Origin of the sequence: Pedobacter sp. UBA4863, assembly GCF_002399615.1 — a bacterium.
In the GTDB taxonomy this organism is placed as follows: domain Bacteria; phylum Bacteroidota; class Bacteroidia; order Sphingobacteriales; family Sphingobacteriaceae; genus Pedobacter.
This window is the reverse complement of the sequence record NZ_DHDZ01000033.1, coordinates 35,895-93,565: the sequence shown is the minus strand read 5'-3', so window position 1 is coordinate 93,565 and position 57,671 is coordinate 35,895. Positions and strand designations below refer to the sequence as shown.

Sequence of the window (57,671 nt, the reverse complement as noted above, 5' to 3'; positions counted from 1 at the left end):
AACTCATATTAACTTTCGATATCCACCATTCATTCAGATCCTTGAAGCCAGAATACATTGTGCTTTTATCCGAATACCGTTCATTTGCCTGTTCCAATTCCCGGCTGCAAATTTGTCCGGTTTCATCCCTGTCCAGATATAGGTCTACATTTTCGTAACCGTCCATAAATTCTATTTGTTCATTGATGAACGAGATGGAATTGAGGATAAGATAATCGCCTTTGTCAAGTTCGTCCTCTCCGAGATTTGTAGCATGGGAAAGGAAATCAAAGAAGCCTTCAAAAACTGATAGTCTTTTTGAACCATTCAGAAACCTCGTCACTGTTTTAGGACTGCTTGCCCACTTGAAAAAGCTACTGCGCAGCTCATATCCTCCAAGGTCATTGGGAAAGCCAATGGCGAAGTATTTCTTTTCGTAGAGTTCAAAATTAACCTGTGCACAGAATAGCCTGGCGACCTTCCATGAAATTCCCCGTTCTTCGAGATACTTTTTAAGACTTGGGTAGGAGAGTTCTGATACTTTTTCTATTAAGATTTTTGGAACTTGTTCAGAAGATATTTCAGTAGAGTTTTGTTGGATAGTTTTTCCGTCAAATGGATTCTCGCTTTCCATGAGCTGGGTAAATGTCCACTCTTTTAGACGAAGGATAAGGTCTATCATATCGCCGCCTTCTCTAGTGCCAAAGTCATACCATCTATTTAGCTTTTGGTCTACCTTGAACGATGCCGTGTTTTCATTTCTCAAAGGAGAAAGGTACCAATAGGATGACCTGTTTAACTTTTCGGGTAAATGCCCAATCATGTTCAGGTAGGAAACAATATCCCTATTCCGAATGTCATCAATCTCTTCCCGTTCCCAATGTTTCATAATCCCCTCGCTTTACTGATTGGTACAAAACTATACAAATGCCAATTGATTGCATTAACACGACCAAATTTTGACTATGTGCAATACGGATAGGCTAAATAAATTTGGACAGTTTAAAATTAAAATACCTAAAGATGATGGAACAAAAAGATGCGGTGAAATGGATGGATACGATAATGAGTATCCCAGGTATGAACGAGGCTGTAAAAGTCGATCTGAAAATTTCAAGAAAGAATGTGTTGATCGTAAGCGCAATTATTGAATACGGTCTTGGTGCAAAGGGCAATGATCGACCAGCATTGTTGCAGGCATTGCAGAAAGCAGAAGTTGAATTGATCAGTACCATAGCGGAGGATTTGCTTGCAAAATCGGGACTGAAAGAGTTCAGTGAAAAACTGAAGTCTCTTTAATTTTGATGTTCGGTCGGCAAAGTGCCGACCGTTCTTTTTTAAACAATTCTGTACATGTTGCAGTTTGGCTCATTAACTGCCAATTAACATCTCTCATCATTCCACTTATCAAATTTCATCCTAATTTCAGTTCATCATCATCTAAAAAAATCATCATGAAAAAATCACTACTATTAGTGTTCGTATTGCTTGTACACATTACCTCAATTGCACAATGGTCCCTGTTAGGCAACCGAACATTTTCTCCAAATATTATAAGGGCCCAATCAATTGCTACGGATAAGATGGGAACGCCCTATGTAGCCTTTTCAGATGGCGGTATCAATAATTTGGCAACTGTTATGAAGTTTAATGGAGCTAACTGGGTTGTCGTAGGTAACAGAGGGTTTTCATTTGACCAGTTTTTGAGCAGTTCAATAGCAGTTGATAAGAACGACAATATTTATGTTGGCTATCCAGAAGGAACTGTGACTACAAGAGCTACCGTAAAGAAATTTAACGGTAGTAGCTGGACTACGGTTGGGACGGAAAGATTTACCCCTAATTCAGCCGGTGGACTTAAACTGACATTAGATACCGGTGGTGTACCATACATCGTATTCATCGATGGTACTACTAATTCACAACCATCGGTTATGAAATTTGACGGAACCAACTGGGTACTGGTAGGAATACCCGGCATGTCTGCTGGAACTGCAAATGATGTGGATATTAAATTCGATCATCAGAACACCCCTTATGTAGCATATCATGAGAGTTTACTTGGTACATCAAAGGTTTCGGTGAAAAAATTTGACGGTAACAGTTGGGTTCAGGTCGGCATCCCAAGATTTTCTCCAAATAATTCCATATTTATTTCACTGGCAATACATCCAGATGGAAGTCCCTATGTTGGTTTTTTGGAAGCTGACAATAAACTACGCTCTGGCGTAATGAGATATAATGGCTTGTCCTGGTCATATGTTGGCGGTACTGAAATCCCTATTGATACTACCTATAAACCGACAATTGCCATAGACCCTGACGGAACACCATTTATGTCTTTTACCGAACGCAATTTCGGCTATAAGGCAACGGTAGTTAGATATAGCAATGGGATTTGGAAGCCTGTAGGACGTCGGACATTTACTAATGGCAACGCTAGTGAAATGGTGTTTACAATCAGTAAGCTCGGGTCACTTTTTATATGTTACCAAGACTCAACAGGAATATCCAATAATGGCTGGTATGCTACGGTGATGACCTTCAATTGTCCACAACAGACTACTGCTAGTCTGTGTTTGGTAACAACGGATACGGTTACAGGCAACAATACCTTGATTTGGGACGCCAGTTCCTATCAGAACATAGATTCTTTCAGGCTTTTCAGGGAACAGAATGGAAACTTTATACAGATCGCAAATGCGATGGGAAATGTAGGTTCCTATATCGATGCATCAGCTTCGCAACAAGGTCAGCCCTTTAGATATAAGCTGTCTACCTTTGATAGTTGCGGGGGATCAACTGATATATCCACATCACCGGCATTCAGGCCAGTCAGGGTTAACTATTCCCATGTGCCGGGAGGAATGGCTTCCCTGACGTGGAATGCTTATGAGGGAATTGTAAATCCAGTCTATCATGTGAGAAGAAGTAACAACAACGGCTCCTTTCAGACCATTGCAAGTTTTCTAATAAGTGGCCTGGATACAACGTTTGTCGATAGCTTTCTTCCTTCTGGCAACAATCGATACCGCATAGAAGCAGAACTTTCCAATCCATGCATTATTAATGGCGTGGTCTATAATCGCACCTATTCAAATATTGATACGGCATGGGCGACCAATGTTCCAGGGTTTAGCAAGATTTTCAGAATTGATATTATGCCAAATCCAGCATCTGATATGGTAAAGCTTACATCTTCAGAACCGATTACAAAAATTGAGGTAATTGATATGGCGGGAAGGGTTTTAATCAGTGAGGTGATGGGAAATGAAATGGAACATATTTTCGATATTTCGATGCTCCCGAATGGAATAAACCTTTTGAGGATCAATGGGCAATTCTTCTATAAAATTGTCAAACAATAATAAGCGGGTTGATGATATGGTGAATCTTATAATCACTTATTTCATCTATACACTACAGCGTTTCTTTGCTTCTTTCTTTGCTGCGCCTGACAAAGAAAGAAGCGCCCCTTGTGGGCGCTTTGGGAAGGCTATGCAACTGGTATCGGCTGTGTCCTGAATGTCTTGAGGTTGTGGAAGAATCCTTTATTGAACAACATTCCCTCACGGAACATCTGCCAGAGCAGAGAACCGCCAAGCTGCGCCAATGTGGGGTTGATGAACAAGTCCTGTTTGCCGAGTGCTTCGGCTACCGAGCAGCTAGGCATATTGTCCGCTGATTCGGATGCCCTTAGCAGGTCGCCATATTCCTCGGTCACAAAACGCATGTCGGGGACGGTCTGATATTTTTGGCTATTTGGCTGCTTTATCCTACCCACCGTAGCGAGCAATACCTGCCCCGTGTCCCTAGCGTTCCCGTAGTCTATCCAATATTTGGGTGAATGCCTTTGTATGTCCTTTTTGTACCTTCCGAGTATCTCGGCAATGTCGAACCGAGCCTTTACGGAGTCCACGCAGGAAATGGTGATTTCCGCCATCGCCAGTTCCTTTTTATCGGCTATTGCCTGCGCATCAAATTTTGCCGTTACCGCTTTCCAGTCCGTCCCGAAAAATCGGTTGACACGGTTGATGAAGACAACGGACTTATGCAATCCGACCTCGTCATCGGTAAATGCCAGCCTTCCCCTGTTGGCATGGGAGATGACATCATCGTCAAATAGCCTGACCATCAGCCCAGGGTGTCCGAGTTCGAGCAGTGCGGTATGTGTCTTTGCCAGTGTGCCAAGCACTTGGCTTCCCGTGCCGCCCGCACCGATAAGGTTGACGATAATAGGGTTGGTGGGATTGAGCAGGTAGCTGTCCACGATATGTACCTTCTGTTTTTCTGTTGCCGTTTCCATCATAACAAGTTTTTAAGAGTGAAGCCCGTAGCCTGCAATACCTTCAGCGGGAAACTACTGCCCGTTTCGACCTGCTGCTGCCAAAGCTGGACGATGTTGCCCTTTACTGGGCTATGGTTGCCAATAAGGTGGCTGAAATAGCTGTTCCAAAAGTAGTCCTGCCATGTGCCGATAAAATCCTGCAAATAGGTACTGGAGTCTATTTCCACATCCACCGTTCCCATGCAGATTTTCCCATCGTTATAGATGTTGAACAACGGGGCGTGGCAGAGTGGGGTATCCCTTTCGGGACGTTTGTTCCTGCTGAGCGCAAAGAGGTACAGGTTTTTCCTGTCCGCTTTCCATACCAATGGCGGAACTTTCGCCATGCCACAGGGGATGCCCAGTCTTTCGATAAAGTAAAGCTGTACCTCGTGCGCAGGAGTGTACCATACTACCGAGCCGTAGGGGCTGACCGAAAGCACGTTCTCGGGCATCATCCCCTTTGGGAAAAGATAGTTGGTGGATAGCTGCCCCACCTGTTTGAACTTTTCCGCCAACCGCTGTATTTCCCTGCTGCCCAATGGGTGGGCATTGATGGGGCTGCCATTGGGGGCAATATCGTAGCTTTCGATATAGATGTCCTCCCTGTTCTTTTGCTCGTAAAAGAGCAATGCCCTAACTGGCAGGTATTCCTGTTCAAATGTCTTGGTGATGTTCCTCATTGTCCAAAATATTTAGCTGTTCCGTAAGTCTGTCCAGCAGTTCAAAAATCCTTTGCTCAAAATCAAATCCGTGTGCATCTTTTTCCTGTGGCTTGTCGAACCACTGGATGCTCTTGGGTTCGTCCGTGTAGCCGATTTCCATAAAATAGGAATTGACGTATTCGTACAGGCTATCGTAGGTGCTGTCGTAGCAGCTCCAGTAAAAGGACACGTACATATCCAACTGGATTATCTGCCCATCCTCCTCCAACTGTTCCCTGTCCAAGCCCCCGATGTCTTTGCAGATGCTACTGCACAGGGAACGCTTGGGATATTGTAGGGCAAGCTGCAACAGGTCATCCGCTATTCCCAAAAGCACTTCGTCCGCCTGCCCCGTTTGGTAACAGGCATTGATGGCTGTGCGCAGCCGCCTGCTCCTGAACGGTGTGCGGAGATAGTCCCAAAGGAGTTCTCCCTGTGCATCGCACTCCTGTAGGTCTGCCCTTTGCTGTTCGGTATATTCTCCATCCTCCCAACCGTCCTCCACCCATTCGTTCATCATTTCGTAGACCGAGCCGATATAGCCGTTCCGATGGTAGGGCACGCCCACGATATGGTAGAGGTAGCGGAACAGTTCAAGCAGCAATTTGACCAAGTTGCTTCCCGCCTCCCTTTCCATCAGACGGCAAAGGGGACGGATAGGGATATAGTACAGGCAATGCCCCGTCCCAAGTTCCCGAGTGGTGGCGATGGTCGCCCTGCGCCTGTAGTCCTGCCCGATGATGACACTGAACTTTTCCCCCTTCAGTAATTCCGCTACTGCGGCATAGGCGGTGGCGATGTTCTTCGGGTAGGAGAGGTGCGCCACATCGGGCAGGGGGATTTGGTACAGGTCGCACAGGTTTTGCAGCGAGCCGAAAAACTCCCGTTCGAGCCTTCCCGACATATCGGGTGGCGTGAGCCAAACGGTGTCGAACCTGTGTTTCAGAAAAACACTGCCGTTAGCTGTGGCGGTGCGCTGCGCTGCCTGTTCTTTTTCACCTCCGCTGCATCGGGCAGTTTTCCGAGGTCTTGCAGATAGCCTGCAAATTGCTGCTGCTGTTCCCATTGCCTTGATTTTTTTTTAATCCTTATAATCCTGTTCCTGTTTTCCATTGTCTATCCCTTTGTTCCCATCGTGGTCTCAAAACGGTAGCAGACCTTGTCGTCCCGAATTTCGGGGCCGACAATCCTTGCTGTGGTGAGTATCGGATAGGACTGTGAATAAAAGTTGAGTACCCCTTCGGGGGTGTAGGTGGCAGAAGGGTCTGCCAGTTCTATTTCGGTGTTGCTTTCCGTAAAGGAGAAGCAGCGTTCCATCTGTGTTGCCAGTAACATAGTCTTTGCGTTTTAAAGGTTAGCTGAAAAGGTTGGGTGCGAACTTTGCCGATAGTTCCGACTTGCGTCTGCGGATGGTTTCCTCCTGTTCGGGATATTCGTTTACCTCCGGCACTTTCATCCAAGCCTCACGGTGCTTGCCCTCGGCTTCCAGTTCGTCCGCTTTTTTCATCGCTTCCTCAAACTTCCTCTCTTTGTCGGTCTTGGATTTATCCTGTTTTTCCTTCCTGTCCTTTTCCATCTTTGAACTGAGCCTTGCCTGTTCCCTTGCCTTGAGGTACTGTTCCATGTTGGTGAACAGGGCATCTGTCTCCTCCAGTGGTCTGCCGATGTGTTCAAAGAATGCGCTGTCCAGTTCCTCTGCCGTTCCCTTGAGCAGTATGGGCGGGACAATCTTTGCTGCGCTGTCGCCCAAGGTGGTATTGACCACCAATATGGATACAATAAACCTTTCGGGCGTTTCCCTTGCTATCGTAATCTTCCAGTCGCCCTTAACCTGTAGGGCGGTGATGGATTGAAAAAAGTTCATCATGACTGTTGTTGTTTTCCGTTCTATAAATATTTCCAAATCCCTATGCCTGCTGCCAACAGCAATAGCAGGTTGGCAAGTATCATGGCCAATCTTTCCAAAAGCGTGATGGCCAAGGCACGGGTATAGCTGCTAAAGTGCTGCAATCCCCCGATGCCCCTGCGCCTGAAGCGTTGCCTGCCTACGATGAAGCGTATCAAAAGTCCCACCGCTGCCATTGCCAATGGCAGGATGGGCATGGCCGTTAATTCCGTTAGCTGTTGCATTTTTCCTCCCTTTTTAGTTGTTCCAATTTTTCGAGTACGTCCGTCCAATACCTTTTCCTGTTTCGGTCATATTCGGCATACCCCCTGTTGGTATGCCGATAGCCCGTAAATTCCCTTGCCTTTGCGATGGCTGCTTCCAAGTCCACGACCGTTATTTCCCTGCCGTCCAAATCCGTGATTTTCACAAGCTGTGTTTTTAACCGAACAATAGTTTCACCGCATCGGCAAACCTTTGGTTCGGGTGCTGTCTTGTGGTGGTGTAGAGGTTGAGGCAGTGTGCCATGACCAGTGCGAGTTGTCCATCGAACAACTGGTCGCCGAACAGTTGCCTGTTTTTGTGCAAGTCCCTGCCATACCTTTTGACAACGGTAGCTATGTCCCTTACCAGTGAGAGCCAAAAATCGAATGTTACTATTCCGTGCTGCCAACGTTTCCTTTCGATGTCCTCGTGTTCTGTAATAGTATCGCAGACGCCCTTTACAAATTCCAGTAGCTGCGGTATCTCGCTCGGGAACAACTGGAACATCAGCTTTGCCTTTTCCACGTTGTTCATTTCTTCCAGTGATTTCATGATTTTTGATTGATGGCAACCGCCCGTGGGGACGGCTGCCGATGAAACAATAGGTTAATTAAGCTGTAGTGCGTCCGCACCATGTTTGGCAAACTCGCTGCACAGGTTGAATGCCGCCTGTCCCTTCTGCTGCCCCGTGCCACCGCAAAGCAGGGAGTTTATCTTCTCCTCGCTAGAGCCGTAGCTGCGCACGTTCTGAAAGTATCCCGTGATGGCGTTGTACGCCCCGAACAGTGTTCCCTTGGTGGTGTCCAGTTGTTGGGAGTCCGCCATCATGCCGTAGCCGAATGCGCTGTAGACCTGATTTTTGTACACTGCCGAGTTGTCATCCATGCGTCCCTCACGGATATTGGTCAATGTTTCCCTGTTGGGCGCAAGAGCCACCTGTATCAACTGCTGCACCTGTTCGTCCGTGATGCGCACCTTTGTCCACTGTTGGAATACCTGTTCCATTATAGGGGAGATTTGGTTGACCATGCCCATGAACCTGTGCGCCTCCTTTAGCTGCTGCGCTGCGCTTGCCGTATGGCGTATGCGCAGGATATTGGAACAGTTGTTCATCGCTGCATTGAGCGTATTGTTGCAGACGATACGCACGGGCGTAAAGGCGATGGTGATACTTTCCTTTGCATCGTGGGAGGTGGTAAGGAACAGGTACTGTTCGATGACATCATCGTTGGACACCTTGATATAGGACGGCAGTTTTGCCGAGATGAAGATGCGTTCCCCCTTGCCGAGTGCGCCTGCCGTTTCGTAGATGATACCCTCGCCCTTTACTATCTCGTCAAAGAATGCGAAAGCGTCCGTGTTCTGAACGACCTCGTACTTTTCGCTCAGTCCGTCACCGAGTATCTCCTCGTTGTCCTCCCTAAAGGTGTAGAACGATGTACTGGATATGATTTCCCTGCCCGATGGCATGTGGTAGGTGTGCGGAGCCTTGATGACCGTATAGTCCAACTGCGCCTGTTGCAGTACCTCACGGCTTGACAGCATTTCCTGTGAAATCTGCCCGAACCCGTGCCAAGCCTTTTCCTTTAAGCTGTAGAATGAATACTTTCCTGTTTCCTCGTTGAAATTAAGATTATGCATGACTGTTGATTTTTGTCTGTAAATGATTGTTGTTAGTTGCTTACTTAGAATGGCAGGTCGTCCACCTGTTGATTGCCACCCGTTGCCTGTGGGACGTAGTGTGTTGCGGGCAATTCCGCTTCCTCTTCCCGTTTTGCATAGGCTGTGACCTTCACGCTGTTGACGTGAAAGGTGAGGCTGCCCACTGCCTGCCCGTCCATGTTGTTGTAGACGTTCATTCCGATGCGCCCCGATACCTCCACGATTGCCCCCTTGCGCAGTACCTTAGCCGCTGCGCTGTTCAGCCAGTAGGAGCAGTTGATATAGGTCGTTAGCTTCTTTTTCTCCGTGCTGCCCTTCGGTCTGTAGCTGTCGTTGATGGCGATGCTGAAACTGACCACCTCTTTGTCCCCTTTTACGCTCCTGACGGTCGCATCCGCCGTTAGTCTTCCCGTGATTTCCATAACACTGTGTTTTAAATGAATAATTGTTTTTCGTTCCGTTCCTTTTTAGCCGTCTTCCCCAAAAGCTGTTTTTCAAAAGAAAAAACGGAAAAAAAGAAAGCACAGGAAGTGTGTCCGTGGGCGGAGCCAAAAGGAAACGGAATAAGTCCCGCAGGGTGGCCACGGGCCATTATGCCGTAGTCTTTTGGCCGCTTTCGGGAAGGAGGAAAGTACGGACACAAACTTCGCTGCCCTTTTTGTCCGTTTCGATTGAAAAACAACCTTTAGCAGCAACCGCCTTTGGGAGTGGAGGCCTGTTCGCGGCACCGCAGCGCAGTGGGGGGCTGCGATCTGGGCGGAAAAGCATTCGGGAAATCTAAGGAAGCACTGCGTGTGCCTTTGGCACTCGGTCAGTGCAAGCTTTGGAAGTCAGGCGCAAAGCATAAGTGATTGCAGCGGCATCTCCCGATATTATCGGGGATATAGCGTAAAGCGCGGACCGAAGGTTATGCCCAGAAAGGGGAGTGAGTATTTATTAATTAGGTGTTAACGCTTGCGGGTTTCAAATTTATATGTATAAATTAGTTCCAAATAATTAAACGTTCACATATTAAATGCTCTAAGCCATGCCAAAAGTCAAAGTCAAGTATGAGCTTACGGTAGATGCTACCGTAACGCTGGAGGCCCTAGCATTGGGAAACCAGGAAATCGATTACAACACGACAACCAAGTACAAGGGAACCCTTGAAAAATCCGTTTAGGCAGACAGCCACCTAACCATTGAAATGCGTTTGAGCGGCCCCGCCGGGAAGTGGAAGCTTGCCGTTTGGGTAAGCAGGGTTAATGAGGGAATTGAAACGGGTGAGTGGATACCATTGTACGGGAATGGAAAGGATGTATTCGAGGGAAACATCAAGAACAAGGTCAGGATTACCGGTAACCATAAAATCCTCTGGCCATGAGCAAATACCTAATTATCGGGGTGCTATTGCTGCCCATGTCCATCAGTGCCCAGATACTGAACCAGGATGCCAGTGGGAAGAGTTCCATCGTTACCGGAGGAAGCTCGCTGAATATAGACATTGCCGAAGGGCTGATGAAGATCAACCATTATGGATATTCCAAGGATAAGACAATATTATACGGTTTTGACCTGCAGGGCAAGAACGAGAGCAATATCGCCACACTTTTCAAGGAAGGCCAGTTTACTCCAAAGGCAGAGCTTTCATTTCTTATAGGGAAACGGTCTGTCAAATTTAGCGAACCACTTTCGGCAAAGCCTGTTGACAATACGGAATTGCAGAAGCTTGGCCCTATTGCCGATGAGGTGTATGAAAAGTTGGTCAAGAAAAATTTTACGGGATGTAAGGACGCCAATGATGTGGAAACTGAAAATTCCAAAAAGTTCAGGAAGGCTCTTGATGACCTGCCCTTGCAGGGGTATGAGAATATAATTGTAAATATCTACGGCCTTATTTCCGGCCTGGACGCCAAGGACACAGAATGTAGCCCGAAGCTCAAAGCGCAGGCAGAGCTTATCATCAATGGTATTAGGGGCGAACTCATTTTTAGTGAGATCGTGAAGTTGAAGGAGCAGATCGAAAGTCGTAGGTCCGCATCTGCTGAATATGTTCCCAATACAACTCTTTTTTCCTACCTGAGAGCAGGTTTCACGGGCCAGGAGTTCAAGTTCGATAGGGGGAAAGTTTTTGGGAGCTATGAAACCCGCTTTTTGGACACCTTAAACCTGGGAGGCTTTGTAGAAATTGGTCTTACAAGGCAATGGAAGATGAACTATATCGGTTTCAATGTGGGGTATAACTATACCAATAATTTCAGTTCGTTGGAGGAAGATGACTATTCGTTCAGTAAGGATACCGCACTTACCGATGGCACCCTGAAGAAGTCCAAGTCCTTCAAGGCATATAGCGGTGATTTTGGTAAGTTGGGCAAGGTATATATCAGTTTTGACTACCTGAAGATGATCGATCTGGGTGAAAGCCACTATATTATGACAGGGTCCTATTTCCGTTCCAATATTTCATTAAAGTCATCATTGGAAAAGAGCAATACGGTGCTGGGTATTGGGGTCAACTATATCAACGGTGCGTCCGGTAGGTTCCTTGGCGGAGTGTACCTGCAAACGGATGATCTTTTTGGGAACAGGGATTTGGGAATGGGAAAGAGTATTCAGTTCGGCGTTACCGCAAGGTTTAGTCTTGGTTCTATTTTCGTCTTCAAATAGACCGATTTATTATTGCGAATAGTTTAGATACCAAAAGGCAGCACATAAATGCTGCCTTTTGTCTTTACCATTTTGTTCTAAATATCCTATCTTTATTTAGCCAGAAATTTTTTCGGTAATGTGAATGTATTAGCAATTTCCAATAGTTGTTCAATCGCTGTTGGGACTTTATCAATATCAATTTTCATAGCAATTTTTTTAGCGAACAGAACTTTGTCAAATTGTGCCTTTTTCTTTTGAAAAAGGAATTTTTTAACGTTCGATAGAAAATCTTTTGAACCATCAAAATCGGTTGCAACAATTGTTTCTCCCTTCGGATACATTTCATTCAGGATCTCGATTGAAGTATTTAGGTCAAACAAGTCTTCAAACGTCCCTTGTTCTATAAATATTATACTGTACTTATCCTTATTGCTCCTGATCATACGTTCTATGTCCTTTCTTTCTTTTTTCGCGTCGGAGTCTAGTAAACATATAATTTTAAGTTTTGGATTTCTGGAGCTGAAATTTTGAAAGTCCGTAGCAAGTTTTTCTTTTGATTTGGAATTATACACTTGTATGGCGCTTTCTTTTAATATAAACCTTTTGCGAAAAGCCAATATTGGAATAGAGGATTCTTCACTTTCACCTTCAACTAGAATCAGGCAATCAGGGTTGTTAACTTTGTTGAGGTTTGGAAGGAAGCTAAATACTTTCGTAGTGAAATCTTCTTTGTAATTTTGTTTAAATTCTGAAAAATAAGTAAGTCCTATTCTTTTTGATAGTTCAAGGTTTTCAAGCAAGTATCGATAAGCCAAAATTTCTTCAGGTAGTTTTATTTCCTGTTTTTCTCCGCAGCATGGACATATCCATGAATCTTTAAAGTTACCGATGTGTTCAGCTACCAGCTTTCTGATTTGTTGAAAATCCTCCAAATATTCCGCAAGTGCTGGATTATTTTCAAATCCATCTATTCCATGTCGTTCAAAAGTTTTATGGTATATCTGAAATAGCGACAAGTGCAAAGGTTCTGGCATCCCAAAATTTGGGATCTCTGGTTTTTCCATGGAAGGGAAGGCCTCTGCTAGTTTTGATGTTTGAACTTTTATAAAATTATTATATCTGCTGTAAAATAGTCCAAGTTCTTGCAGTGGAGGGAAACTCATAAGCCTGAAAAACAGGTGAAGTTGTTCTTTTCGTGTTGATGGCACCATGTCTGAAGGAAGCAGGGCCGACAATTCATTAGGCAGATCAATTTTATCAAAGCCTAATTTGGTAATGATTTCATCATAATTTTCTTCTAACTGGTCTTCTGAAATTTTCAATAAGCTAGTCAGCTTATCTAATTCTTTTGACGTGGAATATTCTTCAGTAAATTCACATATCATGACTGAATATGGCGTACATTCTATTTGCCATTCAAAATTATATTTTTGGTGTGGGAGGTACTTGGTATATAATGTCTCCAAGATGGCTTTCCAGAGCATCTTATAGATATAGAACTTGTCGGTAATTATCAGTTCCTCATCAGCATTAAATTCGCTATTCTCTTCAGTGGTGATTTTGATATGTGATGCTACCAGGAAACTGAGAATGGAGTCTGTTTCAAAATAAATTAGCCTATCAAGGGTGGCTTTTATGATAAGCGGGTAAGTCGTTGAAATTATTGGTTTGAAGTCTACCATTTGGAGAGCGGTTTACATGTGAGAATGTTTTAATGTTTTATTTCAAGAATTAAAGTTAACCTTTAATTCTTTTGGTCTCAATCCAGCCATATACCATTTTGGCTATGCAGTTTGATATCTCTATCATGGCGATAGTCGCTTCGATCCTGGACCTATGGGATACCTTGTTGTCTATTTTGCCTATGAAAGTAGTGAGCGTACTATCTTCCTGGGACACCGATGTAGCATTTGCGATGTGTTTGTCGCTGAAATGTATGAAGCCGGAAGTGCCATCGTATAAGTCTGAGATCCATGGGTGATCTACCGCTGCCATTTCCTTAAGGTAGGCGTCAGTCATCAACTTTCCGTTCCTATCCTTCATCTTCCGGATGATGCCGCCTTTCCAGACTTCCGTAGCAAATGTGTGAGGTTCATTGACAAGCCAGGCGGCGGACAATCTTAAGTAATTATCCAGATGTGGCCTAACGAGGTGTGCGGCGGAAAGGTAATTGGAGGTCGCAATGAGTGTTTCAAAGCCAAAGATCAGGGACAGGCTCCTGTTAAGGACGCCTGAAATGTAATAGTCAAGTGCATATGTTCCCTTGCCAGATGTAATCATGCAGGCGGCCAATTTTTGGAACTTCTTTTCGTATTCCTTAAGTGTCTCCATGTATGTATTTAGAAATCCACTTAAGATTTCCTGCTTTTCGGTATCGGGAATTCCTATTGGTTTTTCGATTAACCTTGCCCAATAATTTCTTGACGAGATAGAGATCACATACAAGTCATTATCTACGAACCAGCCTTTTTCGGCGGTATTGTCCTCCAGTACCAACCTTCCCAAACGCGTTTGTTTGATCAGGTCGGAAGTAGGCTCTTTAGCAAGAAGAACGGGTTCGTCAAGTTCGGGAAAATGTCCCTCGTCAATATTGTACCATTTCATATTAAGTGATGATAGCCTAACATTTCATTGTGAAAGCTTGTATTATATCTTCTAAGTATACGGTTATCCTTTGATAGTTTAGGGCTGTTGTTGAAAAATATCTTAAATTTAAATGACATAATTCCGAATTGGAAAGTACGTTATACTAACCACGATCATACCGCTAACAATAAGATGAATTGAAAAGTTATCGGCTCTGGCAACGGAATACAATGCTTCGCTTTTAACAGGACTAAACGCGTTTGAATCAATTTGTATGCTTGAGATGGATCTTATCTATTTACTTGCGTATCTTGATTTTCGCTTTGATAGAAAGGACTAATTTTTTGATCTAAGCTAATCGCTCCATTAGGATTGTCCTTCGGGGGAGCTGTAAAATTCATTGATGCCCTCGGAAAGCTGCCTTTCATAGGAAAGTATGTCAGCGGGCACAAATTCGGGCATAGCAAAAATAAGGTCCTTGCCATTGTCGCTATGTATATGGAAGCGTTGCTGCTTGCCGCCGACCTCGGTGAATACCTGTAGCAACTGAATCTTCTGAACGTTCATATTGATCATCCTAAATAGCCTGCCGTCAATTACCAGTTCAAATTGAGTCTTCATGCCTCAAATGTACCAATTGGCTAAGGAGCATTTAAATATTTTCAATTTTTCATTTCGGGATGTCGCATCGAAATGTATTTTGGATTTGCGATATTTGGATAGATGTTATCAATGAATGAATGGAAGAATTTGAGATCAGGTATAATGACCTTGTGTTGAATGTAGCCGAGCACATGGTGGGCAATGACAGGATATTTCGCGTGCTGTTCGGCAACGGAAAGCCTGCTTTGATCGTCACCCGAACGACAGCTCCAGGAAACCAAACCTTCTGGACGAGTATTCCTGAAGGACGCCAACAGGAGGCCGAGGAGATCGGCGAGCTTATTGCAAAGGAAATCAAAAGGAGAAAATAGATGTGCTATTATAACCGGCAAAAGGTAACCAGGTCAGAGTATATCAGGCTGAAGCAGCTAGAGAAGGCCATACTTAACTATGATTTTTTGAGCCGTGACCTACAGGTTGGCTTTGACTATGGCCTGAATGCCGTACTGCAACGAAAGTATGGGGTAGAGGATTTTGATATCGTACAGATGGAATGGGGCTTTATCCCGCCGTATTGGAAGAATCGGGAAGAGGTTAAAAAATACCGTGAGGGATTTAAGGACAATCAAGGAAAGTGGGTGCAGTACATTACGCTCAATGCGACAGCGGAAGAAATGTTGCTGCCAAGGAAAATGTACCGTGAGGCCGCCCTTAAAAGGCGCTGCTTGGTTTTATCGACAGGTTTTTTTGAATGGCGACATGTATTTCCGCCTAACAAAAGGACAGGCCTTCCGACCAAGACGGCGGTAAAATATCCTTACTACATTTCTGTCAAGGGGCAGGACTATTTCTATATGGCCGGTATCTGGCAGGAGTGGACCGATCAGGATACGGGCGAGATCGTCAAGACCGTTTCGGTAGTGACTACGGAGGCCAACGAACTTATGACGGAAGTTCATAATAGCAAAAAACGCATGCCGACAATACTAAACGAGGAACTGGCCTATGAGTGGATGTTCGGTGACCTGAGTGAAGAACGTATCACCGAGATAGGAAAGACAAAGTTTCCTGCAAAGGAAATGGAAGCCTGTTCTATCGCAAAGGATTTCAGGGAGAAGTTAGAACCTGCCGAGCCATATACGTATGAGGACCTACCTGCAATTGAGTTGAGTCTTTAGCTTAATAGAATAGTATAAACAACAAATTTAGCGCCCTTTTACTCTTTTATAACTATGGAAATACACTATCTCTGGATAAAGAAATATAAATCCCTGGAGAATGCAGGAATTAACCTTTCCTCCCGTTTTATCTTTGAAATGGAAGAAATACCTATTGTTGATGGAATAGGTGTGCCTAGGCAGTTAGTTATTAAGTTTAACCCTGATTATATTCCAAACTTTTTTGAAGATCCGAACATAAAAAATGTTACGGCAATCATTGGCAAGAATGGTGCAGGTAAGTCTACGATCCTGGAATACCTGAAATCATTTCTTCCCAAAGGATTAGAGGCTCGTATGGGGGAAGATATAATAGCTTACTCCCTGCTTGATGGCCAGAAAGATGTTTTTCACTTATACATTCCAAGTCATTATGTGTTGTCCTTGAAGGATGAGACAAAATTATTTGACAGATTGAATTATGATGATAGGCCTTTAGAGTTTGATGGTAAGGTGTCTGATGCGGATTTTATCTTCTATTCCTATTTTCTAAATTATAAGGAAGATGTTACCAATTGGCATGGACTGATAAATATTTCAACTTCTGCCCTTTTGGTTAACGAACGTAATAGAATCCTTCAGGATAATACTACAGAGGGGATAAAATTCTCTTTGCTCAGGAAAAATTCCGACCTCCAAAACTTACGTATCAGCGAGATCGCAATGGCTGTTCAGTTTCTAGAGGATAATCTAAAACAGAAGTTACCTTTCGATCATCCGGAAGAATTGGTGATTGAAATTAACCTTGATGACCTATCCTACTTTAATGAGCACAAAGAGCAAGATGACGTTAAGGCTTTATTTTCAAAAGTAGTGGGGTTGGTAGAACGTGGTGGCCAGAAGCAGGTAGTGCTAAACAATCTTTTGCTTGCTTGCCTAATTAATTTTCTAATTGACCAGCGTAAATATGCATCGCCTAAGATATTAAGTATGCTCCCACAGCCAGTGGAGCAAGATACTCTTAAAGATTTTGTATTTAGGTTCTTTCGTAATGTCAGTGAAATGGGATTTGAATACAATAATCATATAGTAGATGTTAAAAGGTTCAAGGATTTGGTGCAAGCTATCGAAGTGTTTTATTCATTTATCGAAAATTTAATTAATTCAGGCGCCATCAAATTAAATAGAGATAATTCCAGGTATATGCTTCTTCAGATTTCTGAAAAGGCTTACGAGAATTTTATGAAGTTCAAGTCGTACTACTACGAAGTAAAGGGAATTGATTCATTCCTGGATTTCGATTGGCGTGGTTTGAGCAGTGGTGAACAGTCCTATCTTTCCCTAATGGCCAGGTTCCATCATGTTAGGAATCATTCTCACTATACCTTAAAAAAAGATCTGGTTATATTGATTGACGAGGGGGATGCTGGTTTCCATCCAGAATGGCAACGACAGTTTTTTGATACTACTCTTAATTTTCTAAAGAGGGTATTCGGTGGACATCGCCTACAGTTGATTTTTACTGCTAATACTCCATTCCTTTCTTCTGATCTTCCAAAGACAAATGTGTTGTTTTTAGAAAAAACGGATGGGAATGCCTCTGTTTATCATTCTAAAGAAAATGACAGGGCGCAAACTTTTGGTGCCAATATCCACACACTTTATTCTGATTCTTTCTATCTCGATGGGATTTTGATGGGTGAGTATGCCAAGAAACGGATCAATAAGATTATCGCATATCTGAACAATCCCAATGAAATATCGGTTAATCAAGGCTACAAGGATGTAATCGATATTATTGGGGAGCCTTTGATCAGGCATAAGCTTCAGAGTATGTGGAACGAAAAATTTAGCCTTGATGAAGAATTGGAAAGGCTTGAGGAGCGCATTAAGGAGATTAAGGAAATGAAGAATAATAAAGACCAATAAGATGATAGGCTGTAGGCATAGTTTAGCCGATCTGGATAGGATGGCAATAAAATTCCGACAAGAAATTGATAAGGAGTTTAAGCTTCGTAGGCGGCTTTCCTCTTGGCCTACAGGTGATCCCTTGAAATCATTGATGGATTATCTATCGGGAAACTTCGATGTTCTAATAAGTGGAAGGCCCAAGGATTTGGAAGGGTTGTCCAAGGTGGCGGATGGACACTTTTCCTCTGGCGTTATTCAAATGATTGGATATTTCCCTTTTCCTAATCATAAATCAGGAAGGCCGTTGAATTTGAAGGAGCAAGAGAAGTATGCTATCAGGTTTCTTAAATTAGAACTGAAAAAAGTTTTCAACTATGATACGGATCACAATTCCTTTGTTGCTGGAAAAAATGGTGCTTTGGCATATCGTCATGCCAAGCGCCTGTCGATAAACACCTGCCCGTATTGTAATGCTCAATTTACATACACTATCAAGACGATCCGCGGAAAGGCGCGGCCCCAGTTCGATCATTTTCTGAATAAATCTCTATACCCTTATTTAGCGTTGTCCTTTTATAACCTTATCCCATCCTGTGCTACATGCAACTCGGGAGGGATAAAGGGGAGCCAGAAATTTTCGGTGACCTCACATCTGCATCCATTTGTGGATAGTATTGAAGGATTGTTTAAGTTTAGGACCAATATTACTGCGGTAGATTTTCTAGTCAGTTCTAAAGACTTTAACCTGAAACTGCGACCTGTCCCTGGTGCTAATAGCAGGGAAAAGAAGCGTGCAACAATAAGCAAAGAAGCCTTTGCGATAGAAGACCGATATAAGTTTCACAAGGATATTGCGGGCGACGTTCTTACCATGGCATATGTCTATAATAACTCTGCAATAGAGGGTTTACTTAGTGGATTGGTGGAAAAAAGTGGTAAGCATATATTTAAATCGAAACTTGAAATCAAAGAAAACCTGTTTGGTAATTACCTTCAGCCAGCAAATTTTCATAAGCGTATCCTTTCTAAGCTTACTGCCGACATTGCAGAGGAGTTTGGTATAAAGGTTTAATAAGATTTAAAGGAAATAGTGTTCCACTTTTTGGGATATCAGTTCCTGAAATTCCATTGCTTCATAGGGGGCAGGTCCCTGCACAACGAGCCTGTCCCGTTCAAAGTCGTATGACATCAGGAAGGTCTTATCGCCCGTCCATTTAAACAGATAAATCATTTCTCCCAGTAGCTCGTTTTGGGCCTCTTCAAAATAGATGTCCCTGTTGGTGCCATTGATTTCTATCGTGATCATTTCCATACCATGAATTTACTTATTATCCCCTTAAATAACAGGCGCTAAGGTATAATGTTTCACCGTTAAACACTCCTGGGGTCTGAATGCACGGGCATCTTGCCGATCTTTTCCACCTCGATGGCGGGATAGCCGAAATCAAGCACTACCTTGCCCTGTACCAGGTAGATGCCATTGCCCCGTAGTGGAAAGGCTTTCAGTGATGGCGGGAAATGAACGGTATCGAAGAAGTCCCCATGTATATCGAAGAAGGTGCCGAACTTCATCTGTTTGCCGTTCTTGGTGGTCACATGCTTATCGCAAACGAAATCGCCGACCATTCTCACTTTTTTGCCTTCCATCTCCTTTAGGTCTTTGGCAAAGGCATCACCACGGTAATCCGATTTGGCCAGGTCGAACAGCGAAGCGCTTACCGGGAAATTGATCAGTTCCAGTTCGTCATAGATGTCCTCCAGCACCGATGTTTCCAGTGCGGGGAGCTTCGGCTTCTTTACCTCGCTTGGGGTGGCGAACATGCCCGGGTCGGTCTTTGTCCTCTTTACCCCGCTGAGCAGCAGGTGTGCCTCCCAAAGAAGTTCCTTCTTGCCCGTTCCGGTAAAGCGCAGGGCGCCCGAACGGATCAGGATGACCAATTGCTCCAGGCTGATACGAGTACGAAGCACAAAATCATTGAGATCCCGGAAAGCCCCGCCGATTTCCAGTTCTTGCGGTATGAACTCCGCGTACTGTTTTTCAAGGTTCAGCAGGCTGTCATAGCCGAGGTAGATGTCCCTGCCGATGATACGGGTATTGAAGCGGCTATGGTTCACGCAGGGCAGGTGGATGTTTCCCCCGGCCTTTTGGGCCTCGTTGATATAGACCTTGCGCTGGTAGAAGCCTCCATAATTGTTGATGACGGCCACCATAAACTCCAGCGGATAGTAGGTCTTGAGAAAAAGGCTCTGGTAGCTTTCCACTGCAAAAGAGGCCGAATGCGCCTTGTTAAAGGAATAGCCTGCGAAGCTTTCCATCTGCCGCCATACCTCGCGGCTGATGCTTTCGGGATAGCCCATTTTTTTACAGTGCGAGAAGAACTTGTCCTCGATCTCCTCCAGGTGCTTTTTGCTGCGGCTCTTGCCGCTCATCATCCTGCGCAGTACGTCGGCATCAGCGAGGTCAAGCCCGCCAAAGTGGTGGCCCACCTTCATCACGTCCTCCTGATAGACCATCACGCCATAGGTTTCCTCCAACTGTTCCCTGAATACCGGATGGATATAGTCCACCTTTTCGGGGTTGTGGTGCCTTTCGATGTAGGCCTTCATCATCCCCGAAGAGGCCACGCCGGGACGGATGATGGAGCTTGCCGCCACCAATGTGAGGTAGTCCTTACAGTCCAGTTTGGCGATGAGCTGACGCATGGCAGGCGATTCGATATAGAAGCAGCCGATGGTATCGGAGCTGCGTAGCTGCTCGGCAATCTTCGGGTCCTTGAAGAACTTTCTTGGCTGGTGTACATCCACGACCTTTCCGGTATTCTCTTTGATGATCTCCACACTGTCCTTGATATGGCCGATGCCCCTTTGGGAAAGGATATCGAATTTTTCAAAGCCGATGTCCTCGGCCAGGTACATGTCGAACTGCATCGTGGGCAGGCCCTTGGGCGGGTAGTCCAGTGCGCAGTAACTGGTGATGGGCAGTTCTGAGATGATCACGCCCGATGAATGTATGGTCCGCTGGTTCGGGAAGTCGGCCATCTGGTTGTACACCGAAAGGATGGTGTCCACCACCTCGTTCCTGTTGAGCATGTTCTCTGGTTCCATGACCAACCGGTCGATCTCCGATTTGGGCAGGCCGTAGACCTTGCCGAGTTCACGGACGATCGAACGGGAGCGGAAGGTGCTCATTGCCCCGAGCAGGGCGGTATTGCCCGACTGGTAGCGGCGGAAGATATAATCGTACATCTCGTCCCTTTCGTTCCAGCTAAAGTCCACGTCAAAATCAGGTGGTGTCTTACGCTTGGGATTGAGGAAGCGCTCGAAATAAAGGTCAAGCTCGATGGGGCAGACATCGGTAATGCCCAGGCAGTAGGCCACGATGCTATTGGCCCCGCTGCCACGGCCCACGTAGTGGAAGTTGCGCGAGCGTGCATGGCGGCAGATGTCATCGGTGATCAGGAAGTAGGAGGAGAAGTTCAGGCTGTCGATGACCTCCAGTTCCTTCATCGCCCGTTCCCTGGCCAAACGGTCACTGCGGCCATAGCGCAGCTTCAGCCCATCAAGGGTATATTTTTCCAGTAGCATCCTGTCATCATAGCGGGTGCCGGTAAAGGTCTTTTTGTTCTTTACCTCCGTAAAATCAAAATCAAAGCTGCATTCCTGTAGCAATTTGCGGGTAGCCCCGATGATCTCCGGAAAGTCGCGGTAACTTTCCATCAGCTTTGCCCTTGAGGGGAAGGTCTCCAGTTCCGAGGCCACCTGTGAAGGGTGCAGTTGGGAGATCAGGATATTGTGGTCTATAGAGCGCAACTGCCGGTGCAACTGGTAGCCCTTCTGGCCGCCGAAGGTCACCGGCCGCCAGATCACATAGCGTTCAAAGTTCTTTCTCGGCTCCAGTGCGATTTTGGTGAGGTTCTCCGGCCTGATGCCGATATATTCAAATTCACGTAGCTCACTAACCTTCCTGCTCCCAAAGGGGTAGACAACAAAGACATGGCTGAAATCAGGTGGGCTGGCGGGCAATGGCCTTGCCTCCCTGTTTGCTGCGGTCATCAGTTCGTTGATCTCCCGAAAGCCCCTGGTGTTCCTGGCAATGGCGATATAGAGCAGTTCGTCACCATTACGGAACTCCATTCCCGCAAGGCCGTTCAATCCCTTGTCGCGGCAGGCCTTCACAAATTCAAGCACGCCGGTGCTGTTGTTGATGTCGGTCAGTACGGCGGTATCATGGCCTCCCCGCAACATGCAGGTGGTCAGCTGGTCGATACTGATCGTTCCGTACCGTAGGCTGTAATAGCTATGGACATTCAGCAGCATGGCATCAGAGGATTATGGCCCTTTTTACGGCATCGGTTCCAAAGCGGTTACGGATGGCATCCATCGCCATGGACAGGTTGATGTCACGGCCCGCATCGTTGAAAAGGTCTATCTGGTAGTTGCCCGTGATAAGGTCACTGAACTTTACCCCGATCAGGCGGATGAGCATACGGCGGCTGTAGAGCTTGTCGAAAAGCGCCATGACCTTTTGCATGAGCATACGGTCGGAACTGGTAAAGGATATCCTTTCCTGTTTGGAGCAGGTCTCAAAATTGGAGTAGCGGATCTTGAGGGTCACGCAGCCGGTGAGCTTGCCATCCTTGCGCAGGTCGAAGGCCAGGGCATCTACCATTCCCGCCAGGGTCTTGCGGAGCAGTTCCATGTCGATGGTATCCTTCTGAAAGGTCTCTTCCTTGCTGATGGACTTGCGCTCTGAATACGGCACTACAGGCGAGTCGTCCAGCCCGTTGGCCTTCTTCCAGATGGTGATGCCGTTCAGGCCGAGCACCCGTTCCATGATGGAGGCCTCCATCTGCTGGATGGTCTCGATACGTGCGATGCCCATGTTGCGGAGCTGGATATAGGTCTTTTCGCCGATCATGGGTATCTTCCTGATGGAAAGCGGTGCCAGGAAGCCCTTTTCGTTCCCGCTTTCCACCTGCTTCTCCCCGCAAGGCTTTGCGATCCCGGTAGCGATCTTGGAAACGGTCTTATTGACCGACAGCCCGAAGGAGATGGGCAATCCAGTTTCGCGCATGATGCGCTGGCGTAGTTCCTGTGTCCACTTCCAGCAGCCGAAGTACTTGTCCATGCCCGTGATGTCGAGGTAGTGTTCGTCGATGCTTGCCTTTTCCACCACGGGGGCATATTGGGTGATGATATCGGTCACCAGGCGGGAATAATAGCTGTAGCGGTCATGGTCGCCCCTGACCAGTATGGCCTCGGGACAGAGCTGGCGGGCCAGCCTCATGGGCATGGCGCTATGCACCCCGAACCTGCGGGCCTCATAGCTGCAGGCGGCCACCACGCCACGGTCGGAACTGCCGCCGACCAATACAGGTTTGCCAATAAGTGCCGAATTTTCCAGCCTTTCCACCGATACAAAAAACGTATCCTGATCACAATGCACAATATGCCTCTCCATAGGATTTATTAATTTAATTCATACATTTGTTGCTAATGGCAACAAAGTGTTGTTTTCAATAGTAACAATTGGAAATGGGAAATCAAAAACAATTTTGGGTGGGCAACCTCAAATTTTTGCGGGAGCGCAAAAAAATGACACAGGATTTTTTGGCCAACGAACTGAAAATCAGCAGATCCAAGCTGGCTACCCTGGAGAGTGGACGGACCACCAATCCTCTGCTGGAGGATGTAGTGAATTTTTCAAGATATTTCAAGGTGAGCGTCGATACCCTCATTACCGTTGACCTTTCCAAGATAGGGGAGCTGCGGCTGCGGGAACTGGAAGCGGGCAACGATGTGTACCTAAAGGGGGGAAACCTCCGGGTGCTGGCCATTACGGTGGACAGGAGCAACAGGGAGAACGTAGAATATGTTTCGGTGAAGGCAAAGGCAGGCTATAAGGCAGGCTACCATGATCCGAGCTATATCGCGGAGCTTCCGAAGCTGAGCCTTCCCAACCTGAAGACCGGCAACACCTACAGGATGTTCCCGACAACGGGGGATTCGATGCTGCCCATTCCCGAGGGCAGTGATATCCTGACCAAATATGTTACCGATATGGGGTCGATCAAGGCGGGTACGCTGTGTATCGTGATATTGAGGGAGGAGCAGGACTTCGTATTCAAAAAGGTGACCGTCCTGGAAAAGTCCTTCCTGCTGGAGTCGCTCAACCTCACCTATGAACCTTATGAGGTTGCGGCAGAAGACGTTTTGGAGCTATGGGAGTTTGAAAAGTTCATGAGCGGAAATATACCTGAGGGTAGTGCGGACATGGATACCGTACTTCGTTATATCAAGGAGATGCAGCAGGACATCCACTTGATTAAGGCTAGGGAAGGGAAATCCAAGTCCTAACCGAAGCCCGGTCTCAGGGTACGCATGGTAATGGAGAACCTGATCTCCTGGACGGGAGCGGTGCTGTGTTCCCAATCTTCCCTTGCCTCTTCCTGCATGATGTAGAGTGAGCGCCGTTTTACAGTTTGGGAAATCACGGACTTACGCCCCTGCTTTGCCTTGTCGTAGGGGCGCTGCTTAAAAGTACAATCGGACTGTAGGGAGAGCCCAATGATCTTATCGAAAGGCGGGGCATCACGATGCCAGTTGATAACAGCGCCAATCGGGTATTCAGTGACCAGTACCTGCGCAACGGAACCTTCCGGCAGTGAAAACCACTGCTCTACCTTCCGCACCAGGAATATCATCTGTTCAGGTATCGGTTTCCCCTTGGTGATGGTGCGGGTGTCGAAATGATAACTATAACCGAAGCTTTCCACCTTGCGTTTGGCCTCGTAACCTTGGAAGATCAGGGTGTGCAGGTCCATCCCGGAGATCATCTCCAATAACTTTTGCTCCTGCTCCTTGGTGATAAAATCGGGATAATAGCTGAAGCCATAGGGCATTACAGGTCCAATGGGAAATAGCGTTTCCATACCAGTTCTTCTACACAATTACAGTACCAGCAGGCTAAAATGTGGCAGCGAACCAGTCCCGGAAGGAGCGTGAGCGTTTCTGGCTGATGACCACGTCCTCCTTTAGGGGAGGCGATACCTCCAGTCGGAGCTTGTTATGTTCCAGTGGTTCAAAGAAACGGCAGGCGGTCCTGCTGACGATCACCCTGCGGTTGGCTCTGAAGAAGGCCACTTCCGGAAGTATTTGTTCTATCTCTTCAAGCGTCTGCGGTACCATGAAATCCTCTCCCTCTGTACTGCGCAGCATGTTGAAGCTTTCACCCCTAAAGAAATAACCGATCTGTTGCAAAGGAATGGCAATGCGCCTGGTCCCCTTGCTGACGATGAAGGTCTGTACTGTCTTGGCTTCGCCGTCTGGCACCTCGCTATTATCCATTTTGTCTGCTAGGCCACTGGAAAGATCCTCGTAACGGCTGTAGAAATAATAGGCGATATAATAGCCGTTGATGGCAACGATGAAAATAGCCACGAAGGGAAAATCATATTGGAGGTACAGCGTTTCATGGATGTCTATACCGAAGTACATGAAATAGAAATTAGCCAGCAGGAATGCCGCTATGATAGGCATGGCGATACCTGCGCAGACCTGTAGGGCGATACGCTCCGGCGTGCGCTCCTTCCAGTCAAAGCGCCTGTCCAAAAGGATGGAGATATAGCGGACCAGCGAGATGACAAGAAATGCGATGATGGCACTTCCCAGTACTGAAACATAATAATACGGCATTACCAGCAGCTCGAAGAAAGTCTCCTTCTCGCCGAAGGTAACGATGAAATGTGCGGATATCAGGGAGAGGGCAATGCGCACATAGATGTCGTTGTATCTGGATTGTCTAGGTTCGTTCACAGCAGGGTAATTGGTTGATCAATAGGGTCTAAGTTTTCCAAGGACAAACAATTAGTACAACGAATTTGTTCTGAAGTTAGTATAACCAATCTAAATACTGTCATGGCAAAACAAAACTTTACCACCACAGGAGTGGCGCTCAAGATGGAAGAGCTCTACGCCCTGCCTTCGGCTTCACTGCAAATTGAAATCGCAAACGTAAGGTCCGGCTTTTCGGCCTGGATCAATGAAAACTTCAACCTCAGTACGGCGCAGCAGACCTATCTTTCCAACATGGATGCAAACTTCCTACAGGCAGCATCGGTAGATCTGGCGATAGCACTGGAAAATGGACTGAGCGTGTCATTGGACACTACCGGAACGGTCTCGGCAAGTAAACTGATCAGAAAACAGAACACCATCGAACTGACCTGGGATCCGTCAAATGGGGTAAGCGCAACGGGCGACCTGACCTTTGAGATGGTCTATCTGTAAATAATCGAAGAAGCGCTTCTAAGGTTTAAGCTCCTTACGTAGCGCTTCTATTGTTTGGTCTTTTTCCTTGAGCATTCGTTCATAAAGTTCTACGACCTTATCTATAGGATTAAAAAGGTTCTGTACAGATTGGTCGTGGAAATTATTTATGTTATTGAAGACTTTATCAACATTTAGATTTTTTATAGCGTCCGCTTCTACACCTAGAGCAGTCGCTAATTTTTTTAGAGTTTCCTCATCAATCTCCTCACTTTGCTCAAGCTTGGAAATCATCTGCCTAGATAAACCGACCTCAGATGCAAGTGCTTCCTGTTTCATTCCCCGTAGTTCCCTAATAATTTGAATATTCCTTCCTATGTGGGCTAAATTACGCATGACTTTGGACGTTTAAATGCTGGTGGCAAAATGCTACCAGTGATTGGCATTTTGCCACCCAAATTATTCCACTTTCAGAGATTTAGCAAATTATTTTGTGCTATTAAGTTTGTAACCCAAACGTATCTCGACCATGAAAACAAGAAACATCGCCATTGCTGACGACCATCCATTACTACGCAAAGGCCTTTCCAACTTCCTCTCTAAATGCGGATTTAACGTAGTTATCGAAGCTGCTAACGGTAAAGAACTCATTTCAGCCTTAAGAAAAAATACAATCTTACCTGATAGTTGTATCGTGGATATGAACATGCCGCAAATGAACGGGATGGATACATTGGCTTCTGTCAAAAGACATTGGCCGGCCATCAAAGTATTCCTCTACAGCATGCAGGACGATTCTGAACTCATGAACCATTGCAGGAGACAAGGTGCAGATGGCTATATCCTAAAGGGCACGAATGACGATGAGCTGTTGGCGATGTTACGGGAATAAAAACATTTGCCGTACCGTTAAAAAACGGTGTTTTAGGATTTAAATAGATATTATGTTTGCGCCGTCTATATCCTAAATCCTTGAAAAACAACAATAATTGTTAAACAAAGCTCTGTGCGACAACACTGCTTCATCCTCATTTACTGCTTTGCGTTTTCCTTATTTTCCATGCAGGCAACTGCACAGGAAGAAGGAGGAATGGTGTATTTGAAAGGGCAGAAGTATTTAGATGTCAATATAAGGGCCAGGGAAAAACTGAACAAAAGGGTAGCAAAGCAGCAGGAAAAACTCCTTAAAAAATTAAAGAGGAAAGAAGAAAAATACTTAGCTAAACTGAAGCGCAAGGACTCGGTATCCTATGTGCGCTACCAACAACAACCGCTTACCTATGATTCCATTGCAAAGTTAAATAGGAAGGACAGTGCAGGTACGCTAAACAAATACACCAAAAGAGGCCGGTCCGGAATAGACAGCCTGAAAGGTGTCAAGAAATTCCTACAGGACAAGGCACATCTGCAAGGTAGCTCACATCAAAATGAACTGACTGCTTACGATAATAAGTTAAGCCAGCTGAAAGCACAAGAAGATAAGCAGACCGCCATTAACCAGCTGATACAGCAGCGTACCACTAACCTTAAAAATGCCAATAAGGGCAGCAACATTAAAGTCGGTGGTCTGACCGATATCCAAAAACTGGTCTTCTACGCCAAAGGTAAAATGGGCGCATTTGAGCAGATCAGCAATGAGCCATCCAAAGGGGAAGAAAAGGCGCTGGAATTTTTGCAAGGACAGGAAGGCTTCGACAGCTACCTGAAAGGCGGAAACGGAATGGCGAGCCTGACAGGCAAAAGCTCTACAGAACTTGATAATATAGGCATCCAAACAAAGCAGCAGATCGAAGGTCAGCTAAAAGAGCGGTTCGGTGGTAATCTGTCAGGCATTGGGCAAACTATGAGTGGCCAGATTAAAGACTTTGATAAACATACCAAAGGTATCACCGATGTAAAGAACAAGATCAAACATGCAAAGCAGGCCAAACAATCCTTTAATAAAGCAGGGAACATCCAAAAGCCTGAATTCAAAACAAACCCAATGCGCAGCCTTCCGTTCAGCAAGCGGATTGAGAAGCAATTTAATTATCAAACAACAAGGCCGACAATAGATGGCATGCCTGCTATCCTGCAGATTTCGGCGATGGCTGGCTTTAGACATACAGCAAGCCTGACCTACGGATTAGCACTGACTACAGGCATTGGCTTGGGCCAAAACTGGAGTACTGTAAAATTCAGCTTTGAAGGGATCGGCTTCCGGACCTATGCGGAATGGAAATGGCAATATGGCTTTGGTGCGTATGCAGGCTATGAGCGTATGTACAAACGTGCCGCATTTACAGGAAGCGAAACAGCATCAGAAACAACGATCACCAATAAACATAATAACTCAACCTACAATGAGTCGCTAATGCTGGGCATAACCAAAACCTACCGTATCAATGAAGATTGGAACGGTGGCGTGCAGCTATTATACGATGTCTGGTGGAAAGAGAAAAATCTTCGATCACCAATTCAATTAAGATTTGTAACAGGGAAAAACAATTGACTTTATATGTTAAAAATTAGACTAGTTTTTTATTTCATGCTGGCTGGCTTGTCGGTACAGGCGCAGGCTTTGCTTGGTGTGAAGGATTCCAAAAATGCACCGGAGGGCGACCAATTGCCTAATTCGACACATGCCAATACCGGCGATGAGTTGTATAATGTGGACCTCTATACGGGAATAGGCAGTACGAGGATCCCAATATATGATTACCAGATCGACGGGCTAGACCTGGGTGTATCCTTGTCTTATTCCAATAAAGGTATCAGGGTCGATGATGTCGCGTCCTCGGCAGGCCTGGGATGGGAAGTACAGGCTGGTGGTAGTATAGACAGGCTGGCGCAGGGGCTTGAGGATGAATTTTCAATTCCGAATTGGGATGGTTTGTACATTCTGGGACCTTGGGTAGATAGTACAATTTCAGCACATAGGGATTACGCCACCGATATATTCATTGCAAATCTTGGAGGCAGGACCGTAAAGTTTGCAATGCAAAAGTATAATGGATTCGCTTTTACCATGCCGAAGAGTGAATTAAAAGTATATGCAAGGCATAGTTCGGCTCGTATTATAACGGACGGGGTTTGGCCCCAATATGGCACATTGCCAATTGATACAACAAGTTTTACCATTGTAGATGAAAAAGGGAATAGCTTCTATTTTATACAGGGAGATCAGAACCATAGGATTACAGAGGGAGCTACAAACAGCCACAGCTTGTATGTCACCAATAAATTTGTGCTATGGCAGGTGGTAACCTATACCGGGAAAACTATCAAATTCAATTACAGGCGCACTAACGTCGATTATGCGCTGTATAAAGAGGAGAAAGTTTGGGAGCGAGGGGGTGCGGGATTTGTGCCGGAAATAAAGGATGTGAGATTTGATGGATTTATTTCTGAGCTTTCTGATATCGAGTATCCCAACGGTGTAAAGGTGTATTTTAATACTGATGACCAGAACCATGCTCGTTGTGATTTGCCCGGTGCGGCAGTATTATCGTCCATAAAAGTTGAAGGAGCATATGATAATAACATAAAACATAGTATCACCTATCGATTAAATCAGAGTTATTTCAGTACCCCGAATAGTACAGATACGCGTACAGAAGTGCCGCATAGAACATCCTGTTCTGAACTTACCATCAATTCCCTTAAGGGTGGTTCCAGTTTAAGGTTAAAACTCAATAGTATTGACCGTCTTGATGCAAATGGCAATGGAGAACGTTTTTTTACATTCGATTACCATCCATCGCCTCTGCCTAAACGCCTGTCGCCGCAAAGGGATTACTATGGTTATGCCAATAATGGACACGTTTTCCCGTTAACGACTAACAATGGGGATTATAACCTTTCCATTCCGCAGCATACAATTGTCGTATTCGTGTTCGGTACGCCAATAGCAATAACCTATGGAACAAACCGCACCCCTGATACCACTACTAACCTGGATTACCTGCAGGCCTGTATTCTAAAAAAAATAACGAACGGACAAGGTGGTGAAATAGAATTCAGGTATAAAAAGCCGGTATTAGCAAATGTTGATCCACTTCAAATAGAAACCTATCGTGGTTACAACAGAGAAAATTTAATAGTACCCAATACAATTGACCAGGATAAAAGTGGCAGGGATGCAACAGACGGCCTGGTTGTATACCAGGTAATTAAAAAAGATGGCATCAGTTTGCAGCATACGCTATTAACACAATACGATTATAGTGACGGGCAGCGATTTCATTCCGGAGGATATTTCTGGAAGCCCGTATTGTTGGAGAACGATCAAAACTCTAATAACTTTCTTTTGAGGGAAAGGCAGTACTTCAATTTTTTCCTTTCTCCGCAGCCGTTCTTCAGAGGTTCCAATCACGGATTTTCCAGTGTTACGACAACAGTTCATAACCAGTATACATCAGAGCGCCTATCTAAAAAAATATATCAATTCTCTAATCTCAAAGTTCCTACCGACCTGGCAACACTTTTTGATCCTTCTAATATATTTACCAACCCTAAATTCCCGGGCAGTGCAAATATCACGCAGACGACAGGTTTATTGTATCATACGGCTTATGTACTCAGTTTTAATACAATTCTTATGGGTTTAGTGATGTCTGAGCAGGAATATGATATGAATGACCAATTAGTTAGTTCGCGAGTTAACAAGTACCATGCAAACGGTAAGTATCCGGATGGTTTACCTCACGCGTTGGCAATACAGGCAAGGGATTTTATATTTAATAAACCCTGTCCGCAGCCTGGTTGCGATACAACTGTTATATCAACTATGGGAGGGCGTGAAGGTGGTGGCGAAGGTATGAGCAACAGCATCTGGCGCATTACTAATTCTACGGTTACCAATTATTCTGGCAGTACTCAGTCGAGTATAAAATATAACTATACCTATGATTTTCGTGATAATGTGAAAGCCATAACATGGACGGATAGTAAGAACGAAACCTACCGGAAGGAGTATGACTATACTTATGACTGGAATTTGTGTACCCATTGTAATCCGGATACGATGCAACACCGTATCGTGGAAAGGCTTGTGAAAGTGGATGTGAATAATGCAGCAAATAACAAAATCATCAAGACGAGGCTAAAAGTTCCGCATCCTTATACAGAAAAGAACCTGACCTTATTCCCGTATCCTAATCGTGATAATAAGAAACCGGACTTTCTTGCCTATAGCAAGAAGATTTGCCAGCTACGTTTCCCTAATGAGTATGAGACCTTTACTAATGCACCCATACTATATGACAGTAACTATAGATTGTCAGAAGAAAGGGCGCTTGGCCTGTGGTCAGGTTCGCTACCGTCATTCGAGCGTACCAAACAATTTACTATTTATGACTCAAGTGGCAACGTGCTCGAGACAAGGCTGAGAAACAGGCAGATATACACCGCGTGCGTATGGGATTCGGTGGCAGACAGGAAAATTGCAGAGATCAGCAATGCCAAATTCAATCAAATTGCCTATACGGGTTTTGAAGGCCTTACACATAGCGCTTCGGACCTATCAAGAGGGAACTGGGTCTTCTCGCCATCAAGGGTAAAAGCGCCGACCGGATCATCAAACAGCAGCCGTGCAATTGCCGGCAGATATATATATGAGACACAATCTCAGTCAGACAGTATTATAACTACCTATGCACTGGAGGCCGGGAAAGAATACAGGTTGTCTCTTTGGGCAACGAGGTTGCCTTATGTGTTTCTCGGCAATACAGATATCGGCCTGGGAACGGAAATGCAGCTTCAGGACGGATGGACCTTATATTCAAGGACCATAGTTGGAGACGGTAACCGCCTGAAGATCACTCAGAAATTCGGTACTGCCGCTCTTGATGAGCTCCGGTTGCATCCTGTGGATGCCAGGATGAAGACCTGGTCCTATATCCCGTTACTGGGAATGACCACGGCTGTAGATGAATTTAATAATATTACCTATTACGAGTACGATATGCAGGGCCGCCCGACGATCGTAAGGGATATCAACGGCCATATCCGTTCGCAGCAAAAACAAATAAACCAAGGCTTCGACAATTAAATCCATCTACAATGACCAAATCTATATATCGCATAATGCTGGCAAATATCATCCTGTTATTTGCTGCAGCATTGCAGGGCGCTGCTCAAAACATACCTAATGGAGGTACAGATCCGGTCTCGGCTACGCCGTCTTCTGTAAGCTTCCCGGTATACGGAATAAACACCGGCGGCTCGGAATTCAACTATATCCGCACATGGACACCCCAGGCACCGGTAACGGCAATAACAGCAAACAATACAGGTTATTCGCGTATTGGAACAGCGTACCGTAATGGTTTTGGTACGGTGTACCAGTCCATTAAACAGTCTGTTATGGGTAATAGCCATATCGTAACACCGGTTGATATCAAGCCTGGGCTCACGAGTTATGGATTTTTGCCCTATATATCCGATCAGAAAAAATTCCGCCTGCAGCCTTTTGCAGAGCAGAAAACCTATTACAACAGTAGCTGGAATTCCGATAAGGTTGAAAAAGATTATACCTATAGTAAACAGAAACTGGAAGCGAACAGCGGTGTACTATATACTAAAAGCTATGCTCCTGGTGTAAGCTTTGTAGGTAGTAACCGGGGAACAACATCTTTTGCCAATTTTAACAGTGCCGGTGCGGATAATGATATCCCGATAATCAACCTGATAGGCGACCTGACAACCGGAGGCAAACCTAAAAAGGTGGGCACTTATCCCGCTGGGCAGCTAACGGTAAAACATACCACCGGGGAGCACAATAGTTATGTAAAAGAGTACTACAATAAAAATGATCAGTTGCTCTGCAAAAAGGTGAAGAATGCTACTGAATGGCTGGCAACCTACTATGTATACGATGACCTGGGTAGGCTGGTATGGCTGATAACGCCGGATTGCGAGTTCAACATACATACAGGGGAGATGCATGACCTGGAACTGGCGGGTAAATGTTTTCATTACAATTATGATGAACAGGGAAGGGTAAGGGAACGGAAAGTACCGGACAGGGATGGTTATGAATATACGGTTTACGACCCTTTGAACCGCCCCGTAATGTTTCAGTCGCCGGAGCTGCGGGAGCAGGGGAAATGGGCATTTACCATTTACGATGGCAGGGGCAATGTGGTGATGTCTGGCCTGATAGAATCGACAAGGCAGCGGAGCCAATGGCAAAGCATAACCGATGGCAGTACGACGCTTTTTTCGGGTAGCTTTTCTGATAAGATCCGCAACGGCTTTGACGGCAATTACACTTTTACGCCCGATGGCGGCGAAAATATAGAGGTGCTCGTGTACAATTATTACGATGAACATAGCAAAATGCCTGTAGATATGCAGTTGCGCACGCCCGAAAATTTTGCGTCTGATTTTGTTACCTCTACCAAATCCGTTTATCCTGAAGTGTTGCAGATCCATAATTATGGCAAACTGGTAGGATCGCGGGTAAAAGTGATGGATGGCTTAAACAGTTGGATACGCAGTGTGTTCTTTTACGATCAGTTTGGCAGAGCAGTGCAGACGCATACATCGAACCCTGATGTGCCCGCAACCGACGACTGGGATGTGGCCGCAGTACAGTTTGATTTTTCCGGAAATAAGCTGGTGGACATTACCAGGCATGTGAACCCTACGGGCATAGGCCCGGCTTATGTTAAGGTGGTAAACAGGTATCATTACAACCATGAAGGGCAAATGGTAGAGCATGTAAGCAATACCAACAATACGGCATGGCTGCCAATGGCAACATACAAGTATGATGATATGGGCAGGCTTACCGAAAAGACACTCGGTGGTATAGAAGACCAATCATTCACTTATACAATCCGCAATGAGCTGAAAAGTATCAATAAGGACTATGTGCTGTCTCCCAACTCATCGATGGCCAGGATGAACTATGGCGAAGTGCTGTGTTATGATTATGGCTTTGCGCAGCGCAGGTACGATGGCAAGCTTGCCGGATATATGTACCGAGGTGCCGGCCTTGCTGCGCCTGCCCGTGCGTATGGTTATAATTATGATGAAGCAGGCCGTATGACCCTGGGTTATTTTTCGCAGCGGGAGCCATACGGACCTTCATACCCGATCAATCCGTGGTCGACAAGTCCTTATAATGATGGCTACTCTGCGTATGGTATCAGCTACGATAAGAACGGCAATATGCAGACGATGTCGCAGAATGGTATAATGCTGTTTCAGGGAGGTAATCCTATAGTGCAGCCTATCGATGAGCTGACCTATAACTACTATAGCAACAGCAACCGCCTGTCGCATGTTCAGGATTTGACCAATATGCGGGCCTTTAATGATTTTGAGGATAACAATACGGAGGGGTATGACTATGAATACGATAAGAACGGGAATCTACAAAGAGATTATAACAAGCATATTAATGAGATCACCTACAACCATCTAGACCTCCCGTTGGTCATTATTGCCGATACGGGTATGATCGAGAATATATACGATGCCAACGGCGTATTGTTGCGTAAAGAGATCAATTCGGATAATGCGCAGCTTACATCGTACAAGTACTGGGGGCCGTTCGTGTATCGTAACGATAGCCTGCTGTATATGCTGCACGAGCATGGCCGCACGCGTGTGGTTGTAGACAGTAACAAGTACTACAACGACTTTTTTGTAAAGGACCATCTGGGTAATGTACGTGGGGTGATTGCCCAGGAGATAGTACAAGGACTGACGAAATACAATGGTTCTTTTGAGCTTGCGGCGGCTAATGTAGAGGAGGGGATATTTGAAGGTATTTCGCAGATCAGGGCGCATAGCCCGCTTGGTACGCCCAGCGACCTGATGAGCGGGCGGCTGAATGGCAGTGAGCAAGACCATCGTATAGGCGCAGCAGTACTGCTGCATGCTATGGCGGGCGATGCATTTGAGCTATCGGGCTATGGCTATTACGAGAGCGATGAAAACATCAATACCTACGCACCGGCTGAGGATATGCTGTCGTCGTTGATCGCAACCTTATCGGGTGGTGTAATAGGTACCGGGGAGCTTGAAGGTGGCGGGTCTACTACGCAGATCATCAATAATCTTTTTACTACAGCGAACTATAATACCTATGAGCAGCTAAAGACTGCCGCTACTGACCCTGCCTATCCACGGGCATACCTCAACTACCTGGTATTTGATGAGAACCTGTCGCTGATACCTGAATACAGCAGGGTAGTGCAGCTGCGGACGGCATCAGGGGCCTGGCAGCTGATGAACCTGCCGGCGGGCGACATGACGATGCCGATAAACGGGTATGTAGGTATCCACTACAGTAATGAATCGGATGTGGATGTATACATAGACAACCTGCATACGATTCACTACAAAGGCAAGCTGCTGGAGGAACAGCATTATTATCCGCATGGGCTTACGATAGCTGGCGGCGGGCAGAACACCACACCGCTGGTGAATAAATACCTGTACCAGACAAAGAACCTGCAGAGCGAGCTGGGAATGGAACTGTACGACTTCCACGCCCGGCAGTACGACCCGCAGATAGGCCGTTTCTGGGGTGTAGACCCTGCCGACCAGTACCCTAGCGGCTACACGGGCATGGGCAATGACCCCGCCGGCATGATAGACCCTACCGGCATGCTTGCAGCAGGGGCCGGTACATACTCCGGAAGAGCAGATGAAGACCTAACAATTGTCTATAATGACAGCTATATGAGTGGCGTGAAAATGGCCTGGGATTTTAAGACTGGCTATGTGGTAGGCGGCCAGCTGGAAAGTGATGACCAAAGGGAAGAAGTGTCTAATGCAGCTGATGTAGGGCGGACAGTTAATGGTAGCATTGAAATTGGGAAAGTGAAAAGAATTAATTTTCCTGGTACTACTGATGATGCGCAGCTAAGTGGAAGCGAAGCAAATGAAAGACTACATTTGTCAGAAAGGGGATATGAAATGTTAGCTAATTATGAGAACCCAAATATGAGTGGTTTTAGAAACGGAAGATTCTATATTGAAGATGTTGGCGATGGAGTAAGAACTATTGGATTTGGTTACGTAGTTCAATCTGACCAAGAAGCAAAAGCCCTAGCAAATGGTATAACAATTGGAGAAGCTGTTGCTTTGATGAGAGGAAAGGTTGAAGGATTCGAAACAAAAGTAAAAGCTGTGATCGATGTTCCATTATATCAGCATCAATTCGATGCATTAGTTATTTTTACCTATCAATCTGGATCAACATATAGTGGTCTTGCAAATGCTATAAATGGAAATGTTAGCATGAGCTTACTTCGTAATGTATGGTTGTCTTATGATCGTTCAGGAGGAAAATCCTGGCCAGGGATAAGAAATCGAAGAACAGACGAATTTGAATTATATATAAATGCTGATTACAAAAGGGATCACTAATATGAATAAGAAAATAATTTTAATGGTATTGTCTGTTTTGGTTGGCACAATACAATTAATTGCAATGCCAGATAAAGATTCTATTTACACACTAAAACAATTTCTGACATCATGTTGGCAATATAAAGATATGGTGTATGCTTCACGGGTTGGTAGATATACTCAAGAGGATGCTAAACAATTTGAAGGACGAACTCTATGTTTCAACAGTAATATTTTGGATGTATTAGGCGACACTATTGTGAATTCAGAATATTCCATCAAAGAAGAACCTACAGAAAAATTTACTGTTAGAAACTTTCAGGTATATAAAGATTTAGGCAAATGGTTTAAAATTCATTGTCCTTCGCTGTATGTTATTAATCTAAAGAATGGTCGTTCTGTTAGCGGCCAAACTGGAAATGGAATTAAAGCTTACCCTTATGAATTTGCTTATGATGGAACATTTCTTTATATTCCAATTGACGGAAGCTTATTTCGATTTGAAAAGTATAAAAAGGATACTGTTCAATTTGTGGGTGAAGGTTCAGTAGTGAAGGAAATAGAGCTTACAGGAAGAGAAAAGCAGCTTCACTTATCCTACGAATTTTTTACGGATGCCGATGAATTGCAGATTTTTGATCAGAATAGTAACATGCTGCATAGTACAGGTATCAAGAGTACAAAATCAAAAGCTAGTATTTGTATAAGACTTCAAAACGTTACTAGAATTATTATGAAAATAAATAGTGAAATGTCCAAATCTCGCTGGAAGTTGTGGTATTTAATTGAATAGGTTTTTTTCATATTAGAAGCTGTTTCACCTTTTGAAGCAGTTTTTTAGATTGGTGATACTTTTATGATATATGACTTGGGAAAACGTAATATGATAAATACAATAATCCTGATGCCTTGTGATTCAGTCCGGTTTATTTTGACATACAATGTAAATCAAAAAAAGTGTCGAGTTATTTGAGATGAAACTGGAGCCTGTAGAACAACGCAATAGCATGTTATCGAATTAGTAGGACTTTCTGAGATTTATACATAATCGGAGGCTTAATAGGCCTCCGATTTTTTGTTATTGATACGATTATAAGTTAGACTGAATAACTTTACATTATTGGACCTTCCATTTCTTGCCCAAGCTCAATCCTACAAAAACGCTCCCTGTAAAATTGCCTGGCTTTAGTTCTGCCATGATCGGTAGCTTGTCAGGATAGTAAGCGCCATTGGCACCGATGGTGATTGTCTGTACCAGGAACTTGCTATTGCCTAACTCCAGTGCAAAGCTGATTTCTCCAAATACTCCCGGTACCGGCCTTATCTCTCCAAGTCCTTTCGAGAAACCTGAAGAGCCAAGTATCGCGTTATTATTGAGAAATTGCTCTTTGTTGTGGTCACCATACTTTTCCTCTTTCTGTACAGGTGGCTGATTATTAGCAAAGTCAGTATACACCAGTTTCAGGTAATAAGGTTTGAGCAGTGCCAGGCTAAAACCTCCGCTGTAGCGGAAGCTCAATGAAAGGTTTCCTTCGATGATCCCCGGTAACAGTAATCGCTCCCTGCCATAACCTAATTGAAGGGTGTAGAGATTATTGATCTTCCCGTAGACGAATGCCGATGATTGCCCCAGTTCAGGATAGGCCGTATTGTTGCGTTGCTGCTTGATCTGTTTTTCATGTTTGATCTCTGAAAAAGAAAAATGGAACAGATGGTTCTGCGTTGCGCTGATACGCTTGAGCAGGTAAAGGCAACCACTCCAGCCATCGCTGTTCAGTTTACCACCCACGGCAAAATGATGGGTATATTTTTCTTCCCTGCCCCATTGCTCCAGGTGGTCGCGCCATTTGCGGTAGCTGCTTTTCCCATCGCTGATCTTTTGTGCGGCTTTTTGCTTTTTGTCTTTAGGGCTATCCCAAACGCTGCCTTGTGCATGAGCATCACCGCAAGCGGCTGTAATTGCTATAAACAGCAACAGGATACGGGTATAGCAGCGCAGATGGGCTTTCATCGAGGATCGTATATTTCTACAGGCAGAATGCTGCAAAGTTCAATAAAATAAGGGAATTTTGCGGCTGAAAATACTGTCTGCCAGATCATTGATGCCATTTAACCGTAACCATATCGCATACTTTATCATCTCTATGTTGTTCTGCCACCTGCCGTTTAAAGCAGCAGCCCAACCGGAGCAGCGCTACAACCGTATCCAGTACCATAAGTACAAATGGAAGGTCGTGCACAATAAGAGCTCTCATATCTACTTTCCCACAGGCTATGACAGCCTATGCGCCTTTACGGCAAGGGAACTGCCACTGGCGATCAGGACGGTAAAATATAATATGGCGACCGGCCTGCTTAAGGAGCTCAATATCATCATCTACCCATCGCCCGACCAGCAGTATGAATCAAACATCGGTCTGTTTGAGCAGGAAAGCTATGCACTACCTACTTTTATCATCAAAGGCAGCAGGGTAGTCGTTTCTTACAACGGCAGCTACGAGCAGTTGAAAGTACAGCTTTACGAAGCCGTAGTGCGTGCGATTTGGGAAGCACAGGTAAAAGAAAGCCTGGGCGACCAGGCCAAAGGAAGTGCCGGGAAAGAAGATATTCCCTTTTGGTTCAAAGAAGGAGCAATCCGCTACTTTGCCCACAAATGGCCGCTACATGCCGAAGACCAGCTGCTGCGGTCTTTCAGGAAGAATGATTTTCAGAACTGGCAACAGGTGATCGCTTATCAGCCCCGGCTCAGCGGACAGGCATTCTGCTACTTTCTTACAGAGCGGTATTATCCGCTGGCAGTTACCCAACTCTATCAGCAGCTCAAAAAAAAGAACCTGCAACGATCTGCAAGGCTGGTGACCAAGCGTAGCCTTGACAGCCTGTATATCCAGTGTTTTGCCTTTTATAAAAGCAGGTTGGAAGCAGTAACAGATACTTCGAGTAAAGACAGTATTCACATTGCTAAAAAGACCGGCGTACTTCGGAATGTACTCGTCAGCCCGGAAGGGCAGTATATTGCTTATGCCGTTACCCTTAATGGCAAACGAACCATTTACAGCTACAACATCCATACAAAATCGAACAGCAAGATAACCAGCTACCCGCTGCCACCCTGGCTGAATGACCATAGCACTGATCCTTATCCCCTCCTAGAATGGGCGGATGCCAGTACCATTAGTGTGTTTCGCCCTTATAAAGGCAAACATGTCATCAAGCATTACAATGCTGCCGGTGGTACGCAGGGAAAAGATGTTTTATTAGGCATAGACGGCATCAACAGCTTTCAACAGCAGGAAGAGAACAATTACCTCCTTAGCGCCTACCGCAGAGGCCAAAGCGATATTGTCACCTATGATGCGGTAAAGCTCCAGTACAGGCCCTATACATCAGACCGCTATGATGACGCGCATCCAACAGGAAACAAGGGGCAGCTATTCTTTAGCTCTCAAAGGCCGGATACGATCAGCGGGTTAAAAGACAGCATCAAACAAAGACAAGGTATCTATATCCTGAAGGAGGGTAAGGTACTCCCATTTGTAACAGATACGACTGCCTACATCAGGTGGGATAAACCGTTCCCACTTCCGGATGGCAGGCTGCTGGCGACCAACACAATGCAAGGCAGTGAACGCTTTACCATCACACCCAGCCTGCAACAGCCGGAAAAATACCAGATCTTGTCGCAGTACGAACCCTACCAATACCTGACGAATGAGGAAAAGATCGCTTTTTACCAAAGCAGCGGCAGTATCATCAGCATCACCAAACAACCAGTGCAGCAATGGATAGATGCCAACAGGCACACAGATACCACCAAAAGCCCCTGGCTACATGACTATGAACGCAGGAAAGCAGAAGATGCACGTATCGATTCGATGCTTCGCGCAGCACGCGATGAAGAGCCGTCTTTTCTGGAGCAGGTACTGATGCCGAAGAACGCTAAAGAAAGGGCACAACGCAGGGAAGACTCCATTATCAATACACAGGCGTATCATCCTAAGAAAGTAAAACCTTATGTCCTGCAATTGCATAGCGCCTATTTCTCGGCCAGGGTGAACAATGATTATTTCATCAACAGGTACCAGCCTTATATCAACTACCAGGGGCAGTTCAAATTCCCGGAAGTGAGCGGTATGGTACAGGGCGGCTTTACCGACCTGCTGGAGAACCATCATATCAATATTGCCTTTCGCCTGCCTGTAGGCTCAGAGGGCAGCGATTTTTTTGTACGGTATGAGAATAAGGCAAAGAAATGGGATTGGGGAGCTGCATATTTCCGCAAAGTGGAAAGCCTGCGCCCCGATCCAAAAAGGCACTGGGTAAACGAGGATGGCAAGCTTTATCCAAATACCGCCAAGGTAAAGACCCATTACTACGAGCTGTCTGCAAAATATCCCATTACATACGAGCTATCAGCAGGTATACAGACAGCGGTAAGGCAGGACCGTACTATTTTCCTGGCTACAGAGCAGCATAGCCTGACTTTTGAGGACATTAAAAGCATTTGGTCGATCAATACGCTGAGCCTGAACTGGAACAAACTGACCCCAACTATTCCATTGCTGTACAAAGGCGTTAAGGTAAGGGGGCTGGTAGATGTATTCAAAGCATTTTCGCAAAAACAGGAAATCGTGATGGGCAGTACTGTAAAACTTGAATACCATCAACCAGTATACCGGTATATCACCATAGTCGCTCAGGCGCAGGCAGGCTTTAGCGCAGGGCAGGGAAAGGTGCTGTACAATATGGGGCAGGTGGATAATACCTTAACGCCGAGAATAGACAGCAATGTGCATTTTCCACAAGAGTCTCCCTATGCATTCCAGACGCTGGCCACGCCACTAAGAGGGCATTTGCAGAACAGTATGTACGGAGACCGATATGTGCTACTGAATGCGGATGTTTATTTCCCCATATTCCAGACACTGATACCAATGGAAACGCCATTGCAATTTATCAATCTGCTGCAATTGGGTATGTTCGTAGATGGCGCCGCTGCAAAGGAAAGCTGGAATAAAATAGCACCTGACAGAGGCTGGGCATGGTCTTACGGGTTAAGTGCAAAAACACAACTGGCTGGTTATCCCTTGAGGTTCGACATCGCATGGCCGGGGACATTTAACAGTACACCGTTGTGGTATTTATCATTATCGCTAAATTAAAAATCAAATGAATAGAGCATTAATGTTATGGGATTTAGCCATGAGCGATCTAAAATCTGCTGAGATTTTGTTTGAAAAGAAGCAATATAGAACATCAATCTTCCTATTCCAACAAGCATCGGAGAAAGCATGTAAGTCCTTTATTCTTTCTCAAGGTGGTAACGATGAAGAATTTCTCCGTAAAAAGTTTGGACATAGAATTGAAAAAAAATTTAATTCTGATATTTTAAATAGTGGAGATATTGTTACGAATATATAGAAATTTCTGGATCAAATTTCCTATCCAAAGGATTCAGAAATGATAAAGCAAATAGCTGAAATGAATCCAAAGATGATAGAAATGAAAGAGTTCATTGAGCGAAAGTTCAATTCAAAAGTTCTAGAGTTTTCAGCTTACGAAATACGTACATTTTTATCAGTAATAAATGAAGCAAGGACACTGACGATAGATATCAGTGAAGGCATGAAAGAAAATTTTATTCAAAATTTTTACCCAAATATTTCATCTGAAGATTTATCATCCGTAAACAATTTTATATCGACAGAGCTACCAGCTATCATTGAAGTTGCAAAAGCAGTTGGTATATTTTATATCTGTGCGCTATTAACAGCCAGCCATTGTGATTTGTCCAGATATCCTGTACGCGACAAGGATCCGATTAAATATTATTCACTTAAAAATCCACTTGTGAAATTCCTGCCAGATCTTATGTACCTGCTTAGCTTTGCTCTAAGGAGATTGAAGAAAGTTATAGTTGCTAATACTTAAATTTCACATTCAATTAATTTATAATTAATTTTAGGTCACCAAACTAAAAACCTGACCTGTGGCCCTAAAATTTGACAATAGCGAACGCGAGCTATTGCTGGAACTTAAATCCGGCAATGCGCAGGCTTTTGAGCGGCTATACCACCTGCATAAAAGGAGGCTAACAGGCAACCTGCTGCGGCTACTAAAGTCCGAGGAACTGGTGGAAGAGGTACTACAGGAACTGTTCCTGAAAATTTGGGAGAAACGGGACTGGATCAATGAAGAGCAGCCTTTCGGTGCCTATCTGTACCGCATAGCACAGAACCTGGTCTATGATACCTTTAGGAAATCGGCCCGCGACCAAAAACTTGCCGACCACCTTTCCGCTAATACCACCGAACTGTACCAGCATATCGAGGAGAACCTGATCAGCAGGGAGGAATTGAAACGTGCGCAAAAGGTCATCGATAACCTGTCACCAACCTGCAGGACGGTATTTACACTTTTCAGGATCGAGGGCAAAAGCTATAAGGAGATCAGTGAGCAGCTAGGTATTTCAGCGCCAACAATAAACGAACATATCCAAAAGGCCAACAAAGTTTTGCGCCAGCAGTTAAGGCCATCTACCGCACTGATTACCGCCATCGCTTCGCAGATTGTAACCACATTTTAAGATAAATCCAAACCGACCCATTAGTTTTTTGTTTTCAAGCGTACAACTATAAGTTGTAAGAAATAAATAATTAACACTTAAAACCCAGATCATGAAAAAACTCTACTCTCTCAAACACCTATGTTTAACCATTTGCCTTATGTTGGCCAGCGTTTATGCCTTCGCTGCCACAAGGACGGCAACAACGAACGGCAACTGGTCAGCCCCTGCTACCTGGGGCGGCACCGTCCCGGTCAACGGCGACAATGTGGTTATCCCCGCCGGACGAACCGTAACCTTCAATGCCACCAATTTCACCACGGGACACCCCTATATCGATATCAGCGGCACGCTGACGCTTTCGCCAGGGCTGGACTTTACGCACTTTGAGCAGACGGTGTCCTTTAGGATCAACAATGGGGGCAAACTGGTGGCTGGCTCCACCGATCAGAACTTTAACATTGGCTGGGGCTCAGGTATCATGACCATTGATCAGGGCAAGAAGCTGACCGTATTCATACAGGGCGGGGGGCAGTTCCAGATCAATGCCCTTCCGCTGAACGTTGGAGAGGATCCGCTTGGAGAACTAAACTACGGACTGTTTACCACCTCGCCACGCACGACCTCTTTCTCTCTCGAGGGTGTAGCCAATGATGGACAAGGCAATGCGGGCATTGTCTATAACGGTTCGGGAATCAGTGATCCGATCGGTGTGCTGCCGGTTGGGCTGGGCAGCCTTTCTGCCAGTTTAAAGGCGGGAAAACTGCAGGTGGACTGGACAACGCTTAGCGAGGCCAATAACAGCAAGTTTGTGGTGCAGGCTTCTGCTGATGGCAGTGTATGGCATGAACTGGGAACGGTAAGCTCTAAAGCCAGTGATGGGAATTCCTCAAGATTGTTGACCTATAGTTTTGCAACCATTTTGGGCGGAACCGTCCTTGCGGGCTTTGGACTGTTGAGCCTACTTATGCTCCCTGCTACCAGGAACCGTTTGGCAAGAGTTTCCATCCTGCTGTTGGTGCTGTGTGCTGTAATTTCCTGCGCCAAGGATGAGGCTGGAGATACGAAACTGGAAGCTTTGGGCAGAGGCAAAGGACAGGTCTATGTGAGACTTGCCCAGATAGACAAAGACGGTACCATTGCCTATAGCGACGTGGTACTAGCCAGAAAATAACTGTTTATTGCTTATCTGATAGAAGCCTCGGCCATTGGTCGAGGCTTTTGTTTTATTGTCAACAGAAAGTTGGGAAGGCAGTTGTTTTCTTTTATTGAAAAAAAATCAACATCGACCCATTAGTTTTTCAATCCCGTGCGTAATCATAGTAAACAGCACATTTTGGAAACTTCACCTGAACTACACCAAGCATTTGAAAACTACCTATCCGGCAAACCATCGGAGCAGGACCTGTTAATGATACAGGAGCATTTTAAGCGGGACGTTACCAACGAGCAGTTAATGCAACTGATCCGCGGGGAATTGGAAAGCGTAGCAGAGGAACAAAACAGCGATGCCATAGAAAGGGTCGTAGGCAGGACTGACGGTTTCATCAGGAATTTCGTTGAAGAGAAAGCAAAGCAAATGCACCAGCCCTTCAGGGTCGGGTTAAAGGGAATAGCTCTAATGGTGGCCTCTGTAATTGCGGTAGTGGTAGCCATTATGTACTATCAGCTCCAGTCCAGTCATGATATGGTGAGGGTTGAAGTGCCGCTGGGCGAGAAAAGGGAAATCACGCTGCCGGACAATTCCAAAATGTGGGTGAATGCAGGAAGCCGGGTGAGTTATCCCAAAGCTTTCGCGGACAACCAAAGGATTGTTACCGTAGAGGAAGGGCAGATCTATTTCGATGTTGTGCATGAAAAGCACCGTTCCTTCATCGTAAAAATGAAGGATGCCACCGTGAACGTACTAGGTACAGCTTTTGAAGTGAAAGCCTATGCCAACGAAACCGCCTCATCGGTAACCGTATTCTCCGGTAAGGTAGGGGTTATACCAGCCAACAAGGGTAAGACTGTCTTCCTTTTGCCATCTCAGAAAGTGAACCTAGAGGAAGAACAGGTCACCAGCACCAGCAAAGTGGCCAGAGCTACCGACATCGCCGCATGGAAGGATGACCGCATTGCCTTCGAGGCAGAGGAGTTTGCCACCATCATCAGAGCCATCGAGCGTCAGTACAATGTTACTATCAAGGTCGAAAGGCCGGAACTCAATAAAGAAAAGATCACATTAAGATTAGAAGGACAGTCGCTATCCTCAATTATGGAAGCCTTGAGCTTCTCCAACCATTTTACATACCAAACAGCCAATGAAAGGGAAATAACCATCAAGTAAGTACCGGGGAACACTGCCAGGCAGGATTACCCAACAGTTTTAGACTAAGTTAATAATTTAATTCAAAGCCCGCTCGCACCAGCCTTCGAAAACCTGTGCGGCGGGCTTTAGGTCCAACATCAATTAAACCCAAACAAATATGGTAAAAAATTACCGTAAGCGCTATCCCTATTGCCACAAGCTCATGAGACTATCGCTACTGACCCTATTCTTACTGGTACTCGTACTATCGGCGCTGGCAACTGGTCTTGCCAGCGCACAGGACATCACCCTGGACATGAAACAGAGTCCGGTCAGGGCTATATTCTCCGCTATCGAAAAGCAGGCAGGGGTGAGCTTCACCTATAACGAACAAACGATCTCCAAACTACCCCCTATAGACATCCAGACCCAGCGCAAGCCATTAACCGAGGTACTTGCAGAACTGGAAAGAAGACTACCCATCAAATTCAGGCAGATCGGCAAGACCATTGCCGTCTCCTCTAACCAAGCAAACAAAACCCCATCAAACGAACTATCGCTATTACCAATCACAGGTACCGTAAAAGATGAGAACGATAAACCCATTCCCGCAGCAACCATCAGGGTCAAAGGGAGAGAGAACTACACCATTACAGACAATAATGGCAACTTCACCATCGAAGCACAGCTCAACGAAGTTCTATTGATATCCTATATCGGCTTCACAGTTCTGGAATACCGAATAACCAATGAAAATCCAGTTTCTATCAAACTAAGCCCTGATACAAGTACATTACAGGAAGTATCTATTGTATCTACAGGTTATCAAGATATTCCAAAGGAAAGGGCTACAGGATCATTTTCAATGATAGAGAATGAACAGTTCAACAGGCAGATATCTACCGATGTCATCAGCCGTCTGAAAGCGATCGCACCAAGTGTCCAGTTTGATGAAAGGCAGGGAGATGAACAAAAATTCAGTATCCGTGGAAGAAGTACAATTATGGCTAATACTCAACCTTTGATTGTCCTTGACAATTTTCCATTTGATGGTAATATCAACAACATTAATCCGCATGATATAGAGAGTATAACACTACTCAAGGATGCAGCCGCAGCGTCCATTTGGGGTGTTCGAGCAGGCAACGGAGTATTGGTAATCAAAACAAAAAGTGGCAGAAAAAACCAGTTGCTAAATATTGATGTCAGCACAAATTTGACGATCAAAGACAAGCCAGATATTTTTTATGACCGGGCCTTTTTGACTTCGTCAGAATACATTAATGTGGAACAAATGTTGTTTGATAAAGGATTTTACAATAGTGATCTTAATAATACTACGACCAGACCAATTATTTCACCGGTTGTTGAAATACTAGCTAGAAAAAGAAGCGGGACTTTATCTGCTGAAGAAGCCGAAAGACAATTGAATGAATTTCGCCTAATTGATATTAGAAACGACCAGAGCAAATACTTTTACCGTAATGGAGTAAATCAACAGTATGCTGTTAATTTTCAAGGTGGTGCGGATAAAACAACCTTCCATTATTCAGCAGGCTATGATAAGAACACGGGTAACATAATAGGTAATGGCTATGATAGGGTTACACTGAATGCCAATCAGAATTTTGATCTTTCCAGCACATTAAGGATTGGTACTCGGTTAATGGTAACCAATAGTAATACAGCAACTGTTCCGGACTTTAGCAGCGCAGCCATTTCAGGAACCAAAAGTATATATCCGTACGCAAGGTTGGCAACTGATGCGGGCAGTCCACTTGCTGTACCAAATCAATATCGTCAAAGCTATCTTGAATCCCTTTCAAATACGCCCTTATTGGATTGGCTATATAGGCCGCTTCAGGAGCAACTAATTTCAGACACACGGTCTAAGCAATTGTATTTGAGGTTATCGCCTGAAATACGATACATCATACTTCCGGGCTTATCAGCAGAAGTTAAATACCAATATGAGAGAACATCAGGAAATTCAAGGAGCAACCAATCTGAAGACAGTTTTGCTACCAGGGATCTGATCAACAAGTTTACTCAGATTTTCGGCAGCACTGTTACGCGGCCTATTCCTATTGGCGGAGTTCTAAATTTGTCAAACACTGACCAGTTTAGTCATACGATTAGAGCTCAATTAGGGTATGATAAGTCTCTGGGTAGGCTTCATGAACTTACAGGTATTGTTGGCTATGAGATTAAACAATTTAAGCAGGAAACCAGATCAGTAAGGCATTATGGATACAATGATGAGTTAGAAACTCTAAATCCGCTTATTAATTATAATCAGGTATATCCATATTTTGTATCGGGTTCCGGTTCAATACCTAGTTCTGGTAGTCTTTCTTCAATTATTGACAGATACATTTCCTACTTTTCTAACGGGGCATACACGTTCAATAAAAAATATACATTTTCTGTTAGTGCCAGGATTGATCAAAGTAATCTATTTGGCGTCAGAGCAAATCAAAAGCAAGTGCCTCTTTGGTCTGCTGGAGCAGCTTGGAATATTAGTTCTGAATCATTTTTTAAAGTCCCTTTAATTTCTTACCTGAAACTGAGAACAACATTTGGGTATAATGGTAATATTGATAAGTCAGTTACTGCATTGACAACAGGGAGATATCAGACTGACAGTTATACAGGAGCCAGATATGTTAGTATTACTAATCCAGGCAATCCTGAATTAAGATGGGAAAGGAATAGCTTGTTAAATATTGGGATTGACTTTGGCATCTTTAATAATAGGATAAGTGGAAGTATTGAGTATTATCAAAAAAAGGGAATTGATCTAATAGGAAACTCTATTGTTGATCCCACTTTAGGCATCTTTAATAATATGAGTGATCCAGTAATAAAGGGTAACTACTCTAATATGAGAGCCGAGGGACTCGATCTTCAGTTTTCTACTGTAAATTTCCATGGAAGATTTAAGTGGAATTCAAATATTCTACTGAGTTATAACAGGGATGAAGTTACCCGATATAATGTTTTGTCAACAGCCAGTGATTATTTAAATTTTGGTAATGGCCTTGATCCTCTGATCGTATCTCCATTAGTGGGAAATCCAGTGCAGGCGATTTACAGTTACCGATGGGCTGGACTTGACCCTTTGACTGGAGACCCTCGAGGTTATGATGCAAATGGAAATATTTCTAAGACCTATACTGCATTAACAAATATTACACCTGACCGACTTATTTATAATGGCACGGCTATGCCTACTTTTTTCGGATCGTTTATGAATACTTTCGGATGGAAATCATTCAGTCTTTCTTTCAATGTCAGTTATAAGTTTGGTTACTACTTTAAGCGTTCCTCAATTAGTTATCCCAGTCTATTTAATAATTGGTCTGGGCATGTGGACTACTTAAATCGATGGCAGAACCCTGGAGACGAGTTAAGTACAAGCATACCTTCAATTGCTCCACTGCCGATTGTTGCAGCAAGGCAAACATTTTACCAAAATTCTGAAGTATTGATTAATAAGGGTGATCACATCAGGCTGAACGACATTCGATTGGGATATGAGTTGAAATTGAATAACAAAAAATCTTTAAAGGGAATCCAACTATTCATCTATTCAAATAACCTGGGAATAATTTGGAGGGCTAATAAATACGGCCTCGATCCTGATCTCTCAGTCAGCACATTACCATTACCTAAAACAATAACCTTTGGATTAAGTACTAAACTTTAACACCATGAAATGTTTCAATAAAATTTTCAATTTATCTATAGGAATAAGATCTGGCTTGATGCTAATGCCCTTATGGTTAGGCTTGAATCTATTGTATTCATGCAAAAAAGATTGGCTTGATGAAAAACCAAGAGCTTCAATCGTAGTACCAGTTTCACTGGCTGATTTACAAGCAATTTTAGATAACTCTGCATTAATGAATGGAACTCAAGGTGGTTCTACACCAAATGCTGGAGAAATGAGTGCTGACAATTACTACATGACATATAATGATTTTTTAACCAGAACAGAAATCGAACAAAATACTTATATCTGGCAAAAAGAGATTTACGCAGGTTCAACGTCTTTCGATTGGAATAAGTCGTACCAGCAAATTTATAATTCTAATATAGTTTTGGAAGGACTTCAAAAACTTAGTAATAGCGATCGATTGACTTCGACCTACAATACAGTAAAAGGTTCAGCATTGTTTTATAGAGCATATGCATTTTTCAATCTAGCACAGATTTATTGTTCTCCATATAATCCGGCAACAACAAATACTGGTTATGGATTGCCTTTAAGGTTAACTTCGGATCCAAATGAAATTCTCACTAGATCTACACTTCTTCAAACGTATGATAGGATTATAGACGATTTAACTCAGGCAACGGAACTTCTTCCCGAAATTGTTCCCTACAAGACCAGGCCTGGAAAAGCTGCAGCCTTTGCTGCATTAGCGAGGGTCTATCTGAGCATGAGCAATTTTGAAAATGCCCTCGTTTATTCAGGAAAAGCACTAGCAATCTCAAATTTTTTGCTGGATTTTAATACCCTGACTTTAACTGCAGCCTATCCAGTAGCGCGTTTTAATAATGAGGTGGTTTTTAATAGTGTACTTAATGGTAGTCTGATTTGGAATACTTATGGTAGGGTTGACAACCAATTGTTTCAAAGTTATGCAAGTAATGATCTAAGACAATCTGCATATTTTAGAACAAACACTGATGGAACCAAAGCCTTTAAAGGAAGCTATTATGGGTCGCAGTTGCTATTCTCAGGTCTTTCTAATGGAGAGCTGTATTTGACTAGTGCTGAGTGTAAAGCCAGAAAAGGTTTATATGTAGAAGCACTAGCAGATCTGAACAAATTACTTGTAAAACGCTGGAAGAATGGAACATTCGTACCCATAACTGCTTCAAACAGCAATGATGCACTAATTATTATTCTTAACGAAAGAAGGAAGGAGTTAGTTTTTAGGGGATTAAGATGGACTGACCTAAGAAGGCTAAACCAAGATCCAAATTTTCAAACGACACTCGTAAGAATTTTAGGTACGCAACAATATAGCCTAGTGCCCAACGACCCAAGATACGTTTTGCCGATACCAGATGATGTAATCGCGGCAAATCCAAGTTTACCTCAAAATATTAGATAAATATGAAAACAATAATAGCTATAATTCTATCTATAATCGTTTCTCAAAATTTAATCGCTCAAGATTCAGCACATAATGGTGTTAAGGTTGGAGATCAAATACCAAACCTACTATTTGCGCAGGTAATGAATTATCCATTACCATCAGCAAACATTTCATCCTTTAAAGGAAAGCCAATTATCCTGAATTTTTGGGCTACATGGTGTGGCGTTTGTTTAAAAACAATGCCAAGATTGGATAGCCTACAAAGAAAATACAATGATCGAATTCAAATTATCTCACTGACACTAGAGAATGAGGGAGTAGTTAGAAACTTCTTAAAAAAGACGGATGATCAGATCCTTAAAAATACTATTCTTCCAATCGTACCTTCAAGCAAAGAAATAAATAGAATTTTCAATTTTAAAGCAGTACCCCACGAGATTTGGATTGATGCAAGCGGAACGGTATACGCTATAACTAAAGGCGAAGATGTTAACGATAAGAATTTACAATCTTTTCTGGCAGGAGGAATTAACAAAATGATGCTAAAGAGAGATATTAAATATGATGCAGAAAAGTTGTTTTTAGGTGGCGGCATAATATCTGATAGTATTCCGGTAGAAAAATCTTCAGTTTTTTTGCCCTATATGAAAGGATTAGGTAGTAGGCGAGGAGTTCGCAAAAAGGGAGACTACCAAAGAGCATTTATGACTAATACTAATATTGGAATGTTGTACCAAACGGCATTTAGTGAGGGAGATCCCTATCTCATTCCTAGAAATAGAGCAATTATAGAAATGAAAAATCCAGAGCGGTTATCTACATATATACCTTGGGACAAAAGTAAAAGCCATCAGTCGGAAGAATTAACAATAACAACCACTTTTAGTTACGAGTTGGTAATGCGGAAAGATATCCCTCAAAGTAAGTTTTATAGGCAGATGCAAAATGATCTAAATGGGTTTTTGGGAGCGAAATTTAATATTATTGGCAGTAGACAGCTTAGGAAAGTAAAGTGCTTGGCAGTTGTTAAGATTGGAGATGTTTCTAGTTTAGAGACCCAAGGAGCAAAACCTCAATTCCTCAAGGATGGAAACGGATTAAAGATTGTAAATATCCCAATAGACAGGTTTCTTTCTGAACTTGCAATCCTCCATTTACAAAGCTATAGTACACCATTAATTAACGATACTGGTATAACAGAGAATGTGGATCTTGAAATTAAGGGTAAACTTTCCAATCTGAAGTCACTTAAGACAGGATTAAATAAATATGGTCTGGATATAATTGAAAAAGAGAAGGAAATTGAAATGGTGGTAATTTCAGATTTGAAAAAGCTTTAGAGTGCTGTCATTTAATCTGTACATATGTAATTCACCCTTAAAAAGGACATATAAATAGTTGTCTTTAACAAAGAAATCATCAATTTTCTTTTTATTGTGCAAAGGGATGTAAATACTCCCTTTGTATTTGTTTTCAGATATCTTGTATATATCGATTACCCCATTTTGATCAAAATCTGTATTTGTTTCGTTATCTGCTTTCAGAGTTGAGTTGACATATAAAATCCCATTTGAAATGCTACTAAGTCTATTACTAGCTGCTGATTGGATAATATTCTCTCTTTTGATTCTTTTACCTGTTTTAACAAGTTTCTTAGTTTCCCTTCCTTTAAATGTATCAATTGTTTGACACGCCATTAATAGATTTAAGTTTGTGTCTATTCGCAGATATGAATTTCTGTAAAAATATATGTAGATAATTTCATTACACGATTTATCAAATAAGAGTTTACCATCACTATTGGTTGAGTAATAGTTTAGTACTTTACCATTAGAAGTACAGAAGTTGTTTTGGAGGTTGATTATGTGTAATTCCCTATGCTGAAGCGATGAGTCTAAACATCCATATAGAAATTTGTTGTGCTTAATGGGGATATATTTATTGAAAGTATTCTTAAATGAGTACGTTTGAAAAACCATAGAGTCAGAATTCATTTTCAGCCTTAATAATATGGGAACATTACCACCTACAATTTCTAATTTTTGATTAGTATAAAAAGTGCTAAAATTTCTATTTAGTTTCTTAATGTAAGGGAGTTTGTAAAATACTGTTCGACTATTTCCGGAAAATCTATTTACTGATTTTATCATGCCAGGTGTATTATTACAAAGTATAATCGCTGTTGAGTCTAAACCAGCAATGTGATTGAATTGTGGGTCTATCTTCCACTTCTTTTCCAGTGAACAGGTAATTAGGTGCCGATTAAAACCATTGGCAATTCTATTTGTTGAGCTGTTTTCAGCTTTATTGAGCATTGCAATAGCTAAAACAGAAAGTATGGTGAGAAAAGGGATTATTATGTATATTCTTTTAATCATTCAAAATAATTAAAGGGTGGCACATGTGCCACCCTCATGATTGATTACTGTAGCTTGTTGATATAGTCAGGATTCATTTCTTCATCGTAGATTACGCCACATTCTGCAGGGCCTTCGTCACATAACAATTCTACCTCGGTACGGGATGACGGCTCATCATAGTCTTGAGTATCAGGGTTCCATAGAAAAGCGGTTTCCGTTTGTGTGTTGCTAGCAATTGCTGTTCCAACAGCGAAAAGGAATGCGAATGCCGCAAGGCTCAGTTTGAACTTTTTCATTTTGATTTGTTTTTAATGATGATGTTTCGCCTACTCTGTTCGCAGGTTTTCGGCTAACCCTGATTGCGCAATGTTTTTATGTAAAGGCAATTTGCCTTGCGTTTTATTGAATAGATATATAGCGAGAAGGTTTATTGTTATAATAGCTAGATTAAAAATGATATGGCCTTCCCATGACATCTTCTGCAATATTCCTCCACAGCTACAGGGTATATGATCACTGAAATTCAAAATGACTAATAGGTATATTGTAAATGATGACATCAGGAATAGAAATGCATATAGAGCAAATTCTCTAAGGCCTGCAACAAAGAGTTTAGCGGCAATGGATAATTCTAAAACTGGTACAGCCCATGATACAGTATTGGCATAATCAGCCAGTATTGGTGATTTACTTAGCTGGACTTTAAAATTTGAGTAGTCCATCAGCTTACTTACCCCAGCATATATGAATACTAATGCTAAAACGGTACAAAGCAATTCCAAAGTAATTCGGCGTTTCATGATGGTCGATGTTTTCAGAGTGATAGGATATTGTATATCCTATTTGTTGATGTAAAATTAGGTAGTGATTTAATTCGAGGTGTTGCAGTTTAGCTCAAATGTGTTGCAGATTGGCTCAAATATGTTGCAGTTTAGCTCAAAATTGAGATTGTCCATCGTTAAACAATGCTTGAGGTGTGTAGCCAAAATGCTTTGTGAAAGCCCGGCTGAAACTGGTACGGTCAGTGTAACCTACTAATTCAGACACTTCAGAAATCTGATATGTGTGCTGAGACAACAGTTCATGTGCTTTTTCCATTCTTGCATCATGTACATATTTTCCAGGGCTGATCCCATAGACAGCGATAAAGTACCGCTTAAAATTGGCAATACTTTGTCCCATTAAATTTGCCAGGTGCATTACAGTAAGATCATTCTGAAGATTTACATCAATATAGTCCTTTAGCTCCTTAAACCTGTCTGCTTCTGATGCCAGGATCTGTCCTTTCCCTTTACTATTTAGCATAAGCCTTAAATTTTATTACAGCGCAGCAGTATGTGTTGAAAATGGCGAGGGTATAACTATTTATTCATCATTCTAATTGGTGAGTTTTTCAATCGAAAGGGTAACAATTGTTCCAAAACCCTTCTCAGAGTTTATGTTCAACACACCATCTAATAATCTTGCCCTTTGCTGCATCTGTTTCAGTCCCATACTTTCCCTTGCAAAACCACTGCTTTCAAATCCTTGCCCATCATCCCGTATCGTCAACTTAAAGAACTGATGCTGATATATGATCCTTACGGTAACCATTTCTGCATGGGCATGTTTTAGAATGTTGTTCAATATTTCCTGGACTATGCGATATATGATCAGTGCCTTGTCAGGGGCAATAGCAGTTTCATCCGAATCGATCTCAATATCATAATTGATCTTTTTAACCGTCTTGATATATTCCAACTGCCTGGATACCATTCTGAATAAGCCGTTTTCCCTAATGAGGTCACTATTTAGCGAATAACTGATTTCCCTTGCATTAAGGATCAATTCGTCAGCAAATTCATGTGCCGCCTCGATTATGGTGATCTGGGTATTGTCTGTTGCCAGTTTGCCGATCTTTCGGAGGTGCATCTTTATCATCGTACTTAACTGCCCAATATTGTCATGTACTTCCTTGGAAATGATGGTCATCAAAATTTCTCCTTCCTCAACCCGTGCCTGCATTTCCCTTTTCTCATTTTCAAAGCCAAGCTTTAGTTTTTCCTGGTACTGTTGTTTTTGCTTTTTAAAGAATGCCATACTGATCAATACCAGGAAGGTGGTTAAGATCGCAATACAAATGGTCCCGACGATCAGCAGTTCAATTACAACACTATGCACTCCCATGCCTGAGGTTTAAATAGGGTAACCGTATAAATAGGATCGTGAAGCATAGATTGGTCAACAGGCTGGTCAAAAAGATGATATGGTCTATGATCCATTTATGTTTGGGCAGGGCAATGGTGAGGTAATCATAGGATACCCAGTTGAGCATGGTCAAAGTCCAGTACACAAGGAAGACTAATGAGATCCATATATGCTGGTATCTTCTTGGCATTACGCCGAGTGCTGTTTTGTAGATATAGGTCAAACAGAATATAATAGTCAGAAATCCTTCAATGGTCAGAAATATACTACTTGTTGCATTGTTGGGGTGATAGGCTAAATGATAGGCAATGCCACTTAAAAAGATAATTCCGGCAAGTATATTGCCTATCCATTTTCTTTTTTTAACAAGGAAAAGTTCATTGAAATAGAGGCAAACCAGGGTTGCCTCTATGATGCTATACGTGTTGTAAACAGGGATATTGTTCCGGAACCTATAGGCAGCATATATGCCTAAAATTTCAGAAGATAGGGACACAAAAAGTAAAAGCAGGACGATTTTTAATGCCCTGTCCATGTGCCTAAGGTTGTACAGGCCGATGGCAATAGCTGTAGACAACATAGTAACAACCATTGTCGCCATTAGGTAGAAACTCATTGCAGAGTGGTGTTAAGAATTAAAAGGTTGTTCCCTGACGTTCCTGTTGGGCAATTCGATGGACAGGAGGTCGACCTGTTGACTGCGGTCTGGTCTGGAAGGTAGACATAGTTTCCCGCGAGATCAACTCCTGTTATGACCAGGGTAATTCCATTTTTCCGGTAGCCGCAATTGATATTTTGACCCCCTCCGTGAATGTACTGCGGGGTATGAGCCAAAAAGATCTTCAGTTGTTTTACGCTTGCGCCTATTGCAGCGCTGTCGAATAGCGCCTTAATCGGTGCCGCATCAATAAAGAAAGAGCGGACGTCTGTGTCATTAGCTGCCACGTTGATGCTGCTTAGATAGCTGGATACCATCATGTTTGCCGTATCCCTGGAGATAATGGCAGTACTTGTGACATTAGTAACCTGCGCTGGGTTTTGTGTATTCTGGTTACATGCGGCCAGAACTAGAATGGGTAGTAAAATGCCAGTTGTTTTTTTCATGGTTATATGTATTTGATAATCTATTCTTTAAAGGGGATAATGCCGCTCTGAAATGCAAATAGGGCAAGCTCAACCCTCGATGAAATCTTTAGCTTGGCGAACAGTCGGGTTCTATGTCCTTCAATTGTTTTAGCCGTTGTGCCAAGCTTGTTGGCAATCTCTTCGTAGGTCAGATTGGTAGAGGAATACCTCAACAGCTCTTCCTCCATCATACTGAAATCGTAGTTGACCTTCCGTTGTTTGTCGCTGAACAGTTGGAACATGGTCGATGAAGCGGCCCCTGAATAGTAATAGCCATTTTCCTTTATACTTTTCAGCGCTATGCTGATCTCATCGGTATCATCACTCTTTAAGAGATATCCGTTTGCTCCGGCAGAGATCATGGAAATGATCAGGTTCTCATCATAAAATGCGGTAAGTACAAGGAACTTCATTTCAGGGTATCTTTTGCGCAGTTCGACCAAAAGTACCCGGCCCGGCATTTGTGGCATATTGATGTCCAATATGCAGATGGCAGGGAGAACCTCTGAGTGGGACAGTTTTTCCAATAATTCAACACCATTGTCTGCTTCAATGGAAATATTGAAATTAGGGTCTGTGGCATTGAAGAAAGCAACGATGCTCTTACGTACCATTACATGGTCTTCTGCAAATGCCACAGGAGTTTTCATTGACGACATGGACGAAAAATATGTCAAACCCAATTGATTTCATAGGGGGAATTGTTCCGAAATATTCGTGGGAATTTCCCCTTTGAGTATCGGAAATGTTGTTGTTATTTTATCGTCTTTTTTTAAAGATATATTTCATTTTTACTTCATTTTAATAAAATCTACTTCAGCTATGATTTGAAATACTCTACCTAAAAACACCAGCTAAATCCTCTTTGGGGGATAAGGCCATGTGATAAATTTGCTTAACGAGTAAAGAATATCTGTGTAGTTATGAAAGCATATTTTGAAAAGCTCTACAATCAGGTGAGCCAGGCGATAGAGACTGTAGATTCAGAGGTTCACTGTCCAATTGATAGGGCTGAGAGGTCTAGTTCAGTAGTAAGGGAGAATATCGAAAAGCTCAAAGAGTATGTAAGTAAAACTGGCTTTGAAAACAATGAAGAGGAAATATTTTTCTTTAAAGAAATCAAACCTAAGTTTTTTGCTTTGCTCATCATGTATGTCAAGCTTTATGATATTCATACAAGGATGCCTATTCTAATAAAGGAACAAAGGAAGCTGCTTAAAAAAGAGCTAGAAAAGATCCATCAGTATTTCGATAATCAACAGGAGTTCTACCGTTATTACCGCCAACGTGGTTCCTATATGGACGAGTCATATTTTTTACGTGACAGATATGATATCAAGTTGTTGCCGGACATTTCCTACCTGGATAGCGATACCACATTCAGGACAAGTAAAGACTATCAGGTTGCCAAGATTATGGCGTTTGATCTGTTGAATGATAGGCTTTCTATACTACTGAAAGACCTGGACTACCAAGAAAGTAAAGATGGTGCAGAAATTTCACTTGCATCATTACCATGGACTGATACTAAGGCTGGCCTCATAGAAATACTCTACGGCCTGCAATGTATGGGTTCACTAAACAATGCCAATGCTGGCCTGACACAGATTGCAAGGCTGTTGGAAAGCGCTTTCCAGGTTGATCTGGGTAACTATTCCCGGGGCTTCCAGGAGATGAGTATTAGGAAGAAAAGCAGGACTCCATTTTTA

At 43.7% G+C, this 57,671-nt stretch carries 53 protein-coding genes (1 of these 53 only partly in view); 24 read left to right on the top strand and 29 right to left on the bottom strand.

Annotated features, from left to right (window positions below; all coding sequences use genetic code 11):
* Positions 1-868: the 5' portion of a toprim domain-containing protein gene (locus B3I52_RS07225; RefSeq protein ID WP_293299935.1), read on the bottom strand. It extends 2 nt beyond the left edge of the window; only the first 868 of its 870 coding nucleotides appear in the window; it begins with the start codon at positions 866-868; only part of the stop codon is in view: it crosses the left edge, with 1 base visible at position 1.
* 134 nt (positions 869-1,002) lie between these two features.
* On the opposite strand from B3I52_RS07225, the gene B3I52_RS07220 reads away from it, so the two are divergent.
* Positions 1,003-1,278, top strand: a complete 276-nt coding sequence (locus tag B3I52_RS07220) for a hypothetical protein (RefSeq protein ID WP_293299933.1) — start codon at positions 1,003-1,005, stop codon at positions 1,276-1,278.
* A 155-nt stretch (positions 1,279-1,433) separates the two neighbouring features.
* Entirely contained in the window at positions 1,434-3,347 is a 1,914-nt protein-coding gene (locus B3I52_RS07215) for a T9SS type A sorting domain-containing protein (RefSeq protein ID WP_293299931.1), read from the top strand.
* 128 nt (positions 3,348-3,475) lie between these two features.
* On the opposite strand, the gene B3I52_RS07210 is transcribed toward B3I52_RS07215, so the two are convergent.
* The 10 genes from B3I52_RS07210 to B3I52_RS07165 all read right to left on the bottom strand — a co-directional run bounded on the left by B3I52_RS07210 (position 3,476) and on the right by B3I52_RS07165 (position 9,413).
* The gene (locus B3I52_RS07210) at positions 3,476-4,288 is read right to left on the bottom strand and encodes a PRTRC system ThiF family protein (RefSeq protein ID WP_293299929.1); all 813 of its coding nucleotides are present in this window, start codon (positions 4,286-4,288) and stop codon (positions 3,476-3,478) included.
* Positions 4,285-4,989, bottom strand: coding sequence for a PRTRC system protein B (locus B3I52_RS07205; protein WP_293299927.1), 705 nt, complete (start codon positions 4,987-4,989; stop codon positions 4,285-4,287). Before B3I52_RS07205 ends, B3I52_RS07210 begins: the two co-directional genes overlap by 4 nt.
* Entirely contained in the window at positions 4,964-6,076 is a 1,113-nt protein-coding gene (locus B3I52_RS07200; RefSeq protein WP_293299925.1) for a hypothetical protein, read from the bottom strand. Before B3I52_RS07200 ends, B3I52_RS07205 begins: the two co-directional genes overlap by 26 nt.
* Positions 6,077-6,126: 50 nt before the next feature.
* Positions 6,127-6,345 (bottom strand): PRTRC system protein C, encoded by a 219-nt coding sequence (locus tag B3I52_RS07195; RefSeq protein WP_293299924.1) that lies wholly within the window; start codon positions 6,343-6,345, stop codon positions 6,127-6,129.
* A 19-nt stretch (positions 6,346-6,364) separates the two neighbouring features.
* Positions 6,365-6,877: a prtrc system protein e gene (locus B3I52_RS07190; RefSeq protein ID WP_293299923.1), complete on the bottom strand. Its 513-nt coding sequence runs from the start codon at positions 6,875-6,877 to the stop codon at positions 6,365-6,367.
* 20 nt (positions 6,878-6,897) lie between these two features.
* Positions 6,898-7,188: a hypothetical protein gene (locus tag B3I52_RS07185; protein ID WP_293299921.1), complete on the bottom strand. Its 291-nt coding sequence runs from the start codon at positions 7,186-7,188 to the stop codon at positions 6,898-6,900.
* Positions 7,189-7,336: 148 nt separating this feature from the next.
* On the bottom strand, positions 7,337-7,711 hold the full coding sequence (locus tag B3I52_RS07180) for a hypothetical protein (RefSeq protein WP_293299919.1): 375 nt from the start codon (positions 7,709-7,711) through the stop codon (positions 7,337-7,339).
* A gap of 54 nt (positions 7,712-7,765) precedes the next feature.
* A complete protein-coding gene (locus tag B3I52_RS07175) occupies positions 7,766-8,800 on the bottom strand; it encodes a DUF932 domain-containing protein (RefSeq protein WP_293299917.1) in 1,035 nt (344 codons plus the stop codon).
* A 44-nt stretch (positions 8,801-8,844) separates the two neighbouring features.
* On the bottom strand, positions 8,845-9,243 hold the full coding sequence (locus tag B3I52_RS07170) for a single-stranded DNA-binding protein (protein WP_293299915.1): 399 nt from the start codon (positions 9,241-9,243) through the stop codon (positions 8,845-8,847).
* 11 nt (positions 9,244-9,254) lie between these two features.
* Positions 9,255-9,413, bottom strand: a complete 159-nt coding sequence (locus B3I52_RS07165) for a hypothetical protein (protein ID WP_293299913.1) — start codon at positions 9,411-9,413, stop codon at positions 9,255-9,257.
* Positions 9,414-10,180: 767 nt separating this feature from the next.
* Between B3I52_RS07165 and B3I52_RS07160 the strand changes: the two genes are divergently transcribed.
* Entirely contained in the window at positions 10,181-11,467 is a 1,287-nt protein-coding gene (locus B3I52_RS07160) for a hypothetical protein (RefSeq protein ID WP_293299911.1), read from the top strand.
* A gap of 92 nt (positions 11,468-11,559) precedes the next feature.
* On the opposite strand, the gene B3I52_RS07155 is transcribed toward B3I52_RS07160, so the two are convergent.
* From B3I52_RS07155 to B3I52_RS07145, 3 genes are all read right to left on the bottom strand, one after another.
* A complete protein-coding gene (locus tag B3I52_RS07155; RefSeq protein ID WP_293299909.1) occupies positions 11,560-13,131 on the bottom strand; it encodes a hypothetical protein in 1,572 nt (523 codons plus the stop codon).
* A gap of 55 nt (positions 13,132-13,186) precedes the next feature.
* Positions 13,187-14,053: a hypothetical protein gene (locus tag B3I52_RS07150; RefSeq protein WP_293299908.1), complete on the bottom strand. Its 867-nt coding sequence runs from the start codon at positions 14,051-14,053 to the stop codon at positions 13,187-13,189.
* A gap of 348 nt (positions 14,054-14,401) precedes the next feature.
* Entirely contained in the window at positions 14,402-14,656 is a 255-nt protein-coding gene (locus tag B3I52_RS07145; protein ID WP_293299907.1) for a hypothetical protein, read from the bottom strand.
* Positions 14,657-14,775: 119 nt separating this feature from the next.
* Between B3I52_RS07145 and B3I52_RS07140 the strand changes: the two genes are divergently transcribed.
* From B3I52_RS07140 to B3I52_RS07125, 4 genes are all read left to right on the top strand, one after another.
* Positions 14,776-15,009: a hypothetical protein gene (locus tag B3I52_RS07140; RefSeq protein WP_293299905.1), complete on the top strand. Its 234-nt coding sequence runs from the start codon at positions 14,776-14,778 to the stop codon at positions 15,007-15,009.
* Positions 15,010-15,096: 87 nt separating this feature from the next.
* Complete coding sequence (locus B3I52_RS07135; protein WP_293299903.1) at positions 15,097-15,816, top strand: SOS response-associated peptidase; 720 nt, start codon at positions 15,097-15,099, stop codon at positions 15,814-15,816.
* Between the two features lie 54 nt (positions 15,817-15,870).
* The gene (locus tag B3I52_RS07130; protein ID WP_293299901.1) at positions 15,871-17,724 is read left to right on the top strand and encodes an AAA family ATPase; all 1,854 of its coding nucleotides are present in this window, start codon (positions 15,871-15,873) and stop codon (positions 17,722-17,724) included.
* A gap of 40 nt (positions 17,725-17,764) precedes the next feature.
* The gene (locus B3I52_RS07125; protein ID WP_293299899.1) at positions 17,765-18,778 is read left to right on the top strand and encodes a hypothetical protein; all 1,014 of its coding nucleotides are present in this window, start codon (positions 17,765-17,767) and stop codon (positions 18,776-18,778) included.
* Positions 18,779-18,784: 6 nt separating this feature from the next.
* Here the strand turns inward: B3I52_RS07125 and B3I52_RS07120 are convergent, their stop codons facing one another.
* From B3I52_RS07120 to dinB, 3 genes are read right to left on the bottom strand one after another with little or no spacing between them, the layout of a single operon-like run.
* Complete coding sequence (locus tag B3I52_RS07120; protein WP_293299898.1) at positions 18,785-19,018, bottom strand: hypothetical protein; 234 nt, start codon at positions 19,016-19,018, stop codon at positions 18,785-18,787.
* Between the two features lie 59 nt (positions 19,019-19,077).
* The gene (locus B3I52_RS07115) at positions 19,078-22,023 is read right to left on the bottom strand and encodes a DNA polymerase III subunit alpha (RefSeq protein WP_293299896.1); all 2,946 of its coding nucleotides are present in this window, start codon (positions 22,021-22,023) and stop codon (positions 19,078-19,080) included.
* 4 nt (positions 22,024-22,027) lie between these two features.
* Positions 22,028-23,167, bottom strand: coding sequence for a DNA polymerase IV (gene dinB / locus B3I52_RS07110; protein ID WP_293299895.1), 1,140 nt, complete (start codon positions 23,165-23,167; stop codon positions 22,028-22,030).
* A 74-nt stretch (positions 23,168-23,241) separates the two neighbouring features.
* Here dinB and B3I52_RS07105 point away from each other — a divergent pair, with 74 nt between their 5' ends.
* The gene (locus tag B3I52_RS07105; RefSeq protein WP_293299893.1) at positions 23,242-24,063 is read left to right on the top strand and encodes an XRE family transcriptional regulator; all 822 of its coding nucleotides are present in this window, start codon (positions 23,242-23,244) and stop codon (positions 24,061-24,063) included.
* On the opposite strand, the gene B3I52_RS07100 is transcribed toward B3I52_RS07105, so the two are convergent.
* Both B3I52_RS07100 and B3I52_RS07095 read right to left on the bottom strand, forming a co-directional pair.
* Positions 24,060-24,638, bottom strand: a complete 579-nt coding sequence (locus tag B3I52_RS07100) for an alpha-ketoglutarate-dependent dioxygenase AlkB (protein WP_293299892.1) — start codon at positions 24,636-24,638, stop codon at positions 24,060-24,062. The two genes, B3I52_RS07105 and B3I52_RS07100, sit on opposite strands and share 4 nt — an antisense overlap.
* A gap of 34 nt (positions 24,639-24,672) precedes the next feature.
* A complete protein-coding gene (locus tag B3I52_RS07095; protein ID WP_293299891.1) occupies positions 24,673-25,521 on the bottom strand; it encodes a LytTR family DNA-binding domain-containing protein in 849 nt (282 codons plus the stop codon).
* 102 nt (positions 25,522-25,623) lie between these two features.
* Between B3I52_RS07095 and B3I52_RS07090 the strand changes: the two genes are divergently transcribed.
* Positions 25,624-25,995, top strand: coding sequence for a hypothetical protein (locus tag B3I52_RS07090; protein WP_293299890.1), 372 nt, complete (start codon positions 25,624-25,626; stop codon positions 25,993-25,995).
* 18 nt (positions 25,996-26,013) lie between these two features.
* On the opposite strand, the gene B3I52_RS07085 is transcribed toward B3I52_RS07090, so the two are convergent.
* The gene (locus tag B3I52_RS07085; RefSeq protein ID WP_293299888.1) at positions 26,014-26,370 is read right to left on the bottom strand and encodes a helix-turn-helix domain-containing protein; all 357 of its coding nucleotides are present in this window, start codon (positions 26,368-26,370) and stop codon (positions 26,014-26,016) included.
* Positions 26,371-26,503: 133 nt separating this feature from the next.
* Here B3I52_RS07085 and B3I52_RS07080 point away from each other — a divergent pair, with 133 nt between their 5' ends.
* From B3I52_RS07080 to B3I52_RS07060, 5 genes are all read left to right on the top strand, one after another.
* Positions 26,504-26,866 carry a response regulator gene (locus tag B3I52_RS07080; RefSeq protein ID WP_293299886.1) on the top strand — a complete coding sequence of 121 codons (363 nt, stop codon included), beginning with the start codon at positions 26,504-26,506 and terminating at the stop codon, positions 26,864-26,866.
* A gap of 168 nt (positions 26,867-27,034) precedes the next feature.
* Entirely contained in the window at positions 27,035-28,465 is a 1,431-nt protein-coding gene (locus tag B3I52_RS07075; protein ID WP_293299884.1) for a hypothetical protein, read from the top strand.
* Positions 28,466-28,471: 6 nt separating this feature from the next.
* A complete protein-coding gene (locus B3I52_RS07070) occupies positions 28,472-32,005 on the top strand; it encodes a hypothetical protein (protein ID WP_293299882.1) in 3,534 nt (1,177 codons plus the stop codon).
* A gap of 35 nt (positions 32,006-32,040) precedes the next feature.
* Positions 32,041-36,342 (top strand): glycoside hydrolase family protein, encoded by a 4,302-nt coding sequence (locus B3I52_RS07065; RefSeq protein WP_293299880.1) that lies wholly within the window; start codon positions 32,041-32,043, stop codon positions 36,340-36,342.
* A 1-nt stretch (position 36,343) separates the two neighbouring features.
* Positions 36,344-37,117 carry a hypothetical protein gene (locus tag B3I52_RS07060; RefSeq protein WP_293299878.1) on the top strand — a complete coding sequence of 258 codons (774 nt, stop codon included), beginning with the start codon at positions 36,344-36,346 and terminating at the stop codon, positions 37,115-37,117.
* 324 nt (positions 37,118-37,441) lie between these two features.
* Here B3I52_RS07060 and B3I52_RS07055 read toward each other — a convergent pair whose 3' ends face one another.
* Positions 37,442-38,335, bottom strand: coding sequence for a hypothetical protein (locus tag B3I52_RS07055; protein WP_293299876.1), 894 nt, complete (start codon positions 38,333-38,335; stop codon positions 37,442-37,444).
* A gap of 58 nt (positions 38,336-38,393) precedes the next feature.
* Between B3I52_RS07055 and B3I52_RS07050 the strand changes: the two genes are divergently transcribed.
* The 9 genes from B3I52_RS07050 (at position 38,394) to B3I52_RS07010 (ending at position 51,630) form a co-directional block, all read left to right on the top strand.
* Positions 38,394-41,486 carry a hypothetical protein gene (locus tag B3I52_RS07050; protein WP_293299874.1) on the top strand — a complete coding sequence of 1,031 codons (3,093 nt, stop codon included), beginning with the start codon at positions 38,394-38,396 and terminating at the stop codon, positions 41,484-41,486.
* A 7-nt stretch (positions 41,487-41,493) separates the two neighbouring features.
* Positions 41,494-41,745 (top strand): HEPN domain-containing protein, encoded by a 252-nt coding sequence (locus B3I52_RS07045; RefSeq protein ID WP_293299872.1) that lies wholly within the window; start codon positions 41,494-41,496, stop codon positions 41,743-41,745.
* A 39-nt stretch (positions 41,746-41,784) separates the two neighbouring features.
* Positions 41,785-42,255 carry a hypothetical protein gene (locus B3I52_RS07040; protein WP_293299871.1) on the top strand — a complete coding sequence of 157 codons (471 nt, stop codon included), beginning with the start codon at positions 41,785-41,787 and terminating at the stop codon, positions 42,253-42,255.
* 58 nt (positions 42,256-42,313) lie between these two features.
* Entirely contained in the window at positions 42,314-42,910 is a 597-nt protein-coding gene (locus B3I52_RS07035; RefSeq protein WP_293299869.1) for an RNA polymerase sigma factor, read from the top strand.
* 91 nt (positions 42,911-43,001) lie between these two features.
* On the top strand, positions 43,002-44,063 hold the full coding sequence (locus B3I52_RS07030; RefSeq protein ID WP_293299867.1) for a G8 domain-containing protein: 1,062 nt from the start codon (positions 43,002-43,004) through the stop codon (positions 44,061-44,063).
* A gap of 162 nt (positions 44,064-44,225) precedes the next feature.
* Positions 44,226-45,218 carry a FecR family protein gene (locus B3I52_RS07025; protein WP_293299865.1) on the top strand — a complete coding sequence of 331 codons (993 nt, stop codon included), beginning with the start codon at positions 44,226-44,228 and terminating at the stop codon, positions 45,216-45,218.
* A 139-nt stretch (positions 45,219-45,357) separates the two neighbouring features.
* The gene (locus B3I52_RS07020) at positions 45,358-48,888 is read left to right on the top strand and encodes a SusC/RagA family TonB-linked outer membrane protein (RefSeq protein ID WP_293299863.1); all 3,531 of its coding nucleotides are present in this window, start codon (positions 45,358-45,360) and stop codon (positions 48,886-48,888) included.
* A gap of 4 nt (positions 48,889-48,892) precedes the next feature.
* A complete protein-coding gene (locus tag B3I52_RS07015; RefSeq protein ID WP_293299861.1) occupies positions 48,893-50,305 on the top strand; it encodes a RagB/SusD family nutrient uptake outer membrane protein in 1,413 nt (470 codons plus the stop codon).
* 2 nt (positions 50,306-50,307) lie between these two features.
* A complete protein-coding gene (locus B3I52_RS07010; RefSeq protein WP_293299859.1) occupies positions 50,308-51,630 on the top strand; it encodes a TlpA family protein disulfide reductase in 1,323 nt (440 codons plus the stop codon).
* On the opposite strand, the gene B3I52_RS07005 is transcribed toward B3I52_RS07010, so the two are convergent.
* From B3I52_RS07005 to B3I52_RS06970, 8 genes are all read right to left on the bottom strand, one after another.
* The gene (locus tag B3I52_RS07005; RefSeq protein WP_293299857.1) at positions 51,610-52,668 is read right to left on the bottom strand and encodes a hypothetical protein; all 1,059 of its coding nucleotides are present in this window, start codon (positions 52,666-52,668) and stop codon (positions 51,610-51,612) included. The genes B3I52_RS07010 and B3I52_RS07005 overlap by 21 nt on opposite strands.
* A 44-nt stretch (positions 52,669-52,712) precedes the next feature.
* Positions 52,713-52,946 (bottom strand): DUF6520 family protein, encoded by a 234-nt coding sequence (locus B3I52_RS07000; protein WP_293299855.1) that lies wholly within the window; start codon positions 52,944-52,946, stop codon positions 52,713-52,715.
* Between the two features lie 30 nt (positions 52,947-52,976).
* Positions 52,977-53,450: a MauE/DoxX family redox-associated membrane protein gene (locus tag B3I52_RS06995; RefSeq protein ID WP_293299853.1), complete on the bottom strand. Its 474-nt coding sequence runs from the start codon at positions 53,448-53,450 to the stop codon at positions 52,977-52,979.
* 136 nt (positions 53,451-53,586) lie between these two features.
* Complete coding sequence (locus tag B3I52_RS06990) at positions 53,587-53,955, bottom strand: helix-turn-helix domain-containing protein (RefSeq protein ID WP_293299852.1); 369 nt, start codon at positions 53,953-53,955, stop codon at positions 53,587-53,589.
* A 72-nt stretch (positions 53,956-54,027) separates the two neighbouring features.
* Positions 54,028-54,729, bottom strand: coding sequence for a sensor histidine kinase (locus B3I52_RS06985; RefSeq protein ID WP_293299851.1), 702 nt, complete (start codon positions 54,727-54,729; stop codon positions 54,028-54,030).
* Between the two features lie 73 nt (positions 54,730-54,802).
* On the bottom strand, positions 54,803-55,453 hold the full coding sequence (locus B3I52_RS06980; RefSeq protein ID WP_293299849.1) for a hypothetical protein: 651 nt from the start codon (positions 55,451-55,453) through the stop codon (positions 54,803-54,805).
* Positions 55,450-55,941, bottom strand: a complete 492-nt coding sequence (locus B3I52_RS06975) for a hypothetical protein (protein WP_293299847.1) — start codon at positions 55,939-55,941, stop codon at positions 55,450-55,452. Before B3I52_RS06975 ends, B3I52_RS06980 begins: the two co-directional genes overlap by 4 nt.
* Before the next feature lie 20 nt (positions 55,942-55,961).
* Positions 55,962-56,612: a response regulator transcription factor gene (locus B3I52_RS06970; protein WP_293299845.1), complete on the bottom strand. Its 651-nt coding sequence runs from the start codon at positions 56,610-56,612 to the stop codon at positions 55,962-55,964.
* Between the two features lie 273 nt (positions 56,613-56,885).
* Here B3I52_RS06970 and B3I52_RS06965 point away from each other — a divergent pair.
* Positions 56,886-57,671, top strand: a 786-nt coding sequence (locus tag B3I52_RS06965; protein WP_293299843.1) for an RteC domain-containing protein, incomplete at its 3' end; no start/stop codon positions are given.

Bases quoted from the DNA above. Each gene is read 5' to 3' on its own strand.
- B3I52_RS07220 (WP_293299933.1), top strand. From the start codon at position 1,003: ATGATGGAACAAAAAGATGCGGTGAAATGGATGGATACGATAATGAGT.
- B3I52_RS07215 (WP_293299931.1), top strand. From the start codon at position 1,434: ATGAAAAAATCACTACTATTAGTGTTCGTATTGCTTGTACACATTACC.
- B3I52_RS07210 (WP_293299929.1), bottom strand. From the start codon at position 4,288: ATGATGGAAACGGCAACAGAAAAACAGAAGGTACATATCGTGGACAGC.
- B3I52_RS07205 (WP_293299927.1), bottom strand. From the start codon at position 4,989: ATGAGGAACATCACCAAGACATTTGAACAGGAATACCTGCCAGTTAGG.
- B3I52_RS07200 (WP_293299925.1), bottom strand. From the start codon at position 6,076: ATGGGAACAGCAGCAGCAATTTGCAGGCTATCTGCAAGACCTCGGAAA.
- B3I52_RS07195 (WP_293299924.1), bottom strand. From the start codon at position 6,345: ATGTTACTGGCAACACAGATGGAACGCTGCTTCTCCTTTACGGAAAGC.
- B3I52_RS07190 (WP_293299923.1), bottom strand. From the start codon at position 6,877: ATGATGAACTTTTTTCAATCCATCACCGCCCTACAGGTTAAGGGCGAC.
- B3I52_RS07180 (WP_293299919.1), bottom strand. From the start codon at position 7,711: ATGAAATCACTGGAAGAAATGAACAACGTGGAAAAGGCAAAGCTGATG.
- B3I52_RS07175 (WP_293299917.1), bottom strand. From the start codon at position 8,800: ATGCATAATCTTAATTTCAACGAGGAAACAGGAAAGTATTCATTCTAC.
- B3I52_RS07170 (WP_293299915.1), bottom strand. From the start codon at position 9,243: ATGGAAATCACGGGAAGACTAACGGCGGATGCGACCGTCAGGAGCGTA.
- B3I52_RS07165 (WP_293299913.1), bottom strand. From the start codon at position 9,413: ATGGCCCGTGGCCACCCTGCGGGACTTATTCCGTTTCCTTTTGGCTCC.
- B3I52_RS07160 (WP_293299911.1), top strand. From the start codon at position 10,181: ATGAGCAAATACCTAATTATCGGGGTGCTATTGCTGCCCATGTCCATC.
- B3I52_RS07155 (WP_293299909.1), bottom strand. From the start codon at position 13,131: ATGGTAGACTTCAAACCAATAATTTCAACGACTTACCCGCTTATCATA.
- B3I52_RS07150 (WP_293299908.1), bottom strand. From the start codon at position 14,053: ATGAAATGGTACAATATTGACGAGGGACATTTTCCCGAACTTGACGAA.
- B3I52_RS07145 (WP_293299907.1), bottom strand. From the start codon at position 14,656: ATGAAGACTCAATTTGAACTGGTAATTGACGGCAGGCTATTTAGGATG.
- B3I52_RS07140 (WP_293299905.1), top strand. From the start codon at position 14,776: ATGGAAGAATTTGAGATCAGGTATAATGACCTTGTGTTGAATGTAGCC.
- B3I52_RS07130 (WP_293299901.1), top strand. From the start codon at position 15,871: ATGGAAATACACTATCTCTGGATAAAGAAATATAAATCCCTGGAGAAT.
- B3I52_RS07125 (WP_293299899.1), top strand. From the start codon at position 17,765: ATGGCAATAAAATTCCGACAAGAAATTGATAAGGAGTTTAAGCTTCGT.
- B3I52_RS07120 (WP_293299898.1), bottom strand. From the start codon at position 19,018: ATGGAAATGATCACGATAGAAATCAATGGCACCAACAGGGACATCTAT.
- B3I52_RS07115 (WP_293299896.1), bottom strand. From the start codon at position 22,023: ATGCTGCTGAATGTCCATAGCTATTACAGCCTACGGTACGGAACGATC.
- dinB (WP_293299895.1), bottom strand. From the start codon at position 23,167: ATGGAGAGGCATATTGTGCATTGTGATCAGGATACGTTTTTTGTATCG.
- B3I52_RS07105 (WP_293299893.1), top strand. From the start codon at position 23,242: ATGGGAAATCAAAAACAATTTTGGGTGGGCAACCTCAAATTTTTGCGG.
- B3I52_RS07100 (WP_293299892.1), bottom strand. From the start codon at position 24,638: ATGGAAACGCTATTTCCCATTGGACCTGTAATGCCCTATGGCTTCAGC.
- B3I52_RS07090 (WP_293299890.1), top strand. From the start codon at position 25,624: ATGGCAAAACAAAACTTTACCACCACAGGAGTGGCGCTCAAGATGGAA.
- B3I52_RS07085 (WP_293299888.1), bottom strand. From the start codon at position 26,370: ATGCGTAATTTAGCCCACATAGGAAGGAATATTCAAATTATTAGGGAA.
- B3I52_RS07080 (WP_293299886.1), top strand. From the start codon at position 26,504: ATGAAAACAAGAAACATCGCCATTGCTGACGACCATCCATTACTACGC.
- B3I52_RS07075 (WP_293299884.1), top strand. From the start codon at position 27,035: ATGCAGGCAACTGCACAGGAAGAAGGAGGAATGGTGTATTTGAAAGGG.
- B3I52_RS07070 (WP_293299882.1), top strand. From the start codon at position 28,472: ATGTTAAAAATTAGACTAGTTTTTTATTTCATGCTGGCTGGCTTGTCG.
- B3I52_RS07065 (WP_293299880.1), top strand. From the start codon at position 32,041: ATGCTGGCAAATATCATCCTGTTATTTGCTGCAGCATTGCAGGGCGCT.
- B3I52_RS07060 (WP_293299878.1), top strand. From the start codon at position 36,344: ATGAATAAGAAAATAATTTTAATGGTATTGTCTGTTTTGGTTGGCACA.
- B3I52_RS07055 (WP_293299876.1), bottom strand. From the start codon at position 38,335: ATGAAAGCCCATCTGCGCTGCTATACCCGTATCCTGTTGCTGTTTATA.
- B3I52_RS07045 (WP_293299872.1), top strand. From the start codon at position 41,494: ATGAATAGAGCATTAATGTTATGGGATTTAGCCATGAGCGATCTAAAA.
- B3I52_RS07040 (WP_293299871.1), top strand. From the start codon at position 41,785: ATGATAAAGCAAATAGCTGAAATGAATCCAAAGATGATAGAAATGAAA.
- B3I52_RS07030 (WP_293299867.1), top strand. From the start codon at position 43,002: ATGAAAAAACTCTACTCTCTCAAACACCTATGTTTAACCATTTGCCTT.
- B3I52_RS07020 (WP_293299863.1), top strand. From the start codon at position 45,358: ATGGTAAAAAATTACCGTAAGCGCTATCCCTATTGCCACAAGCTCATG.
- B3I52_RS07015 (WP_293299861.1), top strand. From the start codon at position 48,893: ATGAAATGTTTCAATAAAATTTTCAATTTATCTATAGGAATAAGATCT.
- B3I52_RS07010 (WP_293299859.1), top strand. From the start codon at position 50,308: ATGAAAACAATAATAGCTATAATTCTATCTATAATCGTTTCTCAAAAT.
- B3I52_RS07005 (WP_293299857.1), bottom strand. From the start codon at position 52,668: ATGATTAAAAGAATATACATAATAATCCCTTTTCTCACCATACTTTCT.
- B3I52_RS07000 (WP_293299855.1), bottom strand. From the start codon at position 52,946: ATGAAAAAGTTCAAACTGAGCCTTGCGGCATTCGCATTCCTTTTCGCT.
- B3I52_RS06995 (WP_293299853.1), bottom strand. From the start codon at position 53,450: ATGAAACGCCGAATTACTTTGGAATTGCTTTGTACCGTTTTAGCATTA.
- B3I52_RS06990 (WP_293299852.1), bottom strand. From the start codon at position 53,955: ATGCTAAATAGTAAAGGGAAAGGACAGATCCTGGCATCAGAAGCAGAC.
- B3I52_RS06985 (WP_293299851.1), bottom strand. From the start codon at position 54,729: ATGGCATTCTTTAAAAAGCAAAAACAACAGTACCAGGAAAAACTAAAG.
- B3I52_RS06980 (WP_293299849.1), bottom strand. From the start codon at position 55,453: ATGAGTTTCTACCTAATGGCGACAATGGTTGTTACTATGTTGTCTACA.
- B3I52_RS06975 (WP_293299847.1), bottom strand. From the start codon at position 55,941: ATGAAAAAAACAACTGGCATTTTACTACCCATTCTAGTTCTGGCCGCA.
- B3I52_RS06970 (WP_293299845.1), bottom strand. From the start codon at position 56,612: ATGAAAACTCCTGTGGCATTTGCAGAAGACCATGTAATGGTACGTAAG.